A 43,589-nucleotide genomic window follows, 5' to 3' on the forward strand; every position below is an offset into this window, starting at 1 on the left:
GTTATATTTAAAATACGCTTATTATCTATATGATGTATAGCATTATCTATAAAATTGTATAAAACTTGTTGAATTCTAATTTTATCTACATATATATAGATATCATTTATGTTTAAGGTTACATTTATATCTTTTTCTTTAATCTTTATTTCAAAATTTCTAATAGTTTCTATTATTAAGTCTTTTATATTTATTTGTTCTTTTTTTATACTGAACGTCTTAGACTCTAGCTTATATAAATCTAATAAATCTTTAACTAATACACCCATTTTTTCACTTTCTTCATATATTACATCTATATAGTATTCTCGATCCTCATAACTTTTTGCTACATTACTTTTTAATCCTAAAGCATATCCACTTATAACCGTTATCGGAGTTTTTAGCTCATGAGATACACTCGACACAAATTCTCTTCTAAGATTTTCTTGCTTTTCTTTATTTTTAATAAGCACTTCTAATTCGTCATTTTTATATTTTAAGTCATTTAAGCTACTATTTATCTTATCAGACAATTTATTTATACTTTGTCCTAATTTCTCAATCTCATCATTAGTTTTTATATCTACTCTTTCATTAAAATCTAAATTTGAAATTTTATCAGTTACTTCATTTAGTTTTCTTATAGGTTTTGTAAACTTAATTGAAAAAATTATAGCCATTATAATAGAAATAATTATTATAGGAATAAAAATAATTATTAAAAACGTAGAAGCTATCTTTATACTATTTTCAATTGAACTTATAGGTGTTTTGATAACTATAGTGTATAAGTTATCATCTGTGCTCGATATGATTGATAAAAACTCAATATTTTCTGAGTTTTCATGTATTATATATGAAGTTAATTCTCTATTTATATAGTATTTATCTACTACTTCATATTTGTTTTTCATCTTCCCCATCATATGATTATTCATGCTCATTCTGTTCTTAAATTCTAAGTTTCCTTCTTTATTATATATATCTAGATTTAAGCCCTTACTTTCGGTTAATTTTAGAAGCTTATTCGATGTGTTCTCATCCAAACTTTCATTCAATATTAATTTTATTTCATTTGAGAATTTGTCTAATTGTAAACTAGTATACTTTATATATATATCTTTAAAGCTGATAGTAAATATCAATATTCCAACTAACATCATTGAGTTTATAAGTATTATTCCTGTTAATAATTTATTTTTTATAGATTTCATATTAGCGCCCAAAAACATAGCCAAAACCTCTTATATTTTTAATCAACTCTGATTTATAACCTAGTTTTTTTCTTAATCTTGTTATATGTGTATCTAATGTTCTAGGATCCCCATAATAATCATAACCCCATACTAAGTCTAATAATTTATCTTTTTTTAATGATATTCCTACATTATTTAAAAATATAAACATTAACTCATATTCTATAGGTGTAAGTTCAACTTCTATTTCTTCTATTTTTATTACATTATTATTTAGTTGAAGAATTATATCTTCATATTTAAATATTTGATTTTCTTTCAATGAGTTAAATCTTTTTAATAAATTTTTTACTCTAGCAATTAGTAGCTGTGGATTAAATGGCTTTGACATATATTCATCTGCTCCTATATCAAAACCGAAGAGTTCATCTATATCACTGTCTTTTGCTGTTAGTATAAGTACTGGGATATCTGATTTTGATTTTATATGTTTGCATACATCCCACCCATCTACAATAGGCATCATTATATCTAGTATAGCTAGTGATATATTTTCTTTTTCAAATAACTCAATTGCTTCTTTTCCATTTTCCGCTTTATATACATTAAATTCTTCTAATTTTAAGAAATCATTTATTAACCTTAGTATTCTTAAATCATCATCAGCAACTAATATGTTAACCATTTCCCATTCTCCTTCATACTTTTTGTTTTATGTTAACATAAAACAAGCTCCGGTTAAACACCAGAGCTTGTCTTCTATTTAAATAATTTAAATTTTTCTAATTCTTGAACACTTAAAGGCTTACTATAAAAATATCCTTGTATATAAATTTTATTTGATTTTGTATTTTTTATAATTTTCATTTGATAATTTTCCTCTACACCTTCAACTACTATAGTTTTATCTTTTATAGTAGATAAGTAATCTGCTGTTTCTATAAGTGTCTTATTTATAGATGAAGTTCCTATATTATCAATAAAATATTTATCTAATTTAATTATGTCAAATTCAAACTTGTCTAACATAGATATATTCGAGTAATCTACTCCAAAGTCATCTAACGCTATTAAAAATCCGCTATCCTTTAAAATTTTTATGTTTTTGCTTGCAGACTCTTTATTTTTATAGTTATTATTTTCAGTAATCTCTATGCAAATAGCCCCTTTAGGTAAATCAGCTTCTTTTATTATCTCTTTAAATGTTTCTACGATATATATGCTTTCAATTTCTTTAAGTGATAAATTTATAGAAATATAGAATTTTTCATTTATATTCTCTATATTTTTAAATCTTTTAAAGTCCTCAACTATTCTCTTTAATATCCAAACAGAAACTTCTTCCATCATATCACATTTATTAATTTCTTCTATTATTATAGAAGGCATAATTAGTTTATTTTTCAATTCTAACCTAATTAGAGCCTCAAATCCCATAACTTTATTTTCTTTTGGGTTAACTATAGGCTGATAGTTTAAAAAATAGTTATCTTCTTTTATATATTTTTTTACTTTAGCTCTATGTATATATTTATAAATAATAGGATATATCTGAAGTTTAAATATTACAGCAAATAATATAAATATTATAACTTTAAAGAAATTATTTAAGGACTTTATTGTTGTATTTTCTTTCTTAGCTTTATTCATACCGTATTTAGCTATTACATTCTCATAATAATGATTTTTATAAAACTCTTTGCTCTTTTCTCTTATAAGGTTAGCTAATTCAATACTGTATTTATATTCGTTTTTTTCATCACCCAAAGTTGAATATACATCTATTAATCCATGTAAATATATATCCTTGTACTCTATACGATTTTCTTTGTTTGCTAAACTCAAACCCTTATTGTACACATCTATAGCGTCTTCATATTTCTTTTCTTTTTTATAAGTATTTGCTAATGCCTTATAATAATACATTTCTTTATTTGCATAAATATCTAGACTATTGTCATCTATCATAGATTCAGCTTTTTTTAAGTAATCATGTGCAGATTTGAAATCGCCTATTTCTGCATAATATTCACTCTTTATTGAAAGTTGTAAAACCTGAATATCATTTAGTGCATCTTGTTTTATAGAATAGCTATACTTGTCTATTTCATTTACATAACTTAATGATTTTTCATAATTGCCAAGCCTACTTTCAATTTGGGCTAGCTGTATTAATTTATAACAGTTTAAAATCGAATTCTCATATTTGTCATCTATCTGTAATTTATCCGTATATTTAATTATATTAATTGCAGATTCATATTCTCCAATTTGTTTCGCTGACACGCCCAAGTGTATTATAAGTCTATACAGTTCTTCCTTTTTATCCAACTTTTTAGCAAGTTCTATTGCTTTTAAATTAGTTTCTATATCATAATTATATCCATATAATGATAGACTTAGTGTAGATAGTTTTTGATACAAATATAGTTTTGACTCATCATCTAGCAAATTCTCATTTTCTTCTATCTTTCTATAGTCTTTAATGGCTAATTCTCTACCATTTTCTAAATCCAGCAAATCACTATGCATATTCCAAATAATTTTTTTATACTTACTGTAGCTATCTGTACTTATACTATTAAAACCCTCTTTAACATAATTTAGTGCCTTGCTTGTTTCTCCATTTTTTATAGCATCTTTACTTAAATAATAATAACTATATAATTTAGCAAAATCATTTTTATATTTATTTTGATTTTCTATTGCCTTTTTAAAATATTGTTTTGCTTCTTTATTGTTTTTCTCTAAGTTTTCACTATAATATCCTAATATAAAATAATCGTTAGAATCTTTATGGGCTTTAGAAAAAATTTCTACTTTTTCCTTTTTTAAATTGTCTTTATCTATAGCTTTATCATTTTCATAACTATATGATATATCTTCTATAATGTCATGATTTTCTTTCTTTATTAAATAATAAGACCCAAATATTAGAATAACTATAAAAAAACTTATTAAAACGTTTTTGTTTAGTTTTTTTATATCGGTTTCCTCCCTTATTATATTTAATCTAGTTATTTACTTTATTCTAGGTTTAAATATAGTGTCATTGTTATATATATCTATTTTTTTATTGTATCAAACAACTTTTCATATTATAAATAAAAATAGACCTTTTAAAAGGCCTATTTTTATTTATAATATAAAAAATCCTGCTGCAATAATGAAATAAACAGATAATAATTGTACACCTTCTAGCCAATTTGATTCTCCATCACTTGCAACTCTATTTACAATAAGAACAGACGCAATTAATGCTACTAATTCAAACGGATTAAATACAATACTCATAGGCGTAAACAGTAAACTTAAAAATATTAATACAGGAGCAACAAATAATATTATTTGTAAACTAGATCCAACTGCAATTTCTACAGCAACATCCATCTTATTTTTCATTGCCATTACAACAGCAGTAGAATGTTCTGCTGCATTTCCTATTATAGGTATTATTATTATACCTACAAAAAATTCACTCAATCCTAAGGTTGCCGTTAATGAATCTACACCACTAACTAAAAATTCACTTTCAATAGCTATTAATATAGTAGCTATTGCTAAAACAAATATAGACTTTTTAAGTGACCACTTAGCCTCTCCATCATTCTCAGGCTCTGATGAATATATATCTTTATGTGTATAAAACGAAAATACTAAACTTAATATGTATATTATAAACATTATTATAGCTACAATAATGCTTAATCCCTCATACTTTGTATTTAGCAAGCTGGGATTAATTGTATGCGTAAAAATTGCTGGCACACAAAGTCCTATAACTGCAAATAAAAGCATACTTGATGATACTTCTATAACTTTTTTATTGAATTTCTGATTTTTATGCTTTAGTCCTCCTAATAACATACTAGCTCCTAGTACAAGTAGTATGTTTCCTATTACCGACCCTGCGATAGATGCTTTTACTACGTCAAATAGTCCTGCTTTTAAAGCAAAGAACGAAATAATAAGTTCTGTTGCATTTCCAAATGTAGCATTTAAAAAGCCTCCTATTTTAGGTCCTGTATAAAAAGCTATTTCTTCTGTAGCTTCTCCCATAAGTCCCGCTAGTGGTATAATTGATAATGCTGCCAATAAAAACATTACTGTTGGTGGCAAGTGCATAAATTCTCCAATTATACTTATCGGTATAAATATAAGTAAATATTTTAATATTTTCATATTTTCACCTCTTAGATATTTAGTTTTTTTATAGTATTTTTTCTAACTTATTATATTCCTATAATTTTCCTTTGTCTATATTATCTACCTTATTGTATATAAAAATAAGCATAAAAAATAAAAAACATTTATAGGTAAGGATTTCCTAATTTAAAAATCTACCCATAAATGTTTTTTTACTTAATTGTTTATGTAATTTTTTATAGTCCCCAGTACTAACATAAATGCACTCCAATATAAAGCACTACAAGTAAATGCCGCATATTCATTTATAATTTCTATCCTTAATAATGTAATTGTTAAAAAAGTAATTATTGTGGCTATTACCCTAGATATAATTTTTTTTCTTAGTACATCATTAAAATCCATTTTACTTTTTATATTCTCTACAGGCGCTAACACATATATACATCCCCAACTTAATACTGTAAATAAAATAATTAAAAACTTATAAGTTGTTAAATCCTCATAACTACTCGAATATATAGTAAATATATATATCCCCATAAACATTAGTAATCTTATAATGTAACTTTTAGCTTTATATCCACAGGCAAATTTTCTTATTATCAAATAACATATTAAAAGTATTATTCCTTGAGTAACTTTCCCGAAGATAATTCCAACTAAAATTACACTTACAAAGCTTATTGCCAAAAATATTAAAGATTTTACTTTATCTCTATATTTTTCAAATTTTTCTGTGTCTATTATATTATTTAGCACAAGAAATGACACAAGTCTGTCGGTAAGTGATTCAATCATTAAGTCCTCCCTTTTTACCTTTTTACTTTAAATTACCATCTTCTATTTGTTTATTCAATACAAATTAAAAAACTAGTCATTAAATGTTTATATTTACCATTTTTTAATGCAAAAACTGACTTTTCCAAACAAAAAAGACTGTTTTAAAAACAGTCTTTAAATAGTATTATTGTACTTTTAGGGGGATTTCGAAAACTTCTTTAAGTCTTCTTGGTTTAAAATATATTTATATTAAAGTGCTTTAATTTTATATAAATTTTGTCATTTCCTATTGTCACGTTATTTTTTGTCTAATCTCGTTGTCTATGTATACAATATACCATTTATTTTTTTATTAGTCCATAGTATAATTATTTTTTTATGTAAAATTTTTTTAATTTATTTTTTATTCTATTTAAAATAAAGAGCCCAAATTAGTATACTAATTTGAGCTCTTTATTTTAATTTAGGTTTTAATCTATAAATGTAGTAACATCTTCTAATGGTTTTCTAGGTGGTTGTTGTGGTTGATTATCCTCTGCAACACCTAAAGCTATCATTGACATTAACTCATATCCAGGCTTTTCAAATCCTATAAGATTTTCAATTTCAGTTTTTGCATGAGTAGGTCCTGTCATATAACAAGTTCCATATCCCATTTGAGTTGCTGCTAGTAAGAAGTTTTCAACTGCTGCTCCTATGCTTTGAGCTCCTGATTGAGGAGATACTAATACCTCTAATAGATCCTTTGGAGCATCATTTTCTTTTAAAATCTTGTATTCTATCATTTTATACTCGCATCCATAAACTAATACAACAACAGGAGCATTTTTAAAACATGTATAATAGTTTATAACACTCATATGTATTTTTTTATCTTTTTCAGTTTTTGCTAATTCACCTATTTTTTCATGGCTTCTAGTAACTATATCAGCCATCTCATTTATCATATCTTTATTTTGAAGTACTACAAAATGCCAGTTTTGCTGATGCTTTGCTGATGGAGCAAATGTTGCAGCCTTTAAAAGTTCCATTATATCTTCTTTTGGAATAGGTTCATCTTTGAATTTTCTTATACTTTGACGGTTATATATGAAATCTAAGTTTGTCATTTTTAATTCTCCTTTGTCTATAAACTAATTTAAATTATATAAATAAAATAGTTTTATGTCAAACTATTTTATTTATATAATTTACTATCCTTTTTTAATAATTTTAATATAATAGTATTGTCGGAATTTTTAAATAATGCTATCATATGCAAGCATATATTTTTTACAAAGGGGGATTTTATGACAAAAGATATGACCGCTGGTAATCCAGTAAAACTAATTTTATACTTTTCTATACCACTTCTCATAGGTAATATATTTCAACAATTTTATAGTATGGTTGATACTATAATAGTAGGAAGATTTTTAGGGGTCAAGGCTCTTGCCGCAGTTGGATCAACTGGATCCATGAATTTTTTAATAATAGGATTCGTATTAGGTCTTACTTCAGGCTTTTCTGTTTTAGTGTCTCAAAAGTTTGGAGCAAATGATGTTGATGGAGTAAAAAAAGCAGTTGGAAGTGCAATTGTTCTATCTATTATTATGTCAATTTTAATAACATTTATAAGTGTTATTACATCAAAATCAATTTTACACTTAATAAATACACCTAGTGATATTATAGATGACGCGCAATCTTATATAGTGGTTATCTATGGAGGAATATTTGCTACATTTTTCTACAATATGATATCGAGTATACTCCGCGCTCTTGGTGATAGTAAAACACCTTTATATTTTTTAATAGTAGCATCAATTTTAAATATAATTCTTGATTTATTCTTTATAATAAATTTATCTATGGGAGTTGCCGGAGCAGCTTATGCAACAGTAATTGCTCAAGGTGTTTCTGGAGTTTTATGCTTATTTTATACTGCCAAAAAATTTCCTATATTAAAACTTGAGAAAAAACATTTTAAATTTGATAGTTTATATTTTAAAAAACATTTAGGTATTGGAATTCCAATGGCTCTTCAGTTTTCTATAACTGCTATAGGCGCAATTATACTTCAAGGTGCAGTTAATGCATTTGGATCAACAGTTGTAGCCGCTCATACTGCTGCATCTAAAGTAGAGCAATTGGTTATGCAACCTAGTATAACATTTGGAGTTACGATGGCAACTTATTGTGCTCAAAATCTAGGAGCTGGAAATATAGATAGGATAAAAGAAGGCGTTAAAAAATGTACTATTATAAATATTATTATAGGCCTTGTGGGAGGTCTTATACTATTTTTATTTGGTGATCAATTTGTTAAGCTATTTGTATCAAATTCTGATCCAGATGTAGTTGCTTACTCTATGAAATACCTAACTACAGTTGCCTTTTTCTTCATACCACTTAGCTTAATATTCATATATAGAAATGCACTTCAAGGAATGGGCTACACTTTAGTTCCTATGTTGGCTGGAGTTTGTGAATTATTAGCTAGAACAGTTGTTGCATTTACACTACCTTTATTCTTAGGTTATTTTGGAGTTTGCTTAGCAGGTCCTATGGCTTGGATTGCAGCTTGTATTCCATTAATTCTTGATTATATCAAAAAAATAAATACATTAAGTGAGTCTGAAGTTTTATCTATTCACATTTAACAGTCTTAAAATATTTTAAGACTGTTTTTTAGTATCAGTTTTTATATCAAACTGATATTTTCGTTGCAATTAATCCATCTAACTGATACAATATTGTAATATAATTGAATCGGAGGACTACTTATGAATCATAATAATTTTTCATTACAAAGATTATCAGTAAAAGATGAAACTAGAGCTCTAAAAGTTCTTTTATCAGCTATAATAGGCATTTATTTATGTAATTTAACTAATTATTTTAAAATATCAACAACCGTAATAACTGTGGGAATTGTATTTGCAATGCTTCCAACGGTTTCAGGCGCTAGAACTTATTGCATACAAAGATTCTTTGCAAATATATTAGGAGCTATACTAACATTTTGTATAGGTATTATTTTCAGCTGGAATATATATTCCCTTGCATTAATTTGTTCTTTAGATGTATTTATTTTTTATAGATTTAACTTAAATAAAACAAAACTCAGTTTAATGAGCTTAGTTTCGGGTAGTTTAATTTTATTTTTTACTATGAGTGACCCATCACAAATACTAGTAAGACTTTCATCTATTTTATTAGGATCACTTATAGCGATTACCATAAATGAGTTAATTTTACCTATTAACCAAGGCTTTAAAGTAGAGGAATTGATATTTAATTTTTCTAAAGAAGCCTTTAAAATCACTGATTATATGCTTTTGAACATATCTAGTTTAGATGTTTTAAACATTAAAAATTTAAGTCTGTATAATCAATCTATAAAACCCAATTTATTAACTTTAGATAAAGAGGCGAAAATTAATTCACTTAAAAATCATTTAAAACATTATAAATATAAAATTAATACTCTAGATTATCTAGGAATTGTTTGTGAAAGTTATTATGATTTCTTAAGTTTGGTTTCTAAAAATTTAGGCGAATTTAATAATTTATCGATTGAAGAAAAGTTATATATAAAAGAACTTTTATCTAATTTTACTATACAACATAAATATTTATTAGATAATGTGCTAAACAATAATCATATTCAAATTTTTGAGCTACTAGATATAGATCATAGTAAATTTGAGTTAAACAATTCGCTAAGTGTTTTATTGTTAGGGCGAGTTTTAGAATATAGGGAATCCCTAATTAAATTAAAAGAATCTATCGATAGTATTAATCTAAATAATACTTATCAGAGTGTTGAATTTTTTAAATTTAATATGTAATATATTTATATGAGAGAAAAATATAGGATAGATAAAAAAAGAATAAGCTATTTGAAGTACAATTACGTATTTTGTCCTAGATATAGAAGAAAGATTTTTGAGAATGATGAGGTGAAAAAAAGATTTTATGATGTAATAAAGTCTGAAGCAGAACTTTTAAATATAAAAATCTTATCTATATATTGCGGAGAAGATTACTGTAAACTTCAAGTCAATGCTCTTTCTGATATAAGTCCCCATGATATTATTGTCAAATTCAAAGTAAATTCTTCTAAGGTTTTGAGAAGTGAGTTTGAGCATCTTAACCACTTGGAAAGTCTTTGGACTAGAGCCTCTTTTGTAACTACAGAAGATGAAATTGACGATGATGTTTTAAATGAGTACTTAGAACTTCAGAAAAAAAGAGGTTAACATTAAATGGCATGATATAGTTTTATCTATATACATGCCATTTTTTAATATATTTAAAAATTTATATCCGAAAATTCTACTGCAGCTTTTGAATTGCTTGAACTATAAGAGTTTATTTCAAAATCATTATCTTTTTCAGTTTCAATAAATCTAATAGGTAAAATTACTATAAACTCACTTCCTTCTCCGAGTTTTGAATTTACAATAACATCACCTTTGTGCATATTTGTAAATATTTTAACAAGAGATAGACCTATTCCGCTTCCTTCATTTTTTCTGACCATAATATCATCAACTTGCGTAAATCTATCAAATATTCGTTCCAAGTCTTCAGATTTCATTCCAATTCCAGTATCTTTTACTGAAAATTCAAGAACATTTTGTTCTTCATCTATATTTACATTTATATATATATTTGTATTGTCTTTTGAAAATTTAATAGCATTTGATATTAAATTTAATACTATTCGTTCTATTTTATCAGGATCTACGCTCATAGTTAATTCTTCGCAATTAGTATCAAATATTATATCTATATTCTTACAGTCTGCATATGGTATAACAGATGTAACTATGCTTTCTAGTAAAAATATTATATCCACATTTTTTAATTTCAAGTTCATAAATCCCGAATCAACTTTAGCTATATCAATAATATTATTAGTAAGTCTTAAAAGCCTATTGCAATTTTGCTTTATTATATTTGTTTTATTCAAATTGCTTTCTGAATAACTATTATTAACTTTTTTCATATTAATATCTAATATTTGATTTGCAGACATTATAACAGCAACTGGAGTTCTTAACTCATGACTAATATTAGATATAAAATTACTTTGTGATTTTTGCATATTCTCTGCTGTTTCTTTTGCTTTTATTAACTCTTTTTGATAGTTTATTTTTTTTACAGTATATAATATTAATGAAGCTATAACAATTAATAAGCTTATTGTTAATGACAAATACCCATATACCATTTCTTTATATTTATAAAGAGTGTCAATTGGACTATTAACTACTTGAGAGTCATTTGGCAATTTTTTTATATTTATATTATAAAATTTCAACTTATTATAATCAAATATGTAATTATCTATCTTATTCCCGTCAATAATTTTTTCTTTTGGATTTTCACCATCTAATATTTCCTTTGCTATTTTACCTGCAGCTTTTCCTTGTTCAGCATGACTAACTACTTTGCCACCAATAAATCCACATTCTATTCCATAATTCATAGTTGAATATATTGGGACATTTGTACTTTCACTAATTAGCTTATATGAACCTTTTATAGATTTTACATTTCCCAATTTATCTCTATATGCATACATTACAAACAATACATCATTATCACCTAAAGTTTTTAATTTCTTTTTAAGTTCTTCAAAACTCATATCTTTTAAAGAAATCAAATTAAATTTTGTATCTTTGAATTCCTTTTTTAATACATCTAAGTTATAATCTAAATTTAAAGAATTTGAATATGCATCAGTTATAATTGTTATGTCTTTGTTTTTATGAAGTTTTCTTATTAAGTCTATATTTTCCTTTATAGATTGTGGTTCTGTTACTCCATAAACTAATTTTGATTTTTTTGCTAATTCGATATTATTATTAGAACTTACACCTAAAAAGATTATTGGGGTATTTTTAAATAATTCATCTCTATGTTCCATGCCAAACTCAAATGCTTGGTCATCCCCTAAAATAACAGCATCATACCCTTTTTGATCTCTTAACCTATGCTTTAGTAATTCATAAAATTTTTCTTTATTCTCTTCTCCTAAAAATGTTCTTGAATCCATATATTCAATTTGAAGATTTACATCTTCATTTATTCCAGACTGTATTCCCTCAATTTGGTCTGAAAATGTTTCAACATTAGGATTATAAGAGCTTATAAATAAAACATGCTTTTCTTTTTCAGATGCATACGTTGTATTAAAAATCAAAAACCATGCTAATCCAACTAAAATAAATAATATATTTATTTTGTTTTTTTGTATCATTCTCCCCCAACCCTTACTTGTTTAATATCTTTTGTATGAATTTGTCCTATCAAGTAATATTATATCAAGTTTTACTTTCTCTTGCTTGTAATTTCCAAATTTAAACATAAAAAAACAATTTAAAAATTGGGCTAAAATTTAGCCCAATTAATTAATTATTTTTATTATTATATTCTCTAATTAGCTCTCTTTCTCCTAATTCAACTAATTTTTTGCTCATCATTCCACCTAAATTTCCACCCATTACTCCGCTTTCATAAGACGTTTTATTCGCTCCATTAACATGTTCACTTTGTATTCCTAATTCTCCAGCCATTTCTAACTTCATTTGATTTAAAGCTTTTTTTGCATTGCTTACTAACGGTTTATTTGTCATAAAAATTACCTCCTTAAACTGTAATTATCTATAATTTTTACAGTTTTAAAAAGTATTATTATGCATTTTCTGTTAATCCACTGTATATTTTAAAATTTATTAATATTTTACCTTTTTATATCCTCTAAATTTTGGATTTGTGGATTATAGTTTAAAACTTTCTTTGTGCTTTTGCTAAAAAATAAAGGTACACATCCTATCATGCAAATTAAAAAACAACCTATCATAATGCTTCTTGGATAAAAAATATCTCCAAGAACTCCTCCTATTAATGTTCCTATTGGTTGGATAGCTATAGAACAAGTCATAACTATACTCATCACTTTCCCTCTCATATCTTGTGGCACAGTAACCATCATTGATGACATCATAACTGTATTTGATATTGTATTAAAAAATAATCCAAAAGAAAAGCATACGCACATTACATAAAATTTATTTATAAGTACTCCTAAAAAGAAAAAAGTGATAGTTAAAAATAATGATATAAGCATTGTTTTAGCTCTATTTTCAGCTTTTATATTTATATTTGTAAGTAATATACTAGCTACAATCATCCCTATGCTTTGGAAGGCAGATATGACTCCATATCTTGCCACTCCCAAATATTCTTCCATCATAAACCATGGTCTTAAAAGTATCGAAAAAATAGCAAAGAAAAAATTTAACGCAAAACATACAGCAAGCAATACCACTAATCCTCTAAAACCAAATGTAAAGTTTAGTCCTTCTTTAAAATCTTCTCTAAATGTTAATTTTGATTCTTTTTGCTCTACTTTAGGTATACTTATAAACATTTCAGTTACAGTTGATATAATATAACTTATTCCATTAAATATAAACATTACTGAAGCTCCAAGAATTGAATATATAAACCCACCTGATAGGCTACCTACTAGACTTGTTGTTGACACAGCCATTTGCTGTGCTGAATTTGCTTTTACTATGTTATCATTAGAAACTAAATCTGGAATAATTGAACTTATTGCCGGATTGAAAAATGCAGAACATATACCACATATTACTCCAATTAAAATAACCATCCAAACTTCTAATATGCTTTTATATGCTGCATACCCTACAAATAAAATTCCTATTCCCCTTATTAGATCTCCTAAAATTATCATCTTTTTTCTATCAAATCTATCTACTATAACTCCTGCAAAAGGCCCAATTATAATTCTAGGTAAGCTTATAGCTGCCATCAATATTCCCATTATAGATGATGATCCTGTTTTATCTAGAACCCAAAACCCTAAAGCCATAGAGTAAAATGCGTCCCCAAGACACGAAACTAACTGACCTTGCCACAATAAAAAAAAGTTTTTATTCCATAATTTTTTAGGTTTTTCAAAGCTTTTTATACTATCCACAATTAACCCGCCTTTTAGTTTTAATTTTTTATTTATACTATAAGTATATACACGAGAGTAATATTTGTCACTAATCCACTTAAAATATTCAATTTTATTTTTAACTTATTTAATTTTATTTATTGTTTTTATTAATTTTATCAATTTATACATTTCATTATTAAATATTTAAATTATTATAAAATACAAATAATAATTTCCTTAAACCTAAAAAAGGCCTACATAAAAGTAGCCCTTTCTAGATATATTTTTTTATTATTTATAAATATTCTTCTATCGCCTCTCTAGCTAATCTATCTGCTATATCATTATATTTATTACAACTATGCCCTTTAACTTTTATAAATGTTATTGATAAATCTTTACTATACTCTTCTACAAATCTAACATATGATTGAGTGTATTCATTTTTAGCTTGCCAAGCCCCAGCTGCCCAAAGTGAAATGTTTTTTAAATCATGATATATACATAACTTTTTTAAGCCCTCATCATGAGCTAATTTTATAGCATATTTAGCAGCCTCTATTTCACCTACTATATTCCATTGATCCCACTTATCATGTCCTGCTGTTTTATATTCTTGAATTAAATCTTTTTCAATATCAATTACTGCAATACCCGATCCAAAAGTTTTTGATACTCTATCATAACTTCCATCGACGAAAGCTATCATATCATAATTACATTTTATATCTTCTGGTTCAATGTAATTTTCAAAGTAATCTACATTTGCTTTACTTTTTATTGGCTTTAATTCTTTATCTTTAGATTCTGATGTTAATTTACTTTTAACATTAGTTTTAGATTTCTTTGATATATTTTCTACCTTTATTCCTGCAAATTTTTCAGCTTCTTCTAACATTTTAAAACTCTTATATATAGAACCTGGAAATTTATTAACCTGTTCTTTACATTCATCCCAAGTTGTATAAACTCCCGGTTTTTTTCCTACTTTAACTGCATAAAATTTTTTACTCACAGCATACTCTCCTATCTTTAGTTTCCTTGTTTATAATTTAATATTATTATGAATCTATTAATTTATCAAATATTTTATAAACTTTATAAACTTTTTTACTATATTTTAACTTTTTATATTGACATAGTAATTGAAAACAATTATCATTAAATTAAACAACTGATATTAATTATCAATTCCATTTAGGAGGTAAAACTATGAAAATTATATATTGGAGTGGTACTGGTAATACAGAAACTATGGCAAATCTTATAAGCAGTGGTTTATCTAATCAGGGTAAGTCAGCTGAGCTTTTAAGAGTAGAGTCAGTAAATGTAGATGATTTAAAAAATGAAGATATATTAATACTAGGTTGCCCATCAATGGGTGATGAAAATCTAGAGGAGGTTGACTTTGAACCTTTCATAGAATCTTTAAAAGGTATGGGTGCAGGTAAGAAAGCATTTTTATTCGGCTCTTATGGATGGGGCGATGGTGAATGGATGAAAAAATGGGAAGAACAAATGGATTCATACGGCTTTGAACTTCCATTAGAATCAGTAATAGTAAACGAAGCTCCTGAAGGTGATGATAAAGACCTTTGTATTAAATTCGGAGAAAATATAGCTAAATTATAAATTTTTTAAAGTCAATAAATGCATCCTAAAATTATTATGTTCATAAAAATAGAGCTAAAAAATTAGCTCTATTTTTTATTAAGTTTTCAAATTTATTTAATTTAATATTGACTTTTTAATTGAAAACAATTATCATCATATTAGAGCAAATGATAATTAATATCATTCCACTTAGCTCATAAGTAAGCCTATATTTTAAAATATTGTATATTTCCTAAAACAAACAAATTTCAAAAAGGACTGTCCCCCAATTTATCAATTGTAACAGTCCTTTTTGTTATTCATCATTTAATTTATAACCTACACCAATTTCAGTTATTATATATTCAGGATTTGCTGGCTCTTTTTCTATTTTTCGTCTTAGTGTTGCCATAAATACTCTTAATGATTTTATTTCACTACCAAGTGCACTTCCCCATATTTCTTTTGCAATAAAATTATGAGTTAAAACTTTTCCATGATATTTTACAAGCAATGATAGTATATCATATTCACTAGGTGTTAAATGTATTTCTTCACCATCAACACTAACCTTTCTTTTTTCAAAGTCTATAAATAAACCTTTATGTTCAAAATCAGTCTTTGAGTTTACCTTTGGTTTATTTTTTTCAGAGTGTCTAATAGCTACCCTAACTCTTGCTAGTAATTCTGCTATTGAAAATGGCTTAGTTATATAATCATCAGCTCCCATATCAAATGCTTCTACTTTTTCTCGATCTTGTTCTCTTGCTGATACTACAATTATAGGAACATCAGATAAGTTTCTTATATTTTTTATTACATCTATTCCATCCATGTCTCCTAATCCTAAGTCTAACAATATAACATCAGGAGAATGTGACATAGCTAGTGATATTCCCTCTTTTCCGTTTATTGCCTCTTTTATTATATATCCTTGAGTTGAAAGAGATGCATTTATAAATTTACGAATTGTATCATCATCTTCAACAATTAAAATACTATGCTTATTCATATTGTCCCCCATTTAATTAATCTTCCTTAGGTAATGTAAATTTGAAAGTTGCACCTTTATCTAAGTTATTTTTAACGCTTATTTCGCCTTTATGAGCATTTATTATTGACTTACAAATTGATAACCCAAGACCTACTCCTTTTCTTGAATCTGAATAGTTTAATTCTCCAGTAAAAAATCTATCAAATATGCTATCTATTACTTTCTCATTAATTCCAGGCCCATTATCTGTAAATTCAAAAGCTACATTATTACCTAATTCATATACACTTATTTTAATTTCACATGCTCCATTTGAATACTTTATAGCATTATCAATTAAGTTTATAAAAACTTGCTCTATAAGCTTTGCATCCATTGGCACAAAGAGTATTTTATCTGGCATTTCTATTTTAATTTTTATATCTTGGATTCTCTTTTTTATATGAGATAAAGATTGTGATATAACCTCTTCAACTATTTCTGGATTTTTAGTTACCTCAAGTTTTCCTTCATCTATCCTAGTCATACTAAGTAAATTCTCGACTAGTCTAATTAACCATTGTGTATCTTCAAATACTCCATTTAACAGTTCATCAATAATACTTTCATCTATTAAGTTTTTATTTTTAATTATAGTACTCACAGCGCCACTTATTCCAGCAAGTGGTGTTCTTAAATCATGAGAAATCGCTCGTAATAAACTACTTCTTAATCGTTCACTTTCTATTTCAAGACTAGCTTCTTTTTGAACTTCTGATAAAATTTCTCTTTCTAGTGCTATAGCCATTTGAGCAATTACTGCTTCAATTAGGCATATATCTTCATTATCAAGTTTTTTATCAATACAAGCTACTCCTATCACTCCTAGCGTTTCGCTCATACCAATTATAGGCATATAGAATCCATTTGACCCTGGCAAAGTATCTGTGCCTGTACCTGCTATAGAATTATTATTAAAAGCCCAAGTTGCAACAGCTTTTTCGGAATCATTTATAAAAAATTCTTCATCTTGTTTGTTTTTTATATTTTTATAAAGATTTAACTGCTTTTTATTTTTATCAATCGCATAGCATGCAACATTTTTATTTAATCCTATTGATAAAAGCTCTAAACCAGTATTTATAATATCTTCTTTATTTGATAATCTTAAAAAACTTCTTCCAACTTTATATAGCATCTGTGTATTTTGCTCACGCTTTGAATAAATTTCTACTTGCTGCTTTATTCTTGATGTAAGTGATGACGTTATTATTCCAACTATACAAAATACAAATAAAGTAATTATATAGTTAGTATCATCTATATCTAGTGTATATAGTGGACTTGTAAATAAATAATTTAATAGAATTATATTTAAAATAGAGCTTATTATACCTGTTCCATATCCATTTGTAAATACAGATATTAATGCTATATCGAGCATATACATTAAATATATATTTTCTTGAATAAACCCAGCATTTTTTAATATATGTGCAATGAGCGTTGTTATTGTAGTTATAATAACTATTTTAAATATATCTATTCCACTAATTTTAAATTTAGAAATAAATCCATTTTGTTTTTTAGGTCTATAATGTCTGCTTTTTTCCCCTTTATATGGTATTACATGCACATCTATATGATCAGCCTCATCAATTAATTTATCTACTACATCTCTTTTTACAAACCTCGAAAATACACTATGTTTTCTATGATTTCTTCCAATTATAATTTTGGTTACATTTCTCATTTTAGAATACCTTAGTATATCTTCTACCATATTATCTCCATGCAATAATACAACTTCTGCACCTAGCTTTTTTGCAAGTTCTAAATTAGACTCTAGTTGAGATTTTGCTTCTTTGGATAATTCTTCTTTGTTGGGGTCTTTTATATAAATAGCAATTACCCTTGATAGTGATGATTGAGAGATTCTAGATGCGGTTCTTATTAACTTAGCAGTAGATGGTGATGGAGATATGCAAACAAGAATAGTCTCGCTCGTTGGCAACACTTCTACTCCACCTTTTGATAATCTGGTTATTTCAACTTCTTTATTAACTTTTTCAGCTGTTTTTCTTAAAGCTAATTCTCTTAATGCTACTAAGTTTTCCTTTACAAAGAAATTTTCTTGTGCCTTTACAGCTTGTTCTTTTTTATATATTTTACCTTGGTTAAACCTTTCTAACAAAACATCTGGCTCTACATCTATAAGCTCTAATTGTGATGAAATATCAATTAACTTATCAGGTATAGTTTCTTTAACTGAAACATTAGCTACAATTTCAATTATATCGTTTAAGCTTTCTAAATGTTGTACATTTACAGTTGTATATACATCTATTCCGGCTATTAACAGTTCCTCTATATCTTGCCATCTTTTGCTGTGCCTACAACCCTTAGCATTCGTGTGTGCTAACTCATCTACTAGTATAACCTCTGGTTTTCTTTTAAGTGCTAAATCTAAGTTAAATTCTTTTAAATCTATAGTTTTATACTTTATATATTTTAATTCAAGTACCTCTAACCCCTCTAGAAGAGCTAGTGTTTCTTTTCTAGAGTGAGGTTCTATATATCCAACTACTACGTCTACTCCACTTTCCTTTAAACTATGTGCAGACTCAAGCATGGAGTATGTTTTGCCTACTCCTGCTGCATATCCAAAGAAAATTTTTAATTGACCTCTTTTTTGTTTTTTTTCTTCTTTATTTATTTTATTTAATAAACTTTCCGGATCTGGTCTATTCATAAATCCCCCTACTAATTATTTAATTTTCTCCAAATCTAGATTAAGCTGTAATACATTTACTGTAGGTTCTCCAAACATACCTATAAGCTTAGAATTTGTATTTTTATCTATAAGTTCTAATAATTTTTCTTTAGAAACTTTACTATACTTAGAAACTCTATCAACTTGGTATTTAGCTCCTCTTACTGATATATCTGGGTCTAGCCCACTTGCTGATGCAGTTACTAAATCTACAGGAATTTTCTCTGTATTTTTTTCATCATATTTTTTGTACATTTTTATTCTTTCATTTAATACTTTATCAAATGCTTCTCCAGTTGGAGACATATTACTTCCAGAAGACCCTAACGGATTGTATGGATAATCTTGAGTTTCTGATGGTCTTGACCAGAAATATTTTGGGTCTGTAAAGTTTTGCCCAATAAGCTTTGATCCTACCATTTTATCATTTTCTTCAATTATACTACCATTTGCTTTATTTGGTACAAATATTTGAGCAAAAGCAGTTATTGTTAATGGATATATAATCCCAGTTATGACTGTCATAATTAAAAGTATTAATGATGCTCTTTTTATATATTTCATATCTCAATCTCCTTATAATATTATAAAATTGTACCTATAATCATGTCTATAATTTTTATACATATAAATGGTGTTATAATCCCACCTACACCATATATCATTAAATTTCTTGATAAAAGTTTACTTGCAGGCAATTCTCTATATTTAACTCCTTTAAGTGCAAGTGGCACTAATGCAATTATTATAATCGCATTATATATAACCGCACTCATTATAGCACTTTCAGGGCTATTAAGATTCATTATATTTAACTTATCCAATTGTGGATAAACTCCTAAAAATAATGGTGGTATTATTGCAAAGTACTTAGCGATATCATTTGCAATACTAAAAGTCGTAAGGGCTCCTCTTGTCATAAGCAGCTGTTTACCTATTTTTACTATTTCTATTAATTTAGTTGGACTAGAATCTAAATCTACCATGTTTCCTGCTTCTTTTGCAGCCTGTGTACCTGTATTCATAGCAACAGCAACATCTGCTTGGGCAAGTGCAGGAGCATCGTTACTCCCATCCCCCGTCATAGCTACCAAATGACCTTTTCTTTGGTACTCATGAATTAAATCAAGTTTAGCTTTAGGAGTTGCCTCTGCTAAAAAATCATCAACTCCGGCTTCAGCTGCTATTGCTGCCGCTGTTAAAGGATTATCTCCTGTTATCATTATTGTCTTTATTCCCATCTTTCTTAAATCATTGAATTTTTCATATACTCCCTTTTTAAGAATATCTTTTAAATATATAACCCCTAATACCCTATTGTTTTTACAAACAACTAAAGGAGTCCCACCTTTTTTTGAAATTTCCTCAACAATTTCATCACATTCCTTAGGATATTTTCCACCCTGTTCTTCTACAAATTGTTTTATAGCACTTGCTGCACCTTTTCTTATTTTATCTTCGGTTAGATTAGCTCCACTCATTCTAGTCTTTGCTGAAAAAGGTACAAATTCTATATCATTATTTGATAAATCATTATCATCCAATGAATACATATTTTTTGCAAGCACAACTATACTTCTTCCTTCAGGAGTTTCATCTAATACAGAACTCAATTTTGCACAATCCACAAACTCTTCCATATCTACATGTTTAAGAGGTATAAAATCACTTGCTTGTCTATTTCCATGAGTTATAGTACCTGTTTTATCTAAAAGTAGCACATCTACATCTCCAGCTGCTTCTATAGCTCTTCCTGATGTTGCTAAAACATTTTTATTATTTAATCTACTCATTCCTGCAATTCCAATTGAAGAAAGCAAACCTCCAATAGTCGTTGGGGCTAAACAAACTAATAAAGCTACCAGTGAAGTTATAGAAACTACAGTCCCTGCCCCATTTTGTTTTACTGCAAAGTAACTAAATGGATATAAAGTTACTGTTACTATTAAAAATATTGAAGTTAATGCAATTAATAATGTTTGTAAAGCTATTTCATTTGGTGTTTTTTTCCTTTTAGCTCCTTCTACCATAGCAATCATTTTATCTAAAAAACTTTCACCTGGACTTGATGTTACTTCAACTATTAAATAATCAGAAACTACTGTAGTTCCACCTGTCACTGCACATCTATCCCCACCTGATTCTCTTATAACTGGAGCACTCTCTCCAGTTATAGCACTTTCATCTACTGAAGCAACGCCTTCTATAACATCTCCATCTGCAGGAACTTGCTCATTTGCATCAACTAAAACTATATCTCCTTTTTTTAATAAGCTTGATTGTATCATTTCAAAATCACTATTTTTGTCGCAAGATTTTAGCTTTTTAGCTAATACATCTTTCTTTGCAGCTCTTAAACTACTAGCCTGAGCTTTACCTCTTCCTTCTGCTATAGCTTCTGCAAAGTTTGCAAATAATACTGTAGACCATAAGAAAATACTTATCATTAAATCAAATGATGTGTTATCATTCGTCATATTAAAAAATGACATAATAGTCATTAAACTAGTAATTATTGATCCTATATATACTACAAACATAACTGGATTTTTAAGCTGTACTTTAAAACTTAACTTTTTAATAGAATCTTTTATAGCATCTTTTAAAATATCTTTGCTTACAAAGCTTTTATTTGAATTACTCATAATAATATCTCCCTTATACTAAAGTTTAAAAAAACATATTCAAATGTTCTGCGATTGGTCCAAGAGCTAGTGATGGTAAAAAGCCTAATGCTCCTATCATAAGAACAACTCCAACTAATAAAAATACAAATAACATATTATTAGTTGCTAGTGTTCCTGCACTTTGTGGTACTATTTTTTTACTAGCTAATGATTGTGCTATTTTTATAATTAAAACTATTGGTATAAAACGAGCTAATATCATTATTAAACTTGTTAATATATTCATAAAACTATTGTTTACATAAAATCCTGCAAATGCACTTCCATTGTTATTTCCTGTAGAACTTAGTGCATATAAAATTTCTGTGAATCCATGTGGTCCATTATTAGTTAAGAAAAAGTCTATATTTGGAACCATACATGTTATAGCACTTCCAACTAATACTAATGCTGGGGTAGTTATTATTAAAATTGACGCCATTTTCATTTCAAATGGTTCTATTTTTTTGCCTAGATATTCTGGAGTTCTACCTACCATAAGCCCTGATATAAACACCGTAAGAATTACAAATGCAAGCATTCCATAAAGTCCACATCCAACTCCTCCAAATACAACCTCTCCTAATTGCATAAGTAATGTTAGAATCATTCCTCCCATTGGTGTAAAAGAGTCATGCATAGAGTTTACAGATCCATTTGATGCTGAAGTAGTTGTTACTCCCCATATAGCTGAATTTATTACTCCAAACCTAGCTTCTTTTCCTTCCATGTTTCCACCAGATTGATCAGATTTAAATTCGCTTGTTATATATTTATTATCTGCAAGCTCTGGAGTAGCTTTAAACTCAAAATACATTGCAGATGATATTGCTAGTGTGAATATAATCATCATTGCACATAAAATTACATTTCCTTGCTTTCTATCGTTTACCATCTCTCCAAATGTAAAGCATAATGCTGCAGGTATTAAAATTATAGAAACAACTTGTGCCATATTTGATAAGTAAGTTGGATTCTCAAATGGATATGCTGAATTTGTCCCAAAGAATCCACCTCCATTAGTTCCTAATTGTTTTATGGCAATTTGACTTGCTGCAGGCCCTCCTGGAATTATTTGATTATCTATTACACCTTTATTTTCTGTTTCTACACTCTGTACTAACTTAACTTCTTGATAAGGCTTTAAATTTTGTACTACGCCTTGTGTAGTTAAAAACATAGCTAAAACAAGTGAAAGTGGTAATAGTATATATAAAGTTGATTTAGTTAAATCTTTCCAAAAGTTTCCTATAGAGTTACATTTACTTCTTTTAAATCCTCTTATTAATACCATAAGTACACTTATTCCTACAGCTGCTGATAAAAAGTTTTGAACAGTTAATGCTATCATTTGAGTTAAATAGCTTAAAGTACTTTCTCCACTATAAGCTTGCCAGTTTGTATTTGTAACAAAACTTGTAGCTGTATTAAAAGCTAATTTCCAATCTATATTTTTTAGTTTTTCTGGATTTAATGGAAGTATATATTGAATCATTTGCAATAAGAATACAAATATTAAGCTTATTAAACTAAATGAAATAACACTTAATATATATTCTTTCCCATTCATTTCTTCATCTTTTTTTACATTTAATACTTTATATATAAACTTTTCAATCGGTGATACTATCCTAGTTAAAAACACCTTTTCATCTTTAAATACTTTCGATATATAAATACCTAAAGGTTTTGCTAGTAATATAACTACTGCAATAAAAACAAATACTTGAATTACAATACTCATCTTCATAATCTCCTCCTAAATTTTCTATATACTCATTTTATGTGTTTTGATATAAAGTGGAGGTTAAGATAATTATTGCTGTATTAAGATTGTATAAAGATTAAAAAGCAAACAAATTTGAATTAAACCAAAAAAAAGGTTACCTAATTTATTAGATAACCTTTTAAAATACTATTTACTATTTTACATATACGTTAGATACATATCCAATATGTCCATTAAACTTTATTTTATGCCAATCAAACTTAGTATCTAAAACTTCAACTTTTTCTCCCTTTGATAAGTAACCGATTGTGTTAAACATACTACCTCTTCCGTTTCTTACACAAACTCCATCAGATAAAGCTATAGCTACATTTTTATTAACTTTAAGCCCTTTTTCATCTTTAAATCCTAAATTAGAAATAACTCCGTCAACTATACCATTAGCTATCTTTTCTTGATATTCATTAGTTGTTAACTTATTTCCTTCATCCTCATTTGATATAAACCCACACTCTACAAGTACTGCTGGAGCTTCATTGTCTCTTAAAACTTGTAAGTTTCCTTTTTTAGCCCCTCTATTAAGTCCATTAGTGCTACTTAATAAACTTTTTTGAACTACATCTGCAAACTCTTTATTTTCATCGTTATAATAAAAAGTTTCTATCCCTTTTGTAGTTGTATCTTCTGCTGCATTTTGATGAATAGATACAAACATGTCAACATCTGCTAAGTTTGACTTATTTGTTCTTTCTCTTAGTGAAACATATTCATCACTTTTTCTACTAGTCATAACATCTATTCCACGTTTTTCTAGCTTTGCTTCAACTTTATTAGCTATTTGAAGATTTAAATTATCTTCGATTCTATTATTATAAGCAGATCCATTATCATTTCCACCATGGCCTGCATCTATGAACACCTTATAATTATTTGCGTGAGAAACTGTCATTGTCGACATAAATGCTGTTGATAAAACTACAGCTACTACACTTCTTCTTATTGTCGTAATTTTCAAAATATTCCTCCTTTTTAACTTTTGTGTAATTTTTACTACACAAACTATTATACATAATTTTTCATTTTTTTCAACACCCTTATTTTTTTTGACATTTTATGATCCCTTACCCAAATTTTATAAAATTAATAATTAAAATAAAAAAGGTGCATTCAAGTTAAATTGAATTCACCTTTTTTATTTTAATTATTAATCACAATCACATCCAGATTCTTCAGAATCATCATCACAGTTATCCCAAGGTATCAATACTGGCGGTTTATCTCTTTTCTTTAAACAATTAACAGTTTTTTCAAATGATTTTTCTAGTTCATTAGCTAATACATTTATATCATTTTGTTTACCTTGAGCATCTTTTATATCCTTAATAGCTGCATTTTGTGCTGGAACAGCTTTTTCTAATTCATCCATTATAGATTTTAAGTCACAAGCTGCTTGCGCTAATGCAGCTTCTATTTCTCCCAAATTATTTGCTAAGCTTCCAACATTATCATTAATTGCAACTAGTGCTGATTTTACTTCTTTTTGGTTTTCTTTAGCATTTTTTAAATCATTTCCTAATTCTTCATTTCTTAATTTGATACTATCTATAATATTTTCTGTTCTCTCTATATCCTTTTTGCAGTTTTCTCCACCACATCCATGATCCTTACATTTGTAATAACATATATTTTCCCATTTATTTGCATTTTCACATTCATTCCAACCATTTTGTTTATAGCTCATCTTTACAATCCCCCTTACAAATTTTTAAGCTTTTAGCCTGTAATCCATATTATGCCTAACACATACTTTTGTTTACTTTTTGATGTCACAAAAAAGGAATGTAAATAAATTTACATTCCTAAAAATACTATATAACTAGCAACCGCAACCCCAGTCTGGTTTTTCCTCATCACAATCATCCAAAGGTATTAATATTGGATTTCCGTCTTTTTCTTTTAAACATTCTACTGTACCATCAAAAGCATATTCTAAATTGTCTATTAAATCTTTTAAATCTTTTTGCTTATCTTGAGCATCTTTTATATCTTCTAATGCTGCATTTTGTGCTGGTATAGCATTATCTAAATCTTTTATTATGCAATTTAAGGTCTTTACAGCATTAATTAAAGCATCTTCTATATGTCCTATATCTTTAACTAAATTAGCTACATTATCATCTATATTATCTAAAGCTGATTTAACAACTTTTTGATTTTGCTTAGCGTCTTTTAAGTCTTTGCCTAATAAATTGTTTTTAGCTCTTATATCATCTATAAGACATTTTGTTCTAGCTATTTCTTTATTACAATTTTTAGAGCATCCATTTTTACATTTATAGTAGCATACGTTGTCCCATTTATTACTTTCGCAGTTATTCCACATATTCTTTTTACAACTCATAGATAAATACACACCCTTTTATTTATTCTACAGATTTTTCATCTGTAATATATAATATGCCTAAATAATATACTTGTTAACATTTTCTTCTATTTTAAAACAAAAAAATAGAAGCTATCTAAGCTTCTATTTCACTATTTATATCTATATTTAAAATCTGATTAATTATATACATACATCCCTTAAAACCAATATAAGGTGTATCAATACATTCATCAACTAAATCTAAACTGGTACTGCTTATTTGTAAATCTTTCTTAGATTTATGTCTCATATCAATACTAACCCTATCCCCTAAAAGTATCAATAGTTCTTTATCATTTAAATATTTGGTTGTTTCTAGATATAATTTCTCATTTACAATGTTTGCATCATCACAAGTCTTATAAATAATTTCTTTTTTATCAACATTAAATCCTAGTTCTTTTAGCATTTCACTAATTCCTAGAACAGTATCAAAATCCCCAAATATAGCACAGTCTTTACTTCCTTTATAAAAATAAAATTTCTTTTTTACTTGAAGCAATCTCTTTTTTACTTGGGTCATTTCATCATTGTATTTTTCTTCATCTAATTCATATCCATCTATTTTTTTTATGGATTCTATGAATTTTATAACATTTTTAAATCCATATAAATTTATATAAACATATGGTATTCCATACTCTTCTTCCATATATTTAGCAGCTTTTAATGCTTCTTTTCTAGCTACTATATTTAATGATGCCTTTGATGCATTTTCTATTTGTTCAATACTAGAGTTAACTGTAAACATAGTGTTTACTTCTTTATTAAATAGCTCTTTCATTATCCTTTGTAACTCTTTTATATCTGCTAAATAATTGTATTTATCAACACTAAATCCCATTATGTTATATTTATTCATGTCTTTTTCATTATGCTTTACTATTTTTTTAGCTAAAAATTCTAATGCAAATTCTCGTCCTATATTATAGTCATAATTTAAATTGCTCATATTTATAGGTAGTAACTTGCAATTTGCAACACCCTTTAAATCTTTGCATAAATCTAATATCTTTTCACCAATCATACATGGCTGAGAAGATTCTACAATAAAAATATATTTAGGCTTAATATCATTATCTAAATTTATAATAGCATCTTTCAATTTTCTAAATACATTGCAAACATTTTCTTCTTCATCAATATGTATAGAATATATCTTGCATTTATTCTCATTGCATATTTTGTTTATATTTTCTACAAAATGATGAGTCTTTATATGCGTTCCAAATTCAATTACACATATATCACTTATACACGATAGCGTCCATATTATTCCTATTTTATCATCAGGTATTTTTAAATATTTAAATTCTTCATCCATAATATAATTCCTCCAATGGTGCCAACATCAAATTTTTATCCAATCACTAAAACTCAGATTGTATAAATAAGTTAAAAGCTATTTTTAGCTTACATATTGGAATTCCATTTTGGAAAAGATTTATTTTAAATAATTTATATACTATTTAGTTTTTTAACTCTACTATATAATTTTATTAAATCATTTAAATATTTACAATTTCAAAAGCAATAATTGGATTGTCCCATATATAAGCTTTTACATTTAACATTACTTATTTAAACGTTTATTTTTGTTTATACCCATTTTTTTTTGTTCAAATCATATTTTTTTATTTTTTTAAATTAATTTTTAAAGCTTTCTAAATAAGCACATAATTTTTTAAATTCATCTATATCTTTTATATCCTGAAGTTCAGCAATTCCAATCATATAGTGACTATATATGTGGTATAAAAACTGAACTTTATGCATTTCACATCTTTCAAATCCAGACTTAAAGGAGTATGAATATGGTAAAAAATCATCTACGTTGTTTTCAAAATATTTAATCTTAGCAAAGCAAAGTTTATGTATTTGAAACACCATAGCAAGCGCAGAATGTTTTTCCACAAATTTCTGTGAAAAGTATTCAATAGGTTGATACTTTCCTTTTGGGTGTATATACTCCCAATTACAATTAGAGTTTAAATGTAGTCTATATTCTTGTATAACCTTTTTCTTTTGTTCTTCTAATCTGCAATCCATTGAATTTAAATTCACAATAATCCCCCCCTTTTCTTCTATTATATCAAGTTGATTTGTATTTATGAACGATAGTCTCTTAGTATAGTTTTTTTCTATTAAAGTACTTATATAAATCATTAAATACTATTATCTATTTTTATAATAAAATGTGAAAATTGTAATATTTTAAAAATAAAAAGGTAGTGATTAAAAATTTTAATCACTACCTTTTTATTTTACACCCACTAAAATTTATTTAAAACTTTCCTCTACGGCAACTGCAATTGCAACTGTAGCCCCTACCATAGGATTATTTCCCATACCTATAAGTCCCATCATCTCAACATGAGCTGGTACAGATGAAGATCCAGCAAATTGTGCATCAGAATGCATTCTTCCCATAGTATCAGTCATACCATAAGATGCCGGTCCAGCACCCATATTATCAGGATGAAGAGTTCTTCCTGTTCCTCCTCCTGAAGCTACTGAAAAATATTTTTTCCCCTCTTGGTAGCACTCTTTTTTATAAGTTCCTGCTACTGGATGTTGGAATCTTGTTGGATTAGTTGAGTTACCAGTTATAGATACATCCACTCCCTCATGGTGCATAATTGCAACTCCTTCTCTAACATCATCACATCCATAACATTTAACTTTACTTCTTTCACCCTTTGAAAAAGCCTTCTCTTTTACTACTTTTAATTCACCTGTATAATAATCAAACTCAGTTTGTACATATGTAAATCCATTTATTCTTGATATTATATATGCTGCATCTTTTCCAAGTCCGTTGAGTATAACTCTTAAATCTTCTTTTCTAACTTTATTAGCTTTTTCAGCTATTTTTATAGCACCTTCAGCTGCTGCAAAAGACTCGTGGCCTGCTAAAAACGCAAAACATTTAGTTTCATCTCTTAAAAGCATTCCACCTAAGTTTCCATGTCCTAGACCAACTTTTCTATCATCTGCAACAGAACCTGGAATACAAAACGCTTGTAATCCTTCTCCTATTGCTTCTGCTGCTTCTGCTGCTTTTTTGCACTCTTTTTTTATAGCTATAGCTGCTCCTACTGTATATGCCCAGCATGCATTTTCAAAAGCTATGTTTTGAGTATCTTTAACTATTTGATAAGGATCAAATCCTTTTGATTTACAAAGTTCTCTACATTCTTCTATAGAATTAATTCCGTATTTTTCTAATACTGGAGTTATTTGATTTATTCTTCTTTCATAACTTTCAAATAAAGCCATTATAGTTCACCTTCCTTATTATTTATTCATGTCTTGGGTCAACAAATTTAGCACCTTCATCAAATCTACCATAGTTAGACTTAGATTTTTCTAGAGCTTCATTTGCTTCAATTCCCTTAGCCACCATTTCCATCATTTTTCCTAGGTGAACATATTCATATCCTATTATTTCATTATCTTCATCTAATGCTAATTTAGTAATATATCCTTCTGCCATTTCTAAATATCTAGGTCCTTTTTCAAGACTTCCATACATAGTTCCAACTTGACTTCTAAGTCCTTTTCCAAGGTCTTCAAGTCCAGCTCCTACAGGTAATCCACCTTCTGAAAATGCAGTTTGGCTTCTACCATATACTATTTGTAAAAACAGTTCTCTCATAGCAGTATTTATAGCATCACATACTAAGTCTGTATTTAATGCTTCTAATATAGTTTTGCCTGGAAGAATTTCAGACGCCATTGCTGCTGAATGTGTCATACCTGAACATCCTATTGTTTCAACTAAGGCTTCTTGAATTATACCCTCTTTAACATTTAGTGTCAGTTTACATGCTCCTTGTTGAGGCGCACACCATCCTACACCATGTGTTAATCCTGATATATCTGTAATTTGAGTTGCTTTCACCCATTTACCTTCTTCTGGTATTGGAGCTGGTCCATGGTTTGGTCCTTTGTTTATTTTACACATATTTGTGATTTCTGTTGTGTAAATCATAAGAAATCTCCTTCCTTGGTGTAATTTTTCTCTTCTTATAAATCATCCACATCTTGTATCGGTCTAATAGCTTCTCCTTTAGGACATCCTGTATAGTGTCCATCGGGATCTGAATTGCTAGTACTTTCACTTAATATAGAGTTTACAACAGAGTTAATTCTTTTCTCTTTTTTTTGTAAGTTTTCACTTTTAATATTTTTTTTGATATTGTTTTCCTTCATATTAAATCACCTCATACTTAGGATTTCCATCTAAACTAAATATTAAAAGTAAAATTTTTGAAAATTTATTATGAATTTATTATATGACTACGTTAAAATTAAATCAATATTAGACTTATAATACCTAATATTCTTATTTTTCTAACTTTTCTTTTTTACTCTTTATAACAAATCAAAAGCAACACTATATTTAAAATAGTGTTGCTCTTAATTAATACATTTTATTTATTAGCACTCGCAATTATCATTGTGACTACATTTATTTACATGATTACAATCGTGATTGCATTCATAGTTACACTCGTGATTACATCCATGATTTTCATTTAAACATGGTTTATACCCATAGTCAGCCATATTGCATCCAAAGTCGTCTTTATAGCAATCTTTATAGCATTTTACACTTGCTTCCATACAGTTCTTAGCTTCATTCATTAAAGATTCACCTTGTTTAGCTAATCTTCTATATTCTTCCCATAAACAATTTGCTCTTGCACATTCTTCTAGTGCTTGTTGTTTTAAACAATCAGCTCTTTGTTCTGCTTGTTTAGCTTGCTGAGCAACTCTACTAGCTTTGTTTATCATACAGTTAGCTTGTTCACATTTTTCATGAGCTAATTGTTGGTACTTACTACACTCACTACAGTCATTTAAACATTCCTCATTACAACCTGGATTACATTTATTAAACTTGTTTTTGTAGTTGCATGTCATAAATTTATTCACCCTTTTTTTGTTATTAAATGCGATATATAAATATCAGCATCTTAATAATATATATGCATGTTTTCTACAAAATGTTATACAAATAATCATTTTTTCATATTTATTTTTATAAAACTAGCTAATCTTGCATTTAATTTTCTTTACTAGGGTAAATATTTTCTCCCTCTTTTATATTTTTATTATTTGCAGATTTTATTATTTTATCTTTTTCTCCTACACCTTCAGTTATTACTGCAAATTCATTATTCGTCTCACCTGTTTTAACTTCTTGTTTATATACAATTCCATCTATTACCTTATAAACAAATCTTTTTTCATCCTGTTGTAACAATGCAGTATATGGAACTTTTATAGGATTATTAAGTACCTCTATAGTAGTTTGAACATGAAATCCATTTTTAATATTTTTTAAATCTTGGTTTTCTAAAAAATTAACCTTTATATCATAGTAAGATAAACCTTGCTTTGAATCCTTTTTTGATGTGATTTTATCGACTGAAGGTCGCTCCCCGATAAAAGTAACTTTTCCTTTTACCTTTTCTTTAGTAGAGTTTACCATTACTTGTACTTCTTGATTTAGATTTATTTTTGATAAATCCTGTTCACTAACTTGTCCTTTTACATAAAGATCTTCAGAGTCTAATGTCATAATTGGAGCAGGCTCATTTTCACTACTATTTTGATGGCTTATATACACCTTACCTGCAAAAGGAGCTTCCACTGAATAACTAGATTTATCTTCAATTATTTTTATCTTATCATTTAATTTAGCTATTTCTTCCTCCATGGTTTTCTTTAAAGTTTCATCTTGAATAACTTTTAGTTCCTCTTCTTTTGTTGTTAACTGTTCTTTTAAATTATCGATTTCCGGAGACACATTTTCATTTTTATAAGTAAATAATACCTGCCCTTGATCAACCTTTTGTCCATCTTCTACTGCTATATTTTCGATCTCTCCTTTACTAGGTTCTGCAAAAAAATCTTTTGATTTGCCTGGCATAACCTTTCCATCTATAATAATTTTTTCTTTTTCTGGAACATTGTATATTTCAGGAACTTGAGCTTTTTCATTTGCATTGCTCATACTGTTTTTTATTTTAATTCCAAAAAAAACCGCCATAAAAATAGCTATTACTATCACTCCACCTATAATAGCTTTCTTTTTATTTAGATTTATGCTTTTTTTCAAAGAAATCCCCCCAAAGTATATTTTGTCTTTTATATGTTTATTATATAGTAGTTTGGTATAATTTGTCATTCAAATTGTTCTCTAAATTAGGTTACAAGTTTTTAACTTTAATCACAAAAAAATGAGGATAAAATCCTCATTAATTTATGAACTCAGTATTTTCAACTCTCCATTTAATTAGGTTTATATATAACCAAAATCCATATATACCAAAAGTTATTATAGTTAGTATCCACCATTTTATATAATGCACAAATAAATCAGTTCCACTTCCTACAAATTGCAACCTTTTTCCATCTATTGTAGTGTTATCTATTTCCCATCTATACTTAATACACATAGCCCATGGAGTTGCTATTCCTATTGTAAAAAAAATTATAATTGCTGCTAAAATATTAACCCCTATAAACCCTAAAATATTACCTTCAAATCTTGATTTCATCTAATTTTCCTCCTTAGTTGTCTATGTATATATTATATACTTAGGTGAAATTATAGTCTATAAACTAAACTTTAAATAAATCTTAAATAAATCTTAAATTTAAAATTTTTTATGAATTATCTAAATTAACTCTATTTTTTACTTATATATATTTAATGGTATAATTCTTTTATACAAATTTACATAATTTCATTTAGGAGGTTTTCATGAAAGTAAAAACTATTTCACCATTTACGATATTATTATCTTCTATATCTGTTTTTATCTTTGGAATAGTAGTTCTTTTTAATATAAGTTTTATAAGTAATTTAACTTTAAATATGATATCAATATATCTTTTAATTATAGGAGTTTTACATATACTATCTTATATATTTAATAGAAAAAATACGATGTTAGGCAAATTTAGTTTAGGTATGTTATATATACTACTTTCACTATCTATAAATCTTCACCCTGAATTTTTTAGAGTTTCAGCAATTAGAATAATAGGTATATATGCATTATTAAACTTTTTAGCCCGAATTACTGCTGCTTTAATTTTATATAAAAACAAGGTAAAAGGATGGTTATCTGGGTTAATAGTAAGTGTTATATCATTAATTTTTAGTGTTGTACTTTTATTTCACCCACAAGAATACATGATGTTTGTTTCAAAGCTAGCAGGTATATATGTAATACTTTATTCACTTACTCTTTTAGCTGATTTTTTCAAAGAAATTTCTGATGAAAATATAGTTCCTGATAAACTCAAAAGAAAAGTTAGAATAGGATTGCCCCTACTTTATTCGGCATTTATACCTCAGCAACTTCTTGAAAAAGTAAATGAATTTGTTAAATTAGATTCTGATGAAGACACATTTATAGAAAATAAAGATGTTTTAAATGCAAGCAACCCTTATTCAACTGTTGATATATTTATACATCTTGCTCCAGATTGTGCAAACGGGTTTGGCCATATAGATATCTCATTCGAAAATACTACATACTCATATGGGACTTATGACAGTAGCTCTAATAGGTTATTTACACTTGTAAGTGATGGTGTTTTAATTGAAGTTGAAACTGATAAATATATCGAAATTTTAAATACGCAATTTAATAGATCATTAATTGGATTTACATTAGCTTTAACTAAAGATCAACATGAGTTAATAAAAAATAGAATAAATAAAATTAAATCTAATTGTTATTTGTGGAAATGTCCAGCTCAACTCAGTCCAAATGGGGATTATACAGATGAGACAAATATAATGTATCTTGACGCAAATTGTAAGTACTATAAATTTAAATCTGGATATTTTAAAACTTATTTTACTTTAACTGCAAATTGTGTTAGATTAGCTGATACAATTGTAGGTTCAGCTGGTCTAGATTTAATAGCAGTTAATGGTATTATAACTCCTGGAACTTATTATAATTATTTAGAAAATTTATTTAGAAGGAAAAATTCTATTGTAATAAAAAAGAAAATTTATAAAAAACATACAAATAATTAAAAATGAGTTATCTAATCCTTAGATAACTCATCTTTATATGAAAGCATACTACTTAAAAACACACTCAAACAAACAACACTAGTTACAGATATTAACATTGATGTTATCTTCGCAAGTACTGTAACAGGAATTATATCCCCATACCCAATAGTAGTAAAGGTTATTACCGTATAGTAAAATAAATCAAATTTATTATTAGCATTTAAAAATGCACCTTGTTCTAATCCATTAACTAAACAAACAATTAAATATAAATTTATAATTAACATTATCAATATAAGTATAGATGCAATAATAATCCTAGAATATCCGTTATCTTCTTTTTTTATAGATTTAATGTTTGAAGGATTTGCTATTAATGTTATTAATGTTTTTACATTTAAGTAGTAGCAAACTATCATCCCTATTAGCCCTATATATACTTGATTTGTAAACTCCTTTGGGAAAATTAAAGCTACAGTTAAATAACTGCTTATAAGAAAATAACTTAATATAAAATCTACTTTTAAATTTTTATGTTCCACATTATGGATAAAATTTTGAATTTTTAAACTCAGTGCCAATATATATCCTATAGCATAGTGTACTATAATAAGACAAATTATTGCTAAAGTAAGATTGAAAATCCACTCAATCTTACTATTTAATAAATTTATATGTAAATATTTAAAAATACCTGCATAAATCGTTATAAAGCTAGTCCCTTCAGCTACAACAATAAGAGTTGCTTGGATTATCCTTGTTAAAATAGCCTTATCTGTAAATATAATTTTATAAGTATAATTTATCTCTTTTATAGATTGTAAAATTGATACTTTTAATTTTTTATTAATTCTTCTATTCCTAGTTAATAAAATTCCTATAGTAATCATAGTAACTATAATAATTATAAAACTTCCCATATATTCTCCACCTTATAAATAATTCTATTATTAATATTACTTACTTTTGCTTTAATGTCAAATATTTATATCATTATTTTACATAGGTTATACACAAAATTAGTTAAGTACAATTTTCTTAAGCATAAAAAAATCGATTGCAATAAAGCAATCGATTTTTATTTTATTGTTCCTCAATTATTCCATATCCTAATCCATGTCTTTTATATACAGTGTTTATTTTATCAGTTTCTGAATTTCTAAACATATAGAAGTCATGTCCTAGCAATTCCATTTGAAGTATTGCTTCTTCACTACTCATAGGTTTTATTGAAAACTTTTTAACTCTTTCTATGTGAATATCTTTTTCATCTATATTACTTTCAAAATTATAATCTTCTATGTTTTCAAATCTTATACTTTGATGACTATTTTTTCTATTTTTTGATCTAGTTTTATACTTTCTAAGTTGTTTATATAACTTATCATAAACTCCATCTATAGCTGAGTATAAATCTTTTTGACCTTCTTCTGCTCTTATTATAGGTCCTTTTATTGGTAATACAGTTACTTCAACTGTTTGTTTTTCTTTTTCAGCGCTTATAGTAACTTTTACATCTGTATCTACGTTTAGGTACTGTTGTAATTTCTCCATCTTACTCTCAATCTTAGCGTTGATGCTTTCTGTTGGATTTATATTTTTACCGATTACTCTTATATTCATAAGTAGTACCTCCTTGTATAAACAATTGTTAAATACTTAATCTTTTGTAAGGTTTTATATTTAACTTACCTTAATTCTATAGCAACTTCTTCCAGATTTCCATTCTATATTTTATATTTTTTTCGTGGTATAATATTAATTGTGGGGTATTTTACCAAATGCAAAAAGAGCTATCTTAAAAAGACAGCTCTTTTTTATTATATTGAAACAGTAGCAGCTATTTTTTCCTCTGGAGACCCTTCGTATTTAGCTAACCACACTTTTCTTTCTAATTTTAATTTATTTGCAATTTTATCATACTCTTCTTTAGTGTAATAATTTCTTGGATTATATTTATTTATATCTATTCCATCTACTTTTGAAGGAATCATATAACCCCATTCTTCATCTTCTACCCAATCTATGTTATCTCTTGCTATTTCTTTCATTATAGTAGTAGATACTTTTATAGTTAATTTTTCACCATCAAAATCATCTTTAGCTCCAACACTTCCTGTATTTAGTATGAAACATTCCATATCAGGGTTGTTTTGTAATATTTCTCTAAGTTTTATACCTTCTTCTATTTCAGGTCCCATTATAAATGGATTTGTTCCAACACATCTTTTTGATTGACCTGCTTTTGTTGGGTCCCCTGCTGAAGTTTCTATAGACTCTCCTAACATAAATGTATCTAAAGCTTGTTTTGGATCTAACTTAACTACAGGAGGTACTACATCTTTTCTTCTAGTTATAAATATTATCTTATTTGCCTTTTCTAAATTAACAGTGTCATCTGTTGTATCTATTTCTTCTCTTAATATAACCCCTCTACCATTTGAAGTTAAACTTGTATCATAAAAATCTACTTTTCCATCTTCATAAACTTTAATATTTTCTAATGCTGCATTTTCACTAGTAGCTGCTTTATATAATACACTTTGTTGTTCTGGGTTTAATCCTTCAGTTTTTATATAGAATCCATTTTCAGTTCCTACGCAATATCCATTTTCATCCATGAACACAACGTCATCTTGTCTTACTATAGCTTTTTCTTCTCCAGTTAATTCATGATCATGTATAGTTAATGTTGTTTTTCCTGTTCCACTTAGTCCAAACATTATGAAACCAACATCTTTTAATTTTTTGTTTTTATCATATACTCTAAGGACTTTACTACCTGCGTGGAATCCTAATCCTCCAGCTTGTTTTACCTTATACATAGCCATTCTTAAGAAAGATTTCTTAGATTCTCCAAAGTAGTCACTTCCTAGTATAAACGTAACTCCACTTTCTGGGTATGCAAACATTATTCTTTCTGGCCATTCTGGAACATATATACTTACTAAATCTGGATTTTCACTATCAGTTGGATTAAATAATGTATTGTTCCACATGTGAGCTATTCTTGCATATTTTTTAGATATATATAATCTACAGTTATATGAAAACTTATCGCTCATACCCATTTTTCTATCTACTCTTATCATTTCTTTATCTTTTATATATTCAAATACTTTAGCTGCAATTTCATCAGCTTTAGCTTTACTTATTTCTTGTTGATCTACACCAGTTTTTATTTCATCCACTATATAAGTATTTTTAGCACTTCTACTTCTAACTTCACTTATATAACTAGCACTTTTAAACTCTGTTGTTTTTTCCATATCTTTTGCTAAATCTCTTAATTCTTTTCTAGTTGGATTTGCTATAACCTTTCCAAATAATCCATCATTTATATTATTTATACTAAACATACGTCCCCTCCACCTTCAATTAGTGTATCTTTTTTACATTATTAGTATATCATTTTTTCCAAAAATGTCTACTAATTTTACGTATTTTTTATATTCTTTCATACAATTTATTTTCTAACTATTATTTTACATAAAAAAAGAGCCTATCCTTTAATAGACCCTTTACATATTAATACCTTAATTTTAAATAGTCAAACTAGGAACTATCATAAATATGGTTAAAAATAGCCCTATCCACCCTATAATAGATAAAACCCTAATATAAGCTCTCGTTTCCATTATTATCCTCCCTAATTCATTAGTGGCTGTATAATATCATTTGGAATTGTAAATTCAACTAATCCCATGTATCCTGGTGATACTTCGTATTTATCAAAGCAAATAACAAGTTCTCCATCTTTATTGATATAAAAATCTTGATTTTTATCTATAGATTTGAAATTTTCATCTCCCATTTCTTTATCATCTAACCAATATATTTTATTTTCATCTTGTTTCATTTGATTTTTCATTTGCTCTTTTATATTGTTGCTTATAGCATCTATATAGTTGTCATTTTTAAACATACCTTCTAGTGTTAATATAACTTGATTTTTCTTGTCTATATTATAGAATTTTCTTGTAGTATTAGAAGACCCTTGTGCTTCATAATTGTATATTACTAAAGATAGTATTTTATCATTATCCGTTTTGACTTCATACCATGATTCTGCTGCTTTATGACCTGCTGAGTTAGAATCTTTTAAAGATTTAACCTCTTGTAGATATTGATCGTATAATTTTTTACCTTCCGATTCAAATTCTTTATTTAATTTATACTCTAACTCTTTATTATCTAAACCTTCAATTTTTGGTACTTTTATAGATGCCTCGTATCCATCTTCTTTTATTTGATAGTTAGAAAAGTTTATTATCTTTATTACACTGCCTATTACAGGTATTTCTTCTAAACTTTGTGCAAATGATTTATTTATATTAACTGCGCCTATAACAACACATACAGATGCTGCAGCTACTATCCATTTTTTATTAATCTTCTTATTTCTGCTTTTTGAATTTATAGCATCATTTACAACCTCATTTAAATTTTTTGGTATTTTTATATCATCATAATTTTCTTTTAATTTTTTTATTTTATCTATATCCTTCATAAACTTCACTCCTTAATAATCTTCTGTATTTATTTTTATCTTAAGTCTTCTAAGTCCCGTATAAAGTTTAGTTTTTATTGTATTTGTATTTTGTGACAGTACATTTGCTATCTCATCTATTTTCATATCTTCAAAGTATCTTAAAACTATAATAACTCTATATTCTTCTGGCAGTTTTTCCAATGCTCTTTGAAGATCTATATCCGTATATGTGTCATTTGAATTGTGTTCATCAGATAACAACTCTTCTTCTAAAGTTACATACTTACTATTTTTTCTTATGTAGTCTATAGAACTATTTATTAAAATTTTATAAAACCATGGTTTAATAGCTTCTTCATCTTTAAGAGAATCTAATTTTGAAAGTGCTTTGCATATAGAATCATGTACTATATCTAATGCATCATCTTGATTGTTTACATAACTATATGCTACCTTGTAAAAGCCTTCTTGATTGTTTACTATATAGTCTTTAACTTTCTTTTCTTTAATTTTTTTATTTGAGCTCAATAATTTCATCTAAATCTATAGACCTCCTTTCACCTTACATATATATAGACGCTTTATACATACTAAAAAGTTTTAATTTTTTTAATTTAATATATAATTTCTTATTTAGCTTAGTTTTCATCAATTTAAAAAGAGTATCATTATCTAATGATACTCTAAAAAACTTCACTTTCATTTTTAATATTTTTTCTAATTTTAATTTATAATATGCTAAGTGCTTTTTCTAAATCACATATTAAGTCATTATAATTTTCTAATCCTATAGAAAGTCTTATGCTTCCTAAACTAATTCCCATAGCATCAAATTTGTCCGGAGTCATCTCCTTTAAATAACTTATAGCCGGAGCATAAACTAAGCTTTCAAATCCTCCCCAACTTACGCCTATATAAAAATATTCTAATCTATTTACAAATGCTTTTATCTTATCAATATCTTTACAATCTAAATCTATGGCCATTAGTCCTGTATATCCATCCATTTGTTTTTTACCTAATTCATATTGTTCAAAACTTTTAATTCCTGGATAATATACTTTTTTTACTTTTGGATGACTTTCTAAAAATTTTGCAACTTGTAGTGTATTTTCTTGATGTTTAGCTAATCTTATAGGCAATGTCCTTAAACTTCTCATTATTAGCCAAGCTTCGAATGGAGCTATTTTACCACCATATAAAGCATGTTCCTTTTCAAATATATCTTTTATATCTTTTTCACTGCCTATTATAACTCCTGCTACTATATCACTGTGTCCTCCTATATATTTAGAACAAGAGTGAACTTCTAAATCGATTCCCATTTTTAAAGGTTTTTGATATATAGGTGTAGCCCAAGTATTATCTATAATAGTTTTTATATTATGTGCTTTTGCAAGTTTTGAAATTTCATTTATATCTTGTAAACTAAAAACTACACTTGAAGGGCTTTCTAGGTATATTAAACAAGTATTTTCTTTTATATTTTCCCTAAACTCGTTTACATCTTTACCTGATATGTATGTAACTTCTATATTCATTTTTTCTTTTAAATAACTCCCCATAAAATTGTTAGCTGGTCCATATATATTTTTTAATGTAATTATATGTCCATTTGGTTTTACAAAGTGCATAATGGCAGAAGATATGGCAGCCATTCCTGATGTAAAAAGCTTCGCTTTTTCTCCACCTGCCAATTTAGATAGCTTTTCTTCAACAATTGATACAGTAGGATTTTTTCCTCTTGTATATATGCAATTGTTTACAGGATCATCAAAAGCTTTATCTATAGAATCCCAGTCCTCAAAAGTAAATAAACTATTTTGATAGATAGGTGGTACTACTGCTCCTTTATAATCTTTTTTATCCTCACCATAGTGCAAAAGCATAGTTTCATCATAATTACTTTCTCTCATAAAACCCCTCCTAAATATACTTATTTATAGAGTTTGATACATTCATATATATATCCTTTTAAAAAATTAAAAACAGCTGTATTTAGTCCATTTTATACTAAATACAACTGTTTTTATATTATATATCGCTATTTAAAATTTGTCTTGGCCATGATAATAAATCCTTTTTAGCTATTTTAAGCCACTTTTCCTCTGGGAAATGTAAATCACAGAAGTAATTATGATAATTAGCTGTCCAAACATACTTATCCCAAACTACTATATTTGTTTTATGCTTGTTTAATAGTTCTTCAAGCTTCTTTTTATGTCTAAATAATAACTCTTGTTGAACTCTCTCAAATTCATAGTCATTACTACACTCTGTGTAATACTTAAATATAGTATTTAAATAATTTAAAAACCACTGACCATCACTATCTATAAGTATCTTATTTTTTTGTGGAGCTACATCATAATAGTTTATATATTTTTGTAGCCTTTTTACAGTCTTGTCATCTAATACGATTCTTGGATAACAAGAGACTTTACTTTCTGTATTATGCGCATCTAGAAGAGCTGGTCCAAATACTATATCATCATTTATATAAAAATCTCCAACGCTAACTCCCCCTCTTACAAATAAACCTTCTAAAGATAAGTTAAACTGATACTCTGATACATTTTCTAGTATCTCATCTAATTCTTCTTCTCCATCTCCATTTATAGGATATGCAACAACCATGTTATCAGTAAATATTTTAATCTTTCCTTTACTATATTTATTAGGGATTATGCATTGTTTATTTTTATTTATAAGATAATTGATTTCTTTAAGTAGTTTATCTCCATATCCTTCTTCGCAAGAATCTACTATCATCTGAGAAAATCCAAGTATGTCTATCGCGCATACCATAGAATTCACTAAACTCGGGTTATCCTTATCATATATTTTTACACTCATTTACACACATCCTTAAATACTAATTATAGTTTCAATTTATTATACAATAATTTTAAATTTTCTAAAACTATTTACAAAAAATAAAAAAGAGAGCAAATTGCTCTCTTCCTTTATCTATCCTACAACTTTTTTACTATTTTTAGCTTTTTCTCCATGCTTATTTTCATAAACTGTATATAGTGTAAATCCTACTATTGAGAATAGTAATGGTCCACCTATCATAGTTAAAGTCTTAGAAATACCTTCTGGAGAAGATAATGCTGGTTCTATTATAGTAAATAAATTTGCAAATCCAACAACTGCAGTAACTATAACCGCTAATACAGTTGCAATTGTTTTAGTCTTGTATACTACGAATGGTTTTTCTATTTCACCATTTAATTGCTTTCTCTTAAATACAGGGAATGCTGCAGATAAGAACATATATGGTATTGTCATCGCAACATTAGTCATTAAAGTAAGTATAGCAAAGAACTCAGCCGCACTACTTCCACCAAATGATACTAAAAGTATCATAACTATAACTATAATTGCTTGAACTTTCATAGCATTTACAGGCATTCCATTTTTTAATTCACCTAATTTACCAGGCCATAACTCTTTTGGAGCTCCTTGTATTAATGTCTTAAGTGGTGAATAAGTTAATGTAAAGAATGCTCCTGTTAATGATAAGAACATTGAGAATCCTATGAATCTAGCAGTCCAAGCTCCCATAGTAAGAGCTACACTTTCAGATACTCCAAATCCTATTCCTAATTTATAACCTAAGTTACTCATTAATATATATGTAGCATTTGCCATGTTAACATGCTCTCCACCTAATACATCACTCCAATTAGTAAACATACCACATGCAAATATTCCAAGTGCATATCCTACAGATATAACTATTGCAGATATAGCAAGCCCTTTAGGGAACGTTTTCTCTGCATTTTCAGTTTGGTCAACAAGACCTCCTAAAACCTCTAATCCTCCAAATGCAAACACTGCAAATGTTAAGAATGATAAAACCGTAAGTGGTGTTTGATAGTTAGGACTTGGTGATACAGTGAAAGATTTCGCTACATCAGCTATAGGTTGAGCTAATTCTCCTGTTAATGCAACTACTAATACTCCACCAACTAATAGTACTATATTAAGTAATGCAACAGCTGTTCCACCTATAGAAGTTATTTTACTTATTTTATCAACACCTTTAGTAGCTACAAATGTAACAATAGCTATCCACACTACCCCTAAAATACCTAGTGTTTGAACTGATGTTAATCCAAATAAGCTCCAAGTTCCAGTCATATCTTTACCAAATATAGCATTTGATAATGGTACCCATAAACTAGAAGAAACACTTACCATCCAAATTACATAAGATGCATACCACATAAATGTACCTATAAAAGCATACTTAGCTCCTACAGATTTTTCCATCCATGAGTACATACCTCCACTTTCTTTTTTAAATGCAGATCCATATTCAGCCATCATAAATGCATATGGTATAAAGAATAGTACAGCACTTAATACGTACCACGGTATAGCTGCATACCCCATTAAGTAGAATGCTCTTGGCATATTACCAAATCCAAATACCGATGTAAATATCATAAGTATTAATGGTACTAGCGTAAGCTTTTTAACATTATTATTGCTTGGTTGTGACATGTGAATCCCCCTTAAATATGATTTCTTTATTTTGATAAATGAATAACTTTTTTGTCATTTATTTATCAGCCCCTTATTTATTGTTAGATTATCATCATTGTTTTTGCTTTTCAATAGATTTTAGTTTAATTTAAATATTATGATTTTTTAAACTATTCTAAAAAGTATGATATTTGAAAACATTTTTTTAAAACGTTTATATCTTAAATTTCTTTATTTTTTTATAATTTAAGACTATATATAACTAATTTTAGTAGAAACCTCATTATTATTTCATTTTTCTACATATTTCTCCAC

Annotated in this window: 39 protein-coding genes; 5 read left to right on the plus strand and 34 right to left on the minus strand. The window is 27.3% G+C overall.

Translation table 11 applies throughout. The features are described from left to right. From RWY47_RS15260 to RWY47_RS15285, 6 genes are all read right to left on the minus strand, one after another. The coding region (locus RWY47_RS15260; RefSeq protein ID WP_316030365.1) for a sensor histidine kinase at positions 1-1,196 on the minus strand (1,196 nt) is incomplete at its 3' end. 1 nt (position 1,197) lies between these two features. Further along, positions 1,198-1,863, minus strand: coding sequence for a response regulator transcription factor (locus RWY47_RS15265; RefSeq protein WP_142730298.1), 666 nt, complete (start codon positions 1,861-1,863; stop codon positions 1,198-1,200). A 74-nt stretch (positions 1,864-1,937) separates the two neighbouring features. Then, entirely contained in the window at positions 1,938-3,710 is a 1,773-nt protein-coding gene (locus RWY47_RS15270; RefSeq protein ID WP_224170351.1) for an EAL domain-containing protein, read from the minus strand. A 606-nt stretch (positions 3,711-4,316) separates the two neighbouring features. After that, positions 4,317-5,360: a calcium/proton exchanger gene (gene cax / locus RWY47_RS15275; protein WP_025163127.1), complete on the minus strand. Its 1,044-nt coding sequence runs from the start codon at positions 5,358-5,360 to the stop codon at positions 4,317-4,319. A 180-nt stretch (positions 5,361-5,540) separates the two neighbouring features. Then, positions 5,541-6,125, minus strand: a complete 585-nt coding sequence (locus RWY47_RS15280; protein ID WP_224170352.1) for an accessory gene regulator B family protein — start codon at positions 6,123-6,125, stop codon at positions 5,541-5,543. A gap of 452 nt (positions 6,126-6,577) precedes the next feature. Continuing rightward, the gene (locus tag RWY47_RS15285; RefSeq protein ID WP_150842336.1) at positions 6,578-7,216 is read right to left on the minus strand and encodes a nitroreductase family protein; all 639 of its coding nucleotides are present in this window, start codon (positions 7,214-7,216) and stop codon (positions 6,578-6,580) included. 180 nt (positions 7,217-7,396) lie between these two features. On the opposite strand from RWY47_RS15285, the gene RWY47_RS15290 reads away from it, so the two are divergent. From RWY47_RS15290 to tnpA, 3 genes are all read left to right on the plus strand, one after another. Then, complete coding sequence (locus RWY47_RS15290; RefSeq protein ID WP_150842335.1) at positions 7,397-8,749, plus strand: MATE family efflux transporter; 1,353 nt, start codon at positions 7,397-7,399, stop codon at positions 8,747-8,749. A 123-nt stretch (positions 8,750-8,872) separates the two neighbouring features. After that, positions 8,873-9,940 (plus strand): FUSC family protein, encoded by a 1,068-nt coding sequence (locus tag RWY47_RS15295; protein WP_168931897.1) that lies wholly within the window; start codon positions 8,873-8,875, stop codon positions 9,938-9,940. 9 nt (positions 9,941-9,949) lie between these two features. Further along, complete coding sequence (gene tnpA, locus RWY47_RS15300; protein WP_021429371.1) at positions 9,950-10,351, plus strand: IS200/IS605 family transposase; 402 nt, start codon at positions 9,950-9,952, stop codon at positions 10,349-10,351. Positions 10,352-10,404: 53 nt separating this feature from the next. Here tnpA and RWY47_RS15305 read toward each other — a convergent pair whose 3' ends face one another. The 4 genes from RWY47_RS15305 to RWY47_RS15320 form a co-directional block, all read right to left on the minus strand. After that, positions 10,405-12,360 (minus strand): sensor histidine kinase, encoded by a 1,956-nt coding sequence (locus tag RWY47_RS15305; protein ID WP_168931903.1) that lies wholly within the window; start codon positions 12,358-12,360, stop codon positions 10,405-10,407. A gap of 151 nt (positions 12,361-12,511) precedes the next feature. Continuing rightward, positions 12,512-12,736: an alpha/beta-type small acid-soluble spore protein gene (locus tag RWY47_RS15310; protein ID WP_021429342.1), complete on the minus strand. Its 225-nt coding sequence runs from the start codon at positions 12,734-12,736 to the stop codon at positions 12,512-12,514. 107 nt (positions 12,737-12,843) lie between these two features. Further along, on the minus strand, positions 12,844-14,109 hold the full coding sequence (locus tag RWY47_RS15315; protein ID WP_025162878.1) for an MFS transporter: 1,266 nt from the start codon (positions 14,107-14,109) through the stop codon (positions 12,844-12,846). A 259-nt stretch (positions 14,110-14,368) separates the two neighbouring features. Further along, positions 14,369-15,088: a ribonuclease H1 domain-containing protein gene (locus RWY47_RS15320; protein ID WP_150842330.1), complete on the minus strand. Its 720-nt coding sequence runs from the start codon at positions 15,086-15,088 to the stop codon at positions 14,369-14,371. 197 nt (positions 15,089-15,285) lie between these two features. On the opposite strand from RWY47_RS15320, the gene RWY47_RS15325 reads away from it, so the two are divergent. Next, complete coding sequence (locus tag RWY47_RS15325; protein ID WP_150842329.1) at positions 15,286-15,705, plus strand: flavodoxin; 420 nt, start codon at positions 15,286-15,288, stop codon at positions 15,703-15,705. A gap of 277 nt (positions 15,706-15,982) precedes the next feature. On the opposite strand, the gene RWY47_RS15330 is transcribed toward RWY47_RS15325, so the two are convergent. The 16 genes from RWY47_RS15330 to RWY47_RS15405 all read right to left on the minus strand — a co-directional run bounded on the left by RWY47_RS15330 (position 15,983) and on the right by RWY47_RS15405 (position 32,804). Continuing rightward, the gene (locus tag RWY47_RS15330) at positions 15,983-16,678 is read right to left on the minus strand and encodes a response regulator transcription factor (protein WP_021429354.1); all 696 of its coding nucleotides are present in this window, start codon (positions 16,676-16,678) and stop codon (positions 15,983-15,985) included. 16 nt (positions 16,679-16,694) lie between these two features. Next, the gene (locus RWY47_RS15335; RefSeq protein WP_150842328.1) at positions 16,695-19,391 is read right to left on the minus strand and encodes a sensor histidine kinase; all 2,697 of its coding nucleotides are present in this window, start codon (positions 19,389-19,391) and stop codon (positions 16,695-16,697) included. A 15-nt stretch (positions 19,392-19,406) separates the two neighbouring features. Next, positions 19,407-19,976: a potassium-transporting ATPase subunit KdpC gene (gene kdpC, locus RWY47_RS15340; RefSeq protein WP_025162874.1), complete on the minus strand. Its 570-nt coding sequence runs from the start codon at positions 19,974-19,976 to the stop codon at positions 19,407-19,409. Positions 19,977-19,996: 20 nt separating this feature from the next. Then, on the minus strand, positions 19,997-22,057 hold the full coding sequence (gene kdpB / locus RWY47_RS15345) for a potassium-transporting ATPase subunit KdpB (protein ID WP_150842327.1): 2,061 nt from the start codon (positions 22,055-22,057) through the stop codon (positions 19,997-19,999). A gap of 25 nt (positions 22,058-22,082) precedes the next feature. Then, a complete protein-coding gene (gene kdpA / locus RWY47_RS15350; RefSeq protein WP_332840811.1) occupies positions 22,083-23,828 on the minus strand; it encodes a potassium-transporting ATPase subunit KdpA in 1,746 nt (581 codons plus the stop codon). Between the two features lie 172 nt (positions 23,829-24,000). Further along, the gene (locus RWY47_RS15355; RefSeq protein WP_150842326.1) at positions 24,001-24,822 is read right to left on the minus strand and encodes an N-acetylmuramoyl-L-alanine amidase; all 822 of its coding nucleotides are present in this window, start codon (positions 24,820-24,822) and stop codon (positions 24,001-24,003) included. A gap of 189 nt (positions 24,823-25,011) precedes the next feature. Beyond that, the gene (locus tag RWY47_RS15360) at positions 25,012-25,548 is read right to left on the minus strand and encodes a hypothetical protein (RefSeq protein WP_150842325.1); all 537 of its coding nucleotides are present in this window, start codon (positions 25,546-25,548) and stop codon (positions 25,012-25,014) included. Between the two features lie 135 nt (positions 25,549-25,683). Next, positions 25,684-26,208: a hypothetical protein gene (locus RWY47_RS15365; RefSeq protein ID WP_150842324.1), complete on the minus strand. Its 525-nt coding sequence runs from the start codon at positions 26,206-26,208 to the stop codon at positions 25,684-25,686. Positions 26,209-26,326: 118 nt separating this feature from the next. Further along, positions 26,327-27,556 (minus strand): nitrogenase component 1, encoded by a 1,230-nt coding sequence (locus tag RWY47_RS15370; RefSeq protein ID WP_168931912.1) that lies wholly within the window; start codon positions 27,554-27,556, stop codon positions 26,327-26,329. Positions 27,557-27,879: 323 nt separating this feature from the next. Next, complete coding sequence (locus tag RWY47_RS15375; protein ID WP_224170353.1) at positions 27,880-28,296, minus strand: hypothetical protein; 417 nt, start codon at positions 28,294-28,296, stop codon at positions 27,880-27,882. Positions 28,297-28,512: 216 nt separating this feature from the next. Next, positions 28,513-29,511, minus strand: a complete 999-nt coding sequence (locus tag RWY47_RS15380; protein WP_021429348.1) for a GGGtGRT protein — start codon at positions 29,509-29,511, stop codon at positions 28,513-28,515. 22 nt (positions 29,512-29,533) lie between these two features. Continuing rightward, complete coding sequence (locus RWY47_RS15385; protein ID WP_150842322.1) at positions 29,534-30,226, minus strand: iron-sulfur cluster assembly scaffold protein; 693 nt, start codon at positions 30,224-30,226, stop codon at positions 29,534-29,536. 35 nt (positions 30,227-30,261) lie between these two features. Continuing rightward, positions 30,262-30,447, minus strand: coding sequence for a hypothetical protein (locus RWY47_RS15390; protein ID WP_021429319.1), 186 nt, complete (start codon positions 30,445-30,447; stop codon positions 30,262-30,264). A gap of 228 nt (positions 30,448-30,675) precedes the next feature. Further along, on the minus strand, positions 30,676-31,161 hold the full coding sequence (locus tag RWY47_RS15395; protein WP_150842321.1) for a hypothetical protein: 486 nt from the start codon (positions 31,159-31,161) through the stop codon (positions 30,676-30,678). A 142-nt stretch (positions 31,162-31,303) separates the two neighbouring features. After that, positions 31,304-32,362 (minus strand): efflux RND transporter periplasmic adaptor subunit, encoded by a 1,059-nt coding sequence (locus RWY47_RS15400; RefSeq protein ID WP_168931915.1) that lies wholly within the window; start codon positions 32,360-32,362, stop codon positions 31,304-31,306. A gap of 139 nt (positions 32,363-32,501) precedes the next feature. Continuing rightward, the gene (locus tag RWY47_RS15405) at positions 32,502-32,804 is read right to left on the minus strand and encodes a hypothetical protein (protein ID WP_021429276.1); all 303 of its coding nucleotides are present in this window, start codon (positions 32,802-32,804) and stop codon (positions 32,502-32,504) included. 206 nt (positions 32,805-33,010) lie between these two features. Between RWY47_RS15405 and RWY47_RS15410 the strand changes: the two genes are divergently transcribed. Further along, a complete protein-coding gene (locus RWY47_RS15410; protein ID WP_168931917.1) occupies positions 33,011-34,303 on the plus strand; it encodes an HdeD family acid-resistance protein in 1,293 nt (430 codons plus the stop codon). An 11-nt stretch (positions 34,304-34,314) separates the two neighbouring features. On the opposite strand, the gene RWY47_RS15415 is transcribed toward RWY47_RS15410, so the two are convergent. The 8 genes from RWY47_RS15415 to yjeM form a co-directional block, all read right to left on the minus strand. Beyond that, the gene (locus tag RWY47_RS15415; RefSeq protein WP_168931920.1) at positions 34,315-35,205 is read right to left on the minus strand and encodes a potassium channel family protein; all 891 of its coding nucleotides are present in this window, start codon (positions 35,203-35,205) and stop codon (positions 34,315-34,317) included. A 163-nt stretch (positions 35,206-35,368) separates the two neighbouring features. Continuing rightward, on the minus strand, positions 35,369-35,908 hold the full coding sequence (hpf, locus tag RWY47_RS15420; protein ID WP_021431434.1) for a ribosome hibernation-promoting factor, HPF/YfiA family: 540 nt from the start codon (positions 35,906-35,908) through the stop codon (positions 35,369-35,371). Between the two features lie 197 nt (positions 35,909-36,105). Then, the gene (locus RWY47_RS15425) at positions 36,106-37,644 is read right to left on the minus strand and encodes a phosphoenolpyruvate carboxykinase (ATP) (protein ID WP_051391423.1); all 1,539 of its coding nucleotides are present in this window, start codon (positions 37,642-37,644) and stop codon (positions 36,106-36,108) included. A gap of 290 nt (positions 37,645-37,934) precedes the next feature. Beyond that, positions 37,935-38,795: an anti-sigma-V factor rsiV gene (locus RWY47_RS15430; protein WP_224170354.1), complete on the minus strand. Its 861-nt coding sequence runs from the start codon at positions 38,793-38,795 to the stop codon at positions 37,935-37,937. Between the two features lie 12 nt (positions 38,796-38,807). Continuing rightward, positions 38,808-39,314, minus strand: coding sequence for an RNA polymerase sigma factor (locus RWY47_RS15435; protein WP_150842315.1), 507 nt, complete (start codon positions 39,312-39,314; stop codon positions 38,808-38,810). A gap of 191 nt (positions 39,315-39,505) precedes the next feature. Then, positions 39,506-40,693 carry a trans-sulfuration enzyme family protein gene (locus RWY47_RS15440; protein WP_150842314.1) on the minus strand — a complete coding sequence of 396 codons (1,188 nt, stop codon included), beginning with the start codon at positions 40,691-40,693 and terminating at the stop codon, positions 39,506-39,508. A 118-nt stretch (positions 40,694-40,811) separates the two neighbouring features. Further along, complete coding sequence (locus tag RWY47_RS15445) at positions 40,812-41,633, minus strand: hypothetical protein (protein ID WP_021431429.1); 822 nt, start codon at positions 41,631-41,633, stop codon at positions 40,812-40,814. Between the two features lie 114 nt (positions 41,634-41,747). After that, the gene (yjeM, locus tag RWY47_RS15450; RefSeq protein ID WP_021431428.1) at positions 41,748-43,292 is read right to left on the minus strand and encodes a glutamate/gamma-aminobutyrate family transporter YjeM; all 1,545 of its coding nucleotides are present in this window, start codon (positions 43,290-43,292) and stop codon (positions 41,748-41,750) included. Between the last annotated feature and the right edge of the window lie 297 nt (positions 43,293-43,589).

Source organism: Paraclostridium sp. MRS3W1, assembly GCF_032465715.1.
Lineage (GTDB): Bacteria > Bacillota > Clostridia > Peptostreptococcales > Peptostreptococcaceae > Paraclostridium > Paraclostridium dentum.

Bases quoted from the DNA above. Each gene is read 5' to 3' on its own strand.
- RWY47_RS15265 (WP_142730298.1), bottom strand. From the start codon at position 1,863: ATGGTTAACATATTAGTTGCTGATGATGATTTAAGAATACTAAGGTTA.
- RWY47_RS15370 (WP_168931912.1), bottom strand. From the start codon at position 27,556: ATGGATGAAGAATTTAAATATTTAAAAATACCTGATGATAAAATAGGA.
- RWY47_RS15310 (WP_021429342.1), bottom strand. From the start codon at position 12,736: ATGACAAATAAACCGTTAGTAAGCAATGCAAAAAAAGCTTTAAATCAA.
- yjeM (WP_021431428.1), bottom strand. From the start codon at position 43,292: ATGTCACAACCAAGCAATAATAATGTTAAAAAGCTTACGCTAGTACCA.
- RWY47_RS15360 (WP_150842325.1), bottom strand. From the start codon at position 25,548: ATGAGCTATAAACAAAATGGTTGGAATGAATGTGAAAATGCAAATAAA.
- RWY47_RS15365 (WP_150842324.1), bottom strand. From the start codon at position 26,208: ATGAGTTGTAAAAAGAATATGTGGAATAACTGCGAAAGTAATAAATGG.
- RWY47_RS15390 (WP_021429319.1), bottom strand. From the start codon at position 30,447: ATGAAGGAAAACAATATCAAAAAAAATATTAAAAGTGAAAACTTACAA.
- RWY47_RS15430 (WP_224170354.1), bottom strand. From the start codon at position 38,795: ATGAAGGATATAGATAAAATAAAAAAATTAAAAGAAAATTATGATGAT.
- kdpA (WP_332840811.1), bottom strand. From the start codon at position 23,828: ATGAAGATGAGTATTGTAATTCAAGTATTTGTTTTTATTGCAGTAGTT.
- RWY47_RS15330 (WP_021429354.1), bottom strand. From the start codon at position 16,678: ATGAATAAGCATAGTATTTTAATTGTTGAAGATGATGATACAATTCGT.
- kdpB (WP_150842327.1), bottom strand. From the start codon at position 22,057: ATGAGTAATTCAAATAAAAGCTTTGTAAGCAAAGATATTTTAAAAGAT.
- RWY47_RS15410 (WP_168931917.1), top strand. From the start codon at position 33,011: ATGAAAGTAAAAACTATTTCACCATTTACGATATTATTATCTTCTATA.
- RWY47_RS15295 (WP_168931897.1), top strand. From the start codon at position 8,873: ATGAATCATAATAATTTTTCATTACAAAGATTATCAGTAAAAGATGAA.
- RWY47_RS15280 (WP_224170352.1), bottom strand. From the start codon at position 6,125: ATGATTGAATCACTTACCGACAGACTTGTGTCATTTCTTGTGCTAAAT.
- RWY47_RS15405 (WP_021429276.1), bottom strand. From the start codon at position 32,804: ATGAAATCAAGATTTGAAGGTAATATTTTAGGGTTTATAGGGGTTAAT.
- RWY47_RS15385 (WP_150842322.1), bottom strand. From the start codon at position 30,226: ATGATTTACACAACAGAAATCACAAATATGTGTAAAATAAACAAAGGA.
- kdpC (WP_025162874.1), bottom strand. From the start codon at position 19,976: ATGAAATATATAAAAAGAGCATCATTAATACTTTTAATTATGACAGTC.
- RWY47_RS15445 (WP_021431429.1), bottom strand. From the start codon at position 41,633: ATGAGTGTAAAAATATATGATAAGGATAACCCGAGTTTAGTGAATTCT.
- hpf (WP_021431434.1), bottom strand. From the start codon at position 35,908: ATGAATATAAGAGTAATCGGTAAAAATATAAATCCAACAGAAAGCATC.
- RWY47_RS15380 (WP_021429348.1), bottom strand. From the start codon at position 29,511: ATGGCTTTATTTGAAAGTTATGAAAGAAGAATAAATCAAATAACTCCA.
- RWY47_RS15335 (WP_150842328.1), bottom strand. From the start codon at position 19,391: ATGAATAGACCAGATCCGGAAAGTTTATTAAATAAAATAAATAAAGAA.
- RWY47_RS15435 (WP_150842315.1), bottom strand. From the start codon at position 39,314: ATGAAATTATTGAGCTCAAATAAAAAAATTAAAGAAAAGAAAGTTAAA.
- RWY47_RS15270 (WP_224170351.1), bottom strand. From the start codon at position 3,710: ATGCATAGTGATTTGCTGGATTTAGAAAATGGTAGAGAATTAGCCATT.
- cax (WP_025163127.1), bottom strand. From the start codon at position 5,360: ATGAAAATATTAAAATATTTACTTATATTTATACCGATAAGTATAATT.
- RWY47_RS15285 (WP_150842336.1), bottom strand. From the start codon at position 7,216: ATGACAAACTTAGATTTCATATATAACCGTCAAAGTATAAGAAAATTC.
- RWY47_RS15425 (WP_051391423.1), bottom strand. From the start codon at position 37,644: ATGTTTAGTATAAATAATATAAATGATGGATTATTTGGAAAGGTTATA.
- RWY47_RS15440 (WP_150842314.1), bottom strand. From the start codon at position 40,693: ATGAGAGAAAGTAATTATGATGAAACTATGCTTTTGCACTATGGTGAG.
- RWY47_RS15305 (WP_168931903.1), bottom strand. From the start codon at position 12,360: ATGATACAAAAAAACAAAATAAATATATTATTTATTTTAGTTGGATTA.
- RWY47_RS15415 (WP_168931920.1), bottom strand. From the start codon at position 35,205: ATGGGAAGTTTTATAATTATTATAGTTACTATGATTACTATAGGAATT.
- RWY47_RS15290 (WP_150842335.1), top strand. From the start codon at position 7,397: ATGACAAAAGATATGACCGCTGGTAATCCAGTAAAACTAATTTTATAC.
- RWY47_RS15395 (WP_150842321.1), bottom strand. From the start codon at position 31,161: ATGACATGCAACTACAAAAACAAGTTTAATAAATGTAATCCAGGTTGT.
- tnpA (WP_021429371.1), top strand. From the start codon at position 9,950: ATGAGAGAAAAATATAGGATAGATAAAAAAAGAATAAGCTATTTGAAG.
- RWY47_RS15325 (WP_150842329.1), top strand. From the start codon at position 15,286: ATGAAAATTATATATTGGAGTGGTACTGGTAATACAGAAACTATGGCA.